Here is a 57,671-nt window from a genome sequence, read left to right as displayed (position 1 = left end):
CGAGCAGTAGTTGGGCGAGGTGATGAGCGCGCGCAGCGCATCGATGGGGTCGACCTTTGGCACCGTGACCGGGTCAAGTGGTTCTGCCGGGTCAGGATCGTCGAACGGGCGGTCATACTCGGGCGCGGCGCCGGAAAGCTGGGCGAGCGGAAGGTCGGCCTTGACACTGTTGCCCTGCATCACAAGAAACCTGTCCTCGGCCAGTGTCTCGCCAACGATGGCGAAGTCGAGATCCCATTTCTCGAAGACCGCGCGCGCCTCTGCCTCCTTTTCGGGACGCAGGACCATCAGCATGCGTTCCTGGCTTTCCGACAGCATCATCTCGTAGGCGGTCATGCCGTCCTCGCGCTGCGGCACCGCGTCGAGCTGCAGCTTGACGCCCAGCCCGCCCTTGTCGCCCATTTCCACTGCCGAACAGGTCAACCCGGCCGCGCCCATATCCTGGATCGAGATCACCGCGCCGGTCGCCATCAGTTCCAGACACGCCTCCATCAGGCGCTTTTCGGTAAACGGGTCGCCGACCTGCACGGTGGGCCGTTTGTCGTCGATGCTGTCGTCGAATTCGGCCGAGGCCATGGTGGCGCCGCCGACGCCGTCGCGGCCGGTTTTGGCGCCGAGATAGACCACCGGCATGCCGACGCCCGAGGCCGCCGAATAGAAGATGCTGTCGGCGTCCACCAGCCCGGCGGCAAAGGCATTGACCAGGCAGTTGCCGTCATAGGCCGGATCGAAGCGCACCTCGCCGCCGACGCAGGGCACCCCGAAGCAGTTACCGTAGCCGCCGATCCCCTCGACCACGCCATGCACGAGCGCCCGCGTGCGTGGATGGTCGGGGCTGCCGAAGCTGAGCGCGTTCATCGCGGTAATCGGGCGTGCGCCCATGGTGAACACGTCGCGCAGGATGCCGCCCATGCCGGTGGCCGCCCCCTGACGCGGCTCGATATACGACGGATGGTTGTGGCTTTCCATCTTGAAGACCACTGCCTGCCCGTCGCCGATATCGACGATGCCCGCATTCTCGCCGGGGCCGCAGATGACTTGGGGGCCGGTAGTGGGCAGGGTGCGAAGCCACCGTTTGGAGGACTTGTAGGAACAATGCTCGTTCCACATGGCCGAGAAGATACCCAGTTCGGTAAAGCTGGGCTCGCGACCGATGATTTGCAGGATGCGGTCGTATTCGTCGGGCTTGAGGCCGTGCGCCGCAACAAGGTCGGGCGTTATGGACGGGTCGGACATGGGGTGGGCTCTCTCGCTGCTGCGGTTTCGACGTGGTTTAAAGCATGGGCCGCGCAGGTGGAAGGGGCGCGCGCCGCGCGCTGAGGCAGGCAGGTGCCGAGCGGTTGCAGATGGATACGGCCCGGCACGCAGACCCGTAAGGCCCTGTCGCGGCTCCGGTCGCAGATGGATGTGGATGACATGCGGCAGGTCCGAGTTCAGCGCGATTTCGGACGACGACGGTGCATCGCGCCGTCGCACCCCGGGCCGGTATGCCGTCAGGTTTGGCCCGCTAGCGCGGTTGCCTGCCGAACTGACCCGATGCCCAATCTGCGGGCAAACAAAAAAAAGGCCGAGCACAAGGCTCGGCCGAAGTCCAACAGGGAGGTATGATGATGATCGCCGATTGGCCATCACCGCCATACGATCCAGATAGATACGGCCCCCTGACCGATCAAGGCAAATCATGCTGCGGGTGCAGCATGGCCGCTATGCAGCAGGGGCATAGCCTGTACACCGCTTGCGCAATTTATCAGCCAAGTGTCTGTTCCTTGATCTTTTTGCGATACGCGATGATCTCGTCCTGAACGAAATCGCGGAACGCACCAATCCGCTTGGATTGCCGCAGCTCTTCCGGATAGGCGAGAAAGACGGGCACCTCGTTCGAGGAAATATCGGGCAGCACGCGCTCGAGTTCGGGAAAGTCGCGAATCAGGTAATCCGGCAGCACCCCGATCCCGAGCCCGTGCAACACGCCCTGAAGCACGCCGAAATAATTGTTGACCGTCAGAAGGGACGTGATGTCGTTCGTGGTCAATTCCCGCACCAGCAGGGCCGCCGCGCCCACCTGCGCCGAACGCGGGTTCTGGCAGATCAGCCGGTGATGCTGCAAATCCTCGACACAGGTGGGGGCGCCGTGACGTTCGAGATAGCCCTTCGTGGCGTAAAGGCACATATGCACGCTCATCAGGCGTTTGCGGATCAGGTCGGCCTGGGACGGCTCCTTCATGCGGATGGCGATGTCGGCCTCGCGCATCGGCAGGTCGAGAACGCGTTCCTCGAGCATCAGGTCGATCTTGAGATCCGGATACTTGTCGTAAAGCTTGGTCAGGCGCGGCGCGAGCCACAGCGTGCCGAACCCGGTCGTGGTGGTGACGCGCAATTCGCCGAACACCTCTTCCTCGCTGTCGCGGATGCGGGCGGTGGCCGCGTCGAGACGCTTGAGCATGGCGCGGGTGGCGTCGAACAGCAATTCGCCCTGTTCGGTGAGAATCAGCCCGCGCGCGTGACGGTGAAACAACGTGGCGTTGAGCGATTCTTCGAGGGCGCGCACCTGGCGAGATACGGCCGATTGCGACAGGTGCAACTGATCGCCCGCATGGGTGAGGCTGCCCGCATCCGCCACAGCGTGAAATATTCTGAGCTTGTCCCAATCCATCGTCATAACTTTCTGAAATTCGCGTGCCGCGTCACGCAATAGCAGACATATCCGGCACGGCGATAGCGAGGGCAAAGTATTTTCGTGAATTTCCGCTTGGTAGGTCATATATTGTGACCTTATATTGCGGTATCATGCTTCAAAGCTGATCAGCCACGGGAGAGCGACATGACCAGACAGGAAATCACGCTGAACGATCGGTTCGATCTGGACAAATCGCCGGTCCTTCTGAACGGTACGCAGGCGATGGTGCGCCTGATGCTGATGCAGGCCGCGCGCGACCGCGCCGCCGGCCACGCCACCGCGGGCTATGTCACGGGCTATCGCGGCTCGCCGCTGGGGGCCGTCGATATGCAGATGCGCCGCGCCGAGAAATTTCTGGCCGAGGCCAATGTGCGGTTTCGGGAGGGTCTGAACGAGGATCTGGCCGCGACCGCCCTCTGGGGCAGCCAGCAGGCGGAATTGCGCGGCGAGGGCAAATATGACGGGGTGTTCGGGCTGTGGTACGGCAAGGGGCCGGGCGTCGACCGTTCCGGCGACGTGATGCGGCACGCCAACATGGCCGGCACCTCGCCGCTGGGGGGCGTGCTGATGGCGATGGGTGACGACCACACCGGCGAATCCTCGACCGTGCTGCATCAAAGCGAATGGGCGCTGGTCGATGCCTACATGCCCGTGGTCAGCCCCGCCGGCGTGCAGGAGATCCTTGATTACGGGATCTACGGCTATGCGCTCAGCCGGTTTGCCGGGGTCTGGGTGGGCCTGAAGACGATGAAGGACACCGTCGAGGCCACCGCGGTCGTCGATGGCCGTCCCGACCGGATGCACCTTGTCACGCCCGATGTGCCTTTGCCCGACGGGGGCCTCAACATCCGGTTGCACGACACGCCGCACGCGCAAGAGGCGCGGATGATCGACTACAAGCGCTTCGCCGCCGAGGCATTCAGCCACGCCAACGGCATGGACAAGCGCATGTGGGGCAAGCCGGGCGCGAAGATAGGGTTCGTCGCGGCCGGCAAGAACTGGCTGGATCTGGTGCACGCGCTGGAACTTCTGGGCATCGACGCGGCCGAGGCCGAACGACTGGGCCTGACCACGTACAAGGTCGGGCAGACCTTTCCGCTGGACATGAAAGGGTTTCACGACTGGGCCGAGGGGCTGGACCTGATCGTCGTCGTCGAGGAAAAGCGCAAGCTGATCGAGGTGCAGATCAAGGAGGCCATATTTGACGACCGGCGCGGCCGCCGCGTCTATGGCTGGTACAAGGGCGGCGCCGGCGGCATGCACCGCGAGGAGCTGTTCCCGACGCGCGGCGCGCTCGACCCGATCTGGATTGCCGAAAAGCTGGGGGGCGTCCTGATCGAAGAGGGGCGCGGCACCGACCGGATAAAGGCCGGGCTTGACGCGCTGTCCGAGGCGCGCGCCGGCGACAACGCCGAGGAAATCGCGACGCGGTTGCCCTATTTCTGTGCGGGATGCCCCCATAACTCGTCCACGACCGTGCCCGAGGGCAGCCGCGCCTATGCCGGGATCGGCTGTCACTACATGGTGCAGTGGATGGACCGCGAGACGACCGGCTTCACCCATATGGGCGGGGAAGGGGCCAACTGGATCGGCGAGGCGCCGTTTTCCAAACGCGGCCACGTCTTTCAGAACCTCGGGGATGGCACCTACAACCACTCCGGCGTGCAGGCCATTCGCGCCGCACTGGCGCAGGGGACCACGATCACCTTCAAGATCCTCTACAACGACGCCGTCGCGATGACCGGCGGGCAGGGCAACGATGGCGGGCTGGATGCGCCGCGAATCGCCGCCGAACTGCGCGCAATGGGCGTTCAGCATCTGGCGGTGGTCTATGACGAGAAAGAGGATGTCGATCCCAAGTCCTTCCCCGCGGATGCCGAGATTGCCGAGCGCGCGGACCTGCCGAAGGTGCAGGAACGGCTGGCGCGGATCGAGGGGGTCAGCGTGCTGCTGTACATCCAGACCTGTGCGGCCGAAAAGCGGCGCCGCCGCAAGCGCGGCACCTTCCCCGATCCCGATCGCCGCGTCTTCATCAACACCGATGTCTGCGAGGGCTGCGGCGATTGCGGGGCGCAATCCAACTGTGTCGCGATCGTTCCGGTCGAGACGGAACTTGGCCGCAAGCGGGCGATCGACCAGTCGAGCTGCAACAAGGATTTTTCCTGTCTCAAGGGCTTTTGCCCATCTTTTGTCACGCTCGAAGGTGCGACGCCACGCAAGGACGGCACCACCGATCTGACCCTGCCCGACATGCCCGACCCGGTGCTGCCCGCGATTGACGGCACGCATAACGTCGTGATCACCGGCGTAGGCGGCACCGGCGTCGTGACCATCGGTGCGGTGATGGCGCAGGCGGCGCAGATCGACGGCAAGGGCGCCGGCATGATGGAGATGGCCGGTTTGGCCCAGAAGGGCGGCGCGGTGCATATCCATTGCCGCATCGCGGAAAAGCCGGGCGACATCAACGCGATCCGGGTGGCGACCGGTGAATGCGATGCGCTGATCGGTGGCGACCTGGTGGTCAGCGCCGGGTCCGCGACGCTGGGGCTGACGCGACCGGGCAAGACCGGGGCGGTGGTCAACAGCCACGAGATCATGACCGGTGATTTCACCCGCGACACCGACTTCCGGTTGCCTACCGACCGCTTGCGCCTATCGCTGGAGGCGAGGCTGCGCGAGGGTGTGCAGCTTTTCGACGCCTCGGATCTGGCCGCGAAGGTCATGGGCGATTCCATCTATTCCAACATGATGATCTTCGGCGCGGCGTGGCAGCGCGGGCTGATCCCGTTGAGCTTCGAGGCGATCGCGCAGGCCATCCGCCTGAATGGTGCGGCGGTGGACAATAACCTGCGCGCCTTTGACATCGGACGGTATGCCGCGCTTTACCCCGACAAGGTGGACAAGCTGCTGACGCCAAATGTCGTGGCCAAGCCAAAGACCCTCGACGACCGGATCGCGACCCGCGTCGATCACCTGCGCGCCTATCAGGGCAAGGGGCTGGCGAAACGCTATCGCCGTATGATCGACGGGATCGAGGATGCCGAGCTGCGCGAGGCCGTTGCGAAAGGCTATCACAAGCTGCTGGCCTACAAGGACGAATACGAGGTCGCGCGCCTGCACCTGCAGACCGCCGAAAAGGCCCGCGCCGAGTTCGGCGGCGACTTTCGCATGACCTTCCATCTGGCGCCGCCGGCGCTGTCGAAAACCGGCGCCGACGGGCGGCCGCAAAAGCGCGCCTTCGGGCCGTGGATCCTGCGCGGGTTCGGCCTACTGGCGCGGCTGAAGGCGTTGCGCGGCACGCCGTTCGATCCGTTCGGATACAACGCCGAACGCAAGATGGAACGCGCGCTGATCCGGCAATACGAGGCCGACATGGCCGAAGTCCTGCCGAAATGTGACGCCGCGACCCGCGATGCGGTGATCGCGCTTGCGGATCTGCCTCTGAGCATCAAGGGCTTCGGCCCGGTCAAGCAGGCCAACGCGGCCAAGGCCGAAAAGCGCCGCGAGGAATTGCTGGCGACAATCCGCGCGGGCGGGCCGGAATTGGCGCAGGCAGCGGAGTGAGCGTCACGAAACAGTCACGGGAAAGAGGCAAAAGCGTCGTGTAGTCTTCACGGGTGCGGGAACGACTCCCCGCCCGAACAAAGGGATCGACCGATGCAGACCGACCGCCACATCGCCCGTGACATTTCCTACGCCCATTCCGCCCAGACGCGGGGCGGGCGGGCGATGATCCGCACGATGGAGAACCTGACCGGACGCGTCGCGCTGATCAAGCGCGCCGCAGGCTACGAGCGTGACGTCGCCATGGGCCGCGACTTCTGGCAGGTGATCGTCGAACGATATGGCCTGACGCTTGACGTCGTGGGCGGCAGTCTCGACGCCATCCCGCGCGAGGGGCCGCTGGTGCTGATCGCCAACCATCCCTACGGGATCCTCGACGGTCTGATGATGGGCCATATCCTGAGCAGTACGCGCGGTGATTTCCGCATCCTCGCGCACCAGGTCTTTCGCAAGGCCACGGACATCGAACGCGTGATCCTGCCGATCAGTTTCGATGGCAGCCGCGAGGCGCTGGCACTGAATCTTGCCAGCCGGCGCGACGCGCTAAGCTACCTGGGGCAGGGCGGGGCGATCGGCGTCTTTCCCGGCGGCACGGTCAGCACATCGGCCAAGCCGTTCTCGCGGCCGCTGGATCCGGGCTGGCGTGGATTTACAGCGCGGATGATCGCCAAAAGCGAGGCGACCGTGGTGCCGGTCTATTTCGACGGCCATACCAGCCGCCTGTTCCAGCTTGCCAGCCACCTGCATTACACCCTGCGCATGGGGCTGTTGATGCAGGAATTCCGCAAACGCGTGGATACGCCGGTGCGGGTCGTCGTGGGCGACGCGATTCCCCGTGCACAGCTTGCACGGCATGCCGGGGACACGAAATCGCTGATGGCGTTCCTGCGCTCGAAGACCTATGAATTGTCGCCAAGCCCGGTCGCCGCAGGCGAGATCGGGTTCGAATACGACTGAGCCCGCGAACGGGATGCGACATGGCGGTAGGGATCTTCGACAGCGGGCTGGGCGGGCTGACGGTCTGGGACGCGGTGCGCGCGCGGCTGCAGGACGTGCCCCTCGTCTACCTGGGTGACAATGCGCATGCGCCCTACGGTGTGAGGGACGCCGACGACATTCACGATCTGACCACGGCCTCGGTGGCGCGGCTGTTCGATGCCGGCTGCGACCTGGTGATCCTGGCGTGCAATACGGCCTCGGCCGCCGCCCTGCGTCGCATGCAGGAATCCTGGGTGCCCCGTGACAAACGCGTGCTGGGTGTCTTCGTGCCGCTGATCGAGGCGTTGACCGAACGGCAATGGGGCGACAACTCGCCCCCCAGAGAGGTCGCCGTGAAGAACGTCGCGCTGTTTGCCACACCCGCCACCGTCGCCAGCCGCGCCTTCCAGCGCGAACTGGCCTTCCGGGCCATCGGTGTCGATGTAGAGGCACAAGCCTGCGGCGGGGTCGTGGATGCCATCGAAGAGGGTGACATGATCCTGGCTGAGGCGTTGGTGCGGTCGCATGTCGAGGCGCTGAAGCGGAAGATGCCACAGCCGCAGGCGGCCGTGCTGGGCTGCACGCATTATCCACTGCTCGAGGATGTGTTCCGCGCGGCACTCGGACCAGACGTTGCCGTCTATTCGCAGCCGCGTCTCGTGGCCGACAGTCTGGCCGATTACCTGGCCCGCCATCCCGCCATGCGCGGCACGGGCGAGGATGCGCTGTTCCTGACCACGGGCGATCCGATCCGCGTCTCGACCCGCGCCACGCAATTTCTGCGCCGTGACATCAGCTTTTGCTCCATCTGACACGGGCCTTCATGTGCCCTGCGTTGCATAGATGACTTGAACCCCTTAGACCGTCCAAAAGCGCTGCGAGAGGATGACATGACGCATAAAATCGCCATTCTGGGGGCATCGGGCTATACCGGCGCCGAGCTTGTCCGCCTGATCGCCACGCATCCCGATCTGGAAATCGCGGCGCTGTCGGCCAATGCCAAGGCCGGCCAGCGCATGGCGCAGGTTTTTCCCCATCTGCGTCACCTCGACCTGCCCGACCTCGTGACCGTCGACGAGGTGGATTTCTCGGGCATCGACCTGTGCTTTTGCGCGCTTCCGCACAAGACCAGCCAAGAGGTGATTGCAAAGCTGCCGCGTGATCTGAAGATCGTCGATCTGTCGGCCGATTTCCGGCTGCGCGATCCGGCTGATTACCAGACATGGTACGGCAACCCACATGCCGCGCCCGAGTTACAGGCCGAGGCGGTCTACGGCCTGACCGAGTTCTATCGCGAGGATATTACCGCCGCGCGGCTGGTGGCGGGCACGGGCTGCAACGCGGCCACCGGGCAATACCTGCTGCGGCCGCTGATCGCCGCCGGGGTGATCGATCTGGACGAGATCATCCTCGACCTGAAATGCGGCGTGTCGGGCGCGGGGCGCAGCCTCAAGGAAAACCTGCTGCATGCCGAACTGTCGGAAGGGTTTCACGCCTATGCCGCGGGTGGCACGCACCGGCACCTGGGCGAGTTTGATCAGGAATTCACCGCCATCGCTGGGCGCCCGGTCGAGATCCAGTTCACCCCGCATCTCGTGCCCGCGAATCGCGGTATTCTCGCCACCGGTTACGTGCGCGGCGATGCGGGCGCGGTGCATGAAACGCTGGCCGGCGCCTATGCGGCCGAGCCGTTCATCGAGGTGCTGCCCTTCGGCGAGGTGCCCAGCACGCGGCATGTCCGGGGCAGCAATTTCTGCCATCTCGGTGTGGTCGCCGACCGTCGGGCGGGGCGCGTGATCGTCGTCGCCGCTCTGGACAATCTCACCAAGGGCAGCAGCGGACAAGCGTTGCAAAACGCCAACCTGATGTTATCTTTACCTGAGACAATGGGTCTGATGCTGGCCCCGGTCTTTCCGTAACGAGAGACGAGATCGATGAGATCCTTGAAAAAGACACGGCGGGTTCAGGTGGTGGCGATCGCGGCGCTGGCGCTGATAATGGCCACGGCGCTTGTCGGATACGGCATGCGCGACGGGATTAACTTCTTTCGCTCGCCCAGCCAGGTGATGGCCGAACCGCCAAGCGCATCCGAGGTCTTTCGCATCGGTGGGCTGGTCGAGGCCGGCAGCATAAAGCGCGGGCAGGGCGAAGTTATCCGCTTTAACGTGACCGATGGCGGCGCGGTGGTCCCGGTGACGTATCGCGGTGTGTTGCCGGATCTGTTCGAGGAAGATCAGGGCATGGTCGGCACAGGAAGCTACCGCGACGGTGTTTTTGAGGCGACCGAGATCCTCGCCAAGCATGACGAGACCTACATGCCGAAAGAAGTCGCGGACGCGCTGAAGGAACAGGGTGTCTACCAAGGGGCGGGCGGTAGCTGAGGCCGCCGCGAAACGGCGCGTTGAATGCCGAAACGCCCACGGGCGGCTGCGTCGTGATCCGGGTATTTTAGCCAAGAAGAAATCAAGGCCGGGTTGCCGGAATGGCCACCGTACGCCGTGGCAGAAACGGGTTAACCTTGACCCCGCCAGAGTGTCTGCATGGATCAGGCAGCATGGCGGGACGGGCAGATGCAGAATGTCAAGGCAATCGCGGCAGACATAGTGGCACGCGAAGGGGGGTTCGTCGACGATCCGGACGACCCGGGCGGTGCCACCAAATACGGTGTCACGATCCACACGATGCGGCGGCTGGGGCTGGACCTCGACGGTGACGGGGATGTGGACGTATCCGATGTACGCGCCATCAGCCGGGCACAGGCGGTGCGGATCTTCATAGAGCATTACCATGACCGCCCCGGAATCGCGCATCTTCCCAAAGTGCTGCGCCCCAGCGTTTTCGACATGTATGTGAACGCGGGCGCCAACGCCGTGAAGATCCTGCAACGGCTGCTGCGCGACATGGGCGAGGCCATAGATGTCGATGGCGTTATCGGCCCGCAGACGGCGGCGGCCGCGGCGCGGGCGACACGCAGTGCCCCGGATCACATCGCCGACGCGTACGGCATCGCTCGGCGTAATTATTACTTCGCGCTTGCGGATGCGCGACCTGCCAGCCGCAAGTACGCGCGCAGCCGGGCAGGGGGCAAGGGGGGCTGGATCCGGCGCGCGGAAGAGTTCATCTCGCAGCGCTATCACCTCGATCAATGCGCATTCAACGAAAGGGTCTCGGCATGGTGATGGATATTCTACGGGCGCTGTTCGGCGGTGGCGGCAACGTGATCCGCGAGACGGCAGAAGTGTTTCGTGTCAATGCCGAGGCCGCCGACGCGCGTGACGTCAAGGTGCAGCGCGCGGCACTCGAACAGATGGCGGACGAGTTCCGTCAAACGGATCGCGGACCGTTCGACCGCATCATTGACGGGCTGAACCGTATTCCGCGCCCGGCGATGGCGCTTGGCACGCTGGGGCTTTTCGTCGCGGCAATGGTCGATCCGGTTTGGTTCGGCGAACGGATGGCCGGGCTGGCGCTGGTGCCCGAACCGCTCTGGTGGCTGCTGGGGGCGGTCGTCAGCTTCTATTTCGGCGCGCGCTACCAGGTAAAGGGGCAGGAGTTTCAACGCTCTGTCGCGACGACCCTCGCGCGGGTTCCGCAGGTGATGAACACCGTGTCGGAACTGCGCGCGCGACGCGCCGACAGTCCGAATGTTGCAACGACCGACACCGATGCAAGCCTGACACTGGCCGCGATGGAACCGGCCGAGAACCCCGCGTTACGGGACTGGCGTCGCGGGACCGCGACAATGTGAACTTACGGCGACGCCGTTTGGTATTGGCGTGCAACGCGTACTACGCTATGTCTGTCGCATGATTACAGAACTCGGTCACTTCGCCCTGATCCTTGCCTTTCTGACGGCCATCGCACAGGCGATCGTCCCGCTCGTCGGGGCGCACAAGCGCTGGCCCGGTTGGATGGCCGTGGCCGATCCGGCGGCGACGCTGCAATTCGTGCTGACCGCCGTCGCGTTTGCCGCGCTGACATGGGCGTTCGTGACGTCGGATTTCTCGCTGCGGCTGGTGACCCTGAACAGCCACACCGACAAACCGATGCTTTACAAGATCACCGGTGTCTGGGGCAATCATGAAGGCTCGATGCTGCTATGGGTGCTGATCGTGACCCTGTTCGGTGGCGCGGTCGCGTGGTTTGGGTCGAATCTTCCGCCGTCGCTGCGTGCGCGGGTGCTGAGCGTTCAGGCAATGATCGGAGTGGCGTTCTTTGCCTTCATCCTCTTCACGTCGAACCCGTTCCTGCGCATGCCGTCGCCGCCCTTCAACGGCCAAGATCTCAATCCGTTGCTGCAAGACCCCGGTCTCGCGTTCCATCCGCCGTTCCTCTATCTCGGGTATGTCGGGCTCTCGATGACGTTCTCTTTCGCGGTCGCGGCCCTGATCGAGGGCCGGGTTGATGCGGCCTGGGGTCGATGGGTGCGTCCTTACACGCTGGCGGCGTGGATTTTCCTGACCATCGGGATCGGCCTTGGGTCATGGTGGGCGTATTACGAGCTGGGCTGGGGCGGCTTCTGGTTCTGGGATCCCGTGGAGAATGCCAGCTTCATGCCTTGGCTTATTGCCGCGGCCTTGCTGCATTCGGCGATCGTCGTGGAAAAGCGCGAGTCCCTCAAAAGCTGGACGATCCTTCTGGCGATCATCGCGTTCGGGTTCTCGATGGTGGGCGCGTTCATAACGCGCTCGGGCGTGCTGACCAGCGTTCACGCGTTCGCCACCGATCCCGAGCGGGGTGTCTTCCTGCTTGGCATTCTCGCGGTCTTCATGGTCGGCGCGCTGACCCTTTTTGCAGCGCGCGCGAACGTCATGCAGGCACGGGGTGTCTTCGGCATGGTCAGCCGGGAATCCGCGCTGGTTCTCAACAACATTCTACTGGCCGTGTCGTGTTTCGTGGTGTTCATCGGCACGATCTGGCCACTGATCGCCGAGATGGTGTTCGACCGCAAGCTGTCGGTCGGCGCGCCCTTCTTCGATGCCGCCTTCACGCCGTTCATGGTGGTTCTTGGTCTCGTGCTGCCGATCGGGGCGATGATGTCTTGGAAGCGCGCGACCGTGGGGCGCGTGATCCGCAAGCTGACGCCGGTCTTCATTCTGGCTGTCGCGATCGGCACGTTGGCTTGGGCGATGCAGACGGGGCGATCGGCGGTTGGGCCTGTCGGGCTGTTTCTCGGGGCGTGGCTGATCGGCGGGGCGATGGTCGATATCTGGTCGCGCACCGGGCGTGGATCGGGCCGGGTCGCGCGCCTTGCGCGGCTGCCGCGCGCCGACTGGGGCAAAGCCTTTGCGCATGGCGGTCTGGGCGTCACCATGGCCGGCATCGCCGCAATGGTCGCATGGGAACAGGAAGATATCCGCGTCATGCAGATCGGTGAAGAGATGGAAATCGCGGGTCACACGTTGCGCCTTGATGATGTCAGCCGGCAAGAGGGACCGAATTACATCGCGACTGTTGCCGATTTCACGCTGAGCCAAGACGGGACCGAGATCGGACAGATGCAGCCCGAAAAGCGCAACTATCCGGTGGCGCAGATGCCGACGACAGAGGCTGCCCTGAACAACGGCTTCCTGCGGGATATCTACGTCGTGATCGGTGATCCGCAGGACAATGGTGGCTGGGCCGTGCGCACTTATTACAAGCCGCTGGCGAACTGGATCTGGGGTGGCACGCTCCTGATGGCCTTCGGGGGTGCACTGTCCCTTAGCGACCGTCGCTACCGCGTGGCGGCCGGGACGCGTAACACGTCTCAGTCTGTCGGACCCGCGCCAGAGGTTCCGGCGGAATGAGACGCCTTGTCATGATCTTGTGCCTTCTGGCGGCGCCGGTTTTCGCGGTTCAGCCCGACGAGATGCTGGACGACCCGGTGCTGGAAGAGCGCGCGCGCGACATTTCCTCCGGGCTGCGGTGCCTCGTGTGCCGCAACGAAAGCATCGACGACTCGAATGCCGATCTAGCCAGCGACATGCGCATCCTTGTGCGCGAACGGCTGGTGGCTGGCGACACCAACGCGGAAGTCGTCGATTTCATCGTCGACCGGTATGGCGAATACGTGCTGCTGAATCCACGCACGGGCGGCTCCAACCTGCTGCTGTGGCTGGCGGGACCGCTCATGCTGGGGGCAGGTCTGCTGATGGCATGGGTCTACCTTCGCGGCCGGTCCAAGGCACCGGAGGACGAGGTGGATCGGCTCAGCGAGGCGGAAGAGCATCGTTTGCGCGATATCCTGAAGGACTGACGCCCCGTCGTCCTTGGCCTGGGCGTGATGATGCGGTTTGATGCCCGAATTGACAGGAGGCATCGAATCCGTTGAAAGAGTATCAGACCATCACCCTGGACCAAGTCGATGACGTCGCGATCGTGCGACTGAACCGGCCCGACCGCATGAACGCGCTGAACCGCCAGATGCGGGCCGAAATCACCGACGCCGTGACACACGCCGGACGCGAAACGCGCGTCGTCGTGATCACCGGCGAGGGCAAGGCGTTCTGTTCGGGGCAGGATCTTGGCGATGGCGGAAATGCCGCCACCCTCGATCTGGAACGCGTCCTGCGCGAGGAATACGTGCCGATGCTGCGCGCGATCACCGACTGTCCGGTGCCGACCATCAGTGCGGTCAACGGGCCGGCCGCCGGGGCGGGCGCCAACCTCGCGCTGGCCGCGGATGTGGTGATCGCCACTGACAGCGCCTATTTCCTGCAGGCCTTCGCCCGAATCGGGCTGATCCCCGATGCGGGGGGCACGTGGATGCTGCCGCGTCAGATGGGCATGGCCAAGGCCATGGGCGCCGCATTGTTCGCCGAGCCGATCAGCGCCCGCCAGGCCAGCGACTGGGGCATGATCTGGGAGGCCGTCGATGACGATGCATTCGTCGAACAGTGGCAGGCCCGCGCAGCACAGCTCGCCAAGGGGCCAACACAAACCTACAAGGCGGCCAAACACGCGATCCGCGCGACATGGGACAACTCTCTGGAACGGCAACTCGATCTTGAGGCTCAACTTCAAGGCGCGTGTGGCCAAAGTCGCGACTTCAAGGAAGGAGTGGTGTCGTTCCTTGAAAAACGGCCCCCGCATTTCGAAGGGCGATGATGATCTTTTGCACCGCCATGCCGCATCCCGTACGAAAAAGGCCCGCATGATGCGGGCCTTTTCATGACAAGCGGTCAGTCGAGATTGCTCAACGGTTCTCGATATCGACGTAATCGCGCAACGTCACGCCCTGATACAGTTGCCGCGGGCGCCCGATCTTGAGCTGTGGATCGGTGATCATCTCCTTCCACTGCGAGATCCAGCCGATGGTGCGGCTGACCGCGAAGATCGGCGTGAACATCGAGGTCGGGAATCCCATCGCTTCGAGAATGATCCCGGAATAGAAATCCACGTTCGGGAACAGCTTCTTATCGGTAAAATAGGGGTCCGCAAGGGCCTGCTTTTCCAGTTCCTTGGCCACCTGCAACGTCGGGTTGTCCTCGACACCCAGAAGCTCCAGCACCTCGTCGGCGGACTGCTTCATCACCTTTGCGCGCGGATCGAAGTTCTTGTAGACCCGGTGCCCGAAGCCCATCAGGCGGAACGGATCGTCCTTGTCCTTGGCGCGCGCGATGTATTCGGGGATCTGATCGGGCGTGCCGATCTCGCGCAGCATTTCCAGACAGGCCTGATTGGCCCCACCATGCGCAGGACCCCAGAGACAGGCAATCCCGGCCGCGATGCAGGCGAACGGGTTGGCACCCGAACTGGATGCCAGCCGCACCGTCGAGGTCGAGGCGTTCTGTTCGTGATCAGCATGCAGAGTGAAGATCCGGTCCATCGCGCGGGCGAGGATCGGGTTGACCTGATAATCCTCGGCCGGAACGGCGAAGCACATGCGCAGGAAATTCGACGCGTAATCGATGTCATTGCGCGGATAGACGAAGGGCTGCCCGATGGAATACTTGTAGGCCCACGCGGCAATCGTCGGCATCTTGGCGATCATCCGGATCGAGGCAACCTCGCGCTGCCACGGATCGCTGATATCGGTGCTGTCATGATAGAAGGCCGACATCGCGCCGACGACACCCACCATGATCGCCATCGGGTGTGCGTCCCGGCGGAAACCACGGAAGAAATACACCATCTGCTCGTGCAGCATGGTGTGGTTGGTCACGCGCGTCTCGAAATCCTCCAGCTGCGCGGGCGAGGGCAACTCGCCGTACAGCAACAGGTAGCAGACCTCGAGAAAATGCGATTTCTCGGCCAACTGGTCGATCGGATACCCACGATGCAGCAATTCGCCCTTGTCACCATCGATGAAGGTAATGGTGCTGTCACAGCTCGCCGTCGAGGTGAAACCGGGATCGTAGGTGAAAACCCCGGCCGTCCCGTACAGCTTGCGGATGTCGATCACGTCGGGACCGGCCGTGGGCGAATAGATCGGCAGATCGTAGCTTTTGCCGTCGATCTCCAGCCTTGCGGCTCTTTTGTCGTCTGACATAGGGGTCCTCCCTTTCGGTGCCCTTCGTGCGGATCACAGACCGCGGGCCGGATAAAATGGGCCGTTACAAGGGATCGGGTCCCCCGCTGGCGGCGTCGTCGAGCCGGGCGATGCTCTCGGTGCGCCCGAGCACCAGCATCATGTCGAACACGCTTGGCGTGGCGCTGCGCCCGGCAAGTGCGGCGCGCAACGGTCCGGCAAGCTTGCCGAATTTCATGTCATGAGCGTCGGTAAACTGGTTCATGACCCCCTCGATCCCGTGACGCGTCCATGTAGCATTTTGCAACTGCGGCGTCAATTCTCCCAGTATACTACGGGATACATCGTCAAGTTGCACAGCCGCTTTCGGCTCGGGGGAAATCGGACGGTCAGCCAGAATAAACGCAGCCTTATCAAGAAGTTCCGGAAAGGTCTTGGCACGTTCCTTCAGGCAGTACATCCCGGACTCCAACAGCGCCGCCTTGCTTTCCTCCAACGGCGACTGATCGGTCGCCGCCAGAAATGCCTGCACTTCATGCCGCAACGCGGCATCATCCATCATCGCGATGTGCTGGCCACACGTGTTGTCCAGTTTCTTGAAGTCCAGCCGCGCAGGGGATTTTCCGATGCCGGGCAGGTCGAACCACGCCTTTGCCTGCGCATCGGTAAAGACCTCGTCGTCGCCATGGCTCCATCCCAGCCGCGCAAGGTAGTTGCGCATGCCCTCCGCCGGGTAGCCCATGCGGCGATACTCGTCGACCCCGAGCGCACCGTGCCGTTTGCTGAGCTTCTTGCCATCCGGCCCGTGAATCAGCGGGATATGCGCGTAAACAGGTACGGGCCAGCCCATGGCCTGATAGATCAACATCTGGCGGGCCGCGTTGTTGAGGTGGTCGTCGCCCCGGATCACATGCGTCACCCCCATGTCGTGATCGTCCACCGCCACGGCCAACATGTAAACAGGGCTGCCATCGCCGCGCAACAGGATCATGTCATCCAGTTGATCGCCCCGGATAACGACCTCGCCCTGCACTGCGTCCGGGATCACCACGGCGCCGTCGCGCGGGGCCTTGATGCGGATCACGTAATCCAGATCCACGGGATGCTGGTCGGGCGTCGCATCCCGCCAGGGACTGCGAAACAGTGTCGAGCGACCCTCGGCCCGGGCCGTGTCGCGGAACGTGTCGATTTCGTCCTTGGTCGAAAAGCACTTGTAGGCCTGGCCGCTTTCGAGAAGCTGTTGCGCCACCTCGCGATGCCGGTCCGCCCGTGCCGCCTGGCTGACCGCATCGCCGTCATGGTCAAGGCCCAGCCATGCCAGCCCGTCAAGGATTGCCTTCGTCGCCTCGGGCGTCGAGCGCGCGTGATCCGTATCCTCGATCCTGAGCAGGAACTGGCCGCCCCGCCCGCGCGCATACAACCAGTTGAACAACGCCGTGCGCGCGCCCCCGATATGCAGGAATCCTGTCGGCGACGGGGCAAAACGGGTCACGACTTGGCTGGCCATGGGGCGGATTAACCTTTCGGTAATGATGAACGGGCAACTATCGGGGGTATTTACCGGCCCGTCGGGGGGGACACAAGTGGCGCGCGTCTGGCAGGTGATCGTGGACGGCTGGCTGATGCAGCGCAGCCATCTCTTCGTGTGGGTGCCCGTGCTGCTGGCCTGCGGGATCGGCCTCTATTTCTCGTTGCGGGTCGAGCCGTCGGTCGCCCTGCTTTGGGCCTGCGGCGGCGGCGCTGTCGTTCTTGCTGTGGCGGCATGGCGAGGGCGCGACTGGGGCGGGCCGCTCCTTTGGGTCGCCGCGCTCGTGATCGCCGGTTTCGCACTGGCGGGGTTGCGCGCGCATCTTGTCGCCGGGCCTGTCCTTGACTGGCGCTATTACGGTCCGGTCGAGGGGCGGATCGTTGCGATCGACCGGTCGGCCTCGGATGCGGTGCGGCTGACGCTCGACCGGGTGGTGCTGGCGCGCGTCGACCCGGACCGTGTACCGCGGCGGGTGCGTGTGTCTTTGCACGGCAAGCACGAGGTCATCACGCCACGCCCCGGCTTGCGCGTTATGATGACGGCGCATCTTTTGCCACCCGGCGGCCCGGTCGAACCGGGCGGCTTCGACTTTCGCCGGCACGCATGGTTTCAGGGCATCGGTGCGGTCAGTTACACGCGCATCCCGGCACTGACCATTGCCGAGGCCGAGGGCCGCCAGACCCTGTCTCGCGCGCGCATGGCGTTGTCGCGCCATGTTCAGACCCGTCTGCCGGGCGAAGAGGGGGCGTTTGCCGCGGCGATCATGGCCGGCGATCGCTCGGGCATGGATCGTCCGACGCTGGACGTCTTGCGCACCACCAACCTTGCACATCTGCTGGCCATTTCCGGGCTGCATATGGGGCTGCTGGTGGGGTTCGTGTTCGCGGCCTTCCGGCTGATCCTGGCTGCGGTTCCCACGATTGGTCTGCGGCTGCCGGCCAAGAAGCTGTCGGCGGCGTTGGCGCTGGTGGTCGCGGCCGGGTATCTCGGGCTGTCGGGGGGCAACGTCGCGACCGAGCGCGCCTTCGTCATGGCCGCGGTGGTGCTGGTGGCCGTGATGCTGGACCGTAGGGCGATCAGCCTGCGCTCGGTCGCGCTGGCGGCGACGATCCTGCTGGTCTGGCAGCCCGAGGCCCTGCTGGGGCCCGGCTTTCAGATGTCGTTCGCGGCCACCACGGCGCTGGTCGGGGTATACGGGCTGATCCGGGACGCGGGGCTGCCTATGGGCCCGCGCTGGTTGCGCCCGGTCTCGGCGGTGGTCATCACCTCTGTCGTTGCGGGGCTGGCAACGGCACCGCTGGCGGCGGCGCATTTCAATCTCTGGTCGCATTACGGGCTGGTGGCCAACCTGCCCAGTGTGCCGCTGATGGGACTTCTGGTGATGCCTGCGGCGGTCATGTCGGCGCTGCTGATGCCATTGGGCCTGGACGCGCTGCCGCTGTGGGTGATGGGGCGCGGTCTCGCCGCAATCCTGTGGATCGCGCATTGGGTCGCGGGACTGGAGGGCGCGCGCGGCACGGTGCCGACCCCTGGCCCGACAGTGCTGCCGATGATGGCCCTCGGGGCGCTTTTCCTTGTGCTGTGGCAGGGATGGGCGCGGCTGCGGGCCTCGTGCCGGTGGCGCTGTCGCTGCTGCTGTGGGTTCAGTCCGCGCGTCCCGATGTGCTGATCGACGACACCGGCGCGCTGGTGGGTGTCATGACAGACGGGGGGCGTGCGCTCAACAAGCCGCGCGGCGGGGGCTTTGTCGCCGGTATCTGGCTGGAAAACGATGGCGACGCCGCGTTGCAGATCGAGGCCGCGACCCGGTGGACCACACGGCCCCCCGATGCCATCCCGGTGCGCGTTCTTGGCGGCGCCCGCGCCGCCGCGGCCCTGACGGACTGTGCCGCCGGTGAATGGGTGGTCCTGAATGCCGCCCCACCCGAGGGCCGGGTCGCGAACCTGCCTTGTACCGTCCTGACCCCTGCGCGTCTGCGCGACACCGGGTCGATCGCCCTTTACGCGACGGATAACGGTGTGCGCATGGTGACGGCCCGCGATATCGCGGGCATCCGTCTGTGGAGTGCTCAGTAGCTGCGAATAAGCCCGACGAGGCGGCCTTGCACCTTCACCTGATCGCCCGGCAGCATGCGGGTTTCATAGGCCGGGTTGGCAGCCTCGAGGGCAACCGCGTTGCCCTTGCGGAAAAAGCGTTTCAGCGTCGCCTCTTCGTCGCGGATCAATGCCACGACGATATCCCCGTTATCGGCGGTCGCGGTCTCGCGGATGATCACCACGTCGCCGTCGTTGATACCGGCATCGATCATCGAATCGCCCTTGACCTCAAGCGCATAATGTTCGCCCGCGCCCGATACCATGCCGCCGGGCACGGTGACGTTATGGCTGGCATGCGCGATCGCCTCAATCGGGACACCGGCGGCAATCCGACCCATCATCGGCACCTCCACCGCGCCACCGGTCTCGACCGGCCGTGCGTTGGCGGGTTTCGGGGGCGCGGCGCGATCCCCTTCGATCACGCGCGGGGTAAAGCCGCGGCCGGCCTCGCCCTGCAAGCTGTCAGGCAGCTTGAGGACTTCGAGAGCGCGCGCACGGTGCGCCAGACGCCGGATGAACCCGCGCTCTTCCAGCGCGGTGATGAGACGGTGGATGCCCGATTTCGATCGCAGGTCGAGCGCGTCCTTCATCTCGTCAAAGCTTGGCGGCACACCGGTTTGCTGGACCCGTGTGTTGATGAACGCCAGAAGATCCATCTGCTTTTTTGTCAACATCGCGCTTCGCCCTGAGATCCAATTTTCTATGTTCTACTTATGTTCGATCGCGGTGTCAATCTTTTCATGCCGGCCGAAGCGATCGTTTACAGCAGGTTACGCCGCGGTATGCGGTGTCTGCGTCGTGCCGCCTGACGACGTCAGACGAAGGCGACCGCACGATCGAAGGGCATTTCGCGCAGCCGCGTTCCGGTTACGGCGAAGATGGCGTTCGCGAGGGCGGCCGGTGCGGGGGGCACGGGGGGTTCCCCGATGCCACGCACGGTATCGCCGGTTTCGAGCCCTCGCACGGCGATCTGGGGGCATTGATACAGGCGCATGCCCGGATAGGTGTCGAAATTCGCCTGCTCTGCCGCGCCGTTCGCGTAGGTGATGGCGCAATTCATCGCATGGCCCAGCCCGAAGATCACGCCGCCCTGGACCAGCCCTTCGAAATTCACCGGATCGAGCACGCGGCCCACATCGGCGGCCACCGCCACCCGGTCGAGCCGGATACCGTTGCGGGTCGCGGTCACCTCGATCACCTGCGCGCAGGGCACCCCGTAGGACAGGCAGAACGCAACGCCGCGTCCCTGATTCTGGCCCAGTGGGCTGCCCCAGTTCGACATCTCGCCCACGGCGTCCAGCACCGCGCGCGAGGCGTCGTGATCGCACAGGCGCAGCCGTTCGACCAGCGGATCGGCGCCCGCCGCATGGATCAGCTCATCGAGCAGGCAATCGTGGAAGAACCCGTTCGTGGACGCCCCTACGGCGCGCCAGGACGAGATCGGCCCGAGATCCGGCGCGCGGTAGCCGGTGACCCGGTAATGCGGGATCGCGAAGGGCTGATCCCAGGCCCCGGCGACGATCTGCAAATCCGGTCCCGCAGCCGGGATGCCCTGCCGGCCCATCTGCGAAGTCAGCACCGAGGGCATGGCGATGCCCAGATCATAGGCCTGCACCCGGCCGTCCGCCACGCGACCCCGCCCGCGCGCCATCGCGATCTGCCGGGGGAAATCCTGCGTCATGTCCTCTTCGCGCGCATAGGTCAGCTTGACGGGGCGTCCGGGTATCGCCATCGCGATCCGGGTGGCGTGGCGGCTGACGTTGTCCTCGAGACGGTGCCCGAAACTGCCGCCGATCATCTGCGCGTGCACATGGACCGCGCCCGCGTCCTGCCCGGTGATCGCCGCCGCGTTCTGCTGCACGAATCGTGGCACCTGCGTGCCGGTCCAGATATCTGTGCGGTCGGGGGTGTAGCGGACGGTGGCGTTCAGCGGCTCCAGCGGGGCGTGGGCGAGGTAGGGCGCGCGGTATTCGACCTCGACATCCGCGCCACCGTCAAGCGCGGTGTCCACGTCACCCGCATCGCGCCATCGGCTGTCTTGCGCGTCTTCGGTGAAGCTGGCGCTCAGCGCCTGCCAGTGTCCGTCCATCTCGGCGGGGTAGGGGGCAGGGGCCCAGTCGCAGGTTATGGCGTTGGCTGCCCGCATCGCGCGCCAGCTATTGTCGGCGACCACCGCCACGCCGCCCGGAATCTCGACGATCCGCTCCACGCCGCGCATCGCACGGGCATCGGTCGCGTCGTAGCCGCGCAGTGCCGCCCCCCGCGCGGGGTTGAGGCGGATCGCGGCATGCAGCATGTCCGGCAGCGTCACGTCGATGCCGTAGTCTTGTGTGCCGGTGGATTTCGCCACCATGTCGATGCGCTGCATCGGCTTGCCAAGCAGCCGCCATGCGTTCGGCCCGCGCAGGACGACATCGGTCACCGGGTCGGTTTCGGCGGCCGCTTGGGCAAGGCTTTGGTAGCTTGCGCGCGTGCCATCGGGCAGGATTACCGCGCCGCGTTCGGTGCGCAGATCGCGCGCCGCGACCCCGTGCACATTGGCAGCGGCGGCCTTCAGCGTCTCGCGCGCCACGGCCCCGGCGCGGCGCAATTTCTCGTAGCCGTCGGGGACCGTGGTCGAGCCGCCGGTCACCTGCATCCCGAGAAACTTCATCGGCGCATCCGCGAGATCGCGCGCCGCTTCGGCCAGCCAGCCGTCATTGGTGGCGCGGAACGGCACCGCGTCCGACGACAGCGCAGTGTTCCAGTAGGCAGGGCTGGGCGTGCCGGGATCGGTCTCGACCTGATCCAGATCCACGTCCAGTTCCTCGGCGATCAGCGCGGCCTGCACCGACACGGCACCCTGTCCGCTATCAGCGCGCGGGGTGATCAGCGTGATCGCACGGGCGGTGATCAGCACGTAAGGTGTCAGCGCCGCCGCGCCCTTGGGCAGATCGTCCAGTAGCGGGTTGGCATGGGGTGTGTGAAACCGCCAGACGCCGAAGGCCACGCCGCCGGCAATAGCGGCCGACCCGATCAGGAACGTGCGCCGCGCGATTGTTCTTGCACGTCCCATCTCAGGTCTCCTCGCGCAAGGCGCGCGCGGCCGCCTTCACCGCCGCACGGACGCGCGGATAGGTGCCGCAGCGGCACAGGTTGCCAGACATGGCGTCATCGATCTCGTCATCCTTGGGGTCGGGCGTCTCGGCCAGAAGGCTGGCGGCCTGCATGATCTGGCCTGACTGGCAGTACCCGCATTGCGCCACCTGCATCTCGATCCACGCGGTCTGCACGGGATGCGGCGCATCGGGCGTGCCCAATCCCTCGATCGTGGTCACCGGGCCCCAGACGTCGCCCACGGGGATCTGGCACGACCGCACGGCCCGGCCATCCACATGCACCGTGCAGACGCCGCATTGCGCGATGCCGCAACCGTATTTCGGCCCCTTGATGTTCAGAACATCCCGAAGCACCCACAAAAGCGGCATTTCGGGCTCGATCTCGTCGAGGCGATGCGCGGTGCCGTTGACTGTCAGTTGCATGGAACACGCTCCAGTCTGGATCAATATGCAACAGGATAAGCCGTACGGCGGGCGAGTAAAGCTGGGGAACGCGCCGTCAGATCGGCAGGTAGTCGACCGTGTCGCCCGCGTCGCGCGCCGGGTCATTCGGCGCGCGCACCAACAGCGCGTCGGCTTGCGCCAGAACCCCCAGAAGCGCGCTGTCCTGCCGCGTCTCGGCCACCAGACCCTCGGGCGTCAGGCGTGCGCGCATGTAATGCTCGCGCGGGCCGTTGGCCTCCAGCGGCGCGGCCAGACGCGCGCGGTTGCGCAGGGCAGGGGCGGCCGGCAGCCCCTGCATGACGCGGATCATCGGCGCGACAAAGACATGCCCGCAGACCATCGCGGAGACCGGGTTGCCGGGCAGGCCCACCATCGCCGCATCGCCCATCCGCCCCGCCATCAGCGGCTTGCCGGGGCGCATCGCCACCTTGTAAAAGGCACGGTCCATCCCAAGATCGCCAGCAACCCGCCCGACCAGATCGTGATCGCCCACCGAGGCCCCGCCGATGGTGACGATCAGATCGGCCCCGCGCGCCAAATCGAACGCGGTGCTCAGCGATACGACACTGTCGCGCGCAATGGGCAGCAGGCGCACATGTGCGCCGGCCTCTTCCAGCAACGCCTTGAGGCCGAAACTGTTGGAGGCGATGATCTGGTCGGGGCCCGGATCATCGCCCGGCATCACAAGCTCGTCTCCGGTGGCGATCAGCGCGACCTCGGGTTTGCGCCGCACCGGCACGAGGGCGACGTTCATCGCCGCCATAAGTGCCACGTCCGCAGGGCGCAGCACGCGCGGGGCGGACAGGGTGTCGCCTACCCGAAAGTCGCTGCCCGCCGGCCGGACGTGATCCTTGGGGTCAAGTGACTGCGACAGGGTAATCCACGCGCCGTCGACGGTCACGTCCTCCTGCATCACGACGCGGTCCGTGCCTGCAGGCAGCGGGGCGCCGGTGAAGATCCGTACCGCCTCGCCGTCGCGGACGGCGCCGCCGAACCCGTGCCCCGCCGCGGCCTCGCCGATCACGGCGAACCGCGCACCGGGTGCGGCGGCGTCATCACGGATCGCGTAACCATCCATCGCCGACGCGGCAAAGGGCGGCTGATCGCGGGTCGCAGCCACGTCGTGCGCCAGCACCCGGCCCGATGCCTCGACCAGCGGCACCGGCTCGACATCAAGCGTCGCGACAAGCGCGAACAGCCGTTCAAGCGCATCCGATACCGAAATCATTGCGCCTCGTAACGTCCCGATTTTCCGCCATCCTTCAGGATCACGCGGATACCGCCGATCTGCATGGCGCGGTCCACGGCCTTTACCATGTCATAGACTGTCAGCGCCGCCACGGACACCGCCGTCAGCGCCTCCATCTCGACGCCGGTCTGACCGGTGGTCCGGACGCGGGCCTCGATCCGGATGCCGGGCAGGTCGGGATCAAGCGTCAGGTCCACCGCCACCTTGGTGACCGGCAGCGGATGGCATAGCGGGATCAGGTCCGGGGTCTTCTTGGCCCCCATGATGCCCGCTAACCGCGCCACCGACAGCACGTCACCCTTCTTGGCGCGCCCGTCCGAAATCAGATCGAACGTGGCGCGCTCCATGGTGACATGACCCTCGGTCACGGCCTCGCGCGCGGTGACATCCTTGCCCGTGACATCGACCATATGGGCATGGCCCTGCGCGTCGAAATGCGTCAGCCCGCTCATCACCGGCTGCTCGAGGTCATCGGGCCCGCCAGCAGGGTTCGCGTGGCCACCGCGACGTCCTCGGCGCGCATCAGGGTTTCGCCGATCAGAAAGGCGCGGGTCCCATAACGGGCGATATCGGCAAGGTCCTGCGGTGTTGCCAGACCGCTCTCGCTGACGATCAGCCCGTCGGGGGCCACGAATTTCGACAGTTTGCGCGTCACGTCCAGCGATGTCTCGAACGTGTGCAGATCGCGATTGTTGACGCCGATCATCGTCGATTTGAGCGCATCCGCGCGTTCGAGATCGTCGCGGTCATGTACCTCGATCAGCGTGTCCATGCCCCAGCGGATCGCGGCCTCTTCCAGTTCGATGGCCTGTGCGTCCGACACCGCGGCCATGATGATGAGGATGCAATCGGCCCCCCACGCCCGCGCCTCGGCCACCTGATAGGGGTCGAACATGAAATCCTTGCGCAGCACCGGCAGATCGCAGGCTGCGCGGGCCTCGGACAGATGCTCTGGTGCGCCCTGAAAACTGGGCCCGTCGGTCAGCACCGACAGACAGGCCGCGCCGCCCTCCTCATAGGCGACCGCGAGGGCCGCGGGATCGAAATCTGCGCGGATCAGTCCCTTGGACGGACTTGCCTTCTTGATTTCGGCGATCAGGCCGTAGCCTGTCTTGCTGGCCTGCAAGAGCGCCTCTGCGAACGGTCGGACGCGCGGCGCGTCCGCGGCGTCGCCCTCGATCGCGTCCTGCGACCGCTCGGCCTTGGCGGCGGCGATTTCTTCGAGCTTGTAGGCCTTGATCGTGTCAAGGATGCTTGGCGTGGTCATGCGACCTCCGATGTCAGGGTTGCCAGTGCGGTTATCTTGGCCCGGGCCGCACCGGAATCAATACTTTCGGCGGCCATCGCGACCCCGGCACGCAGATCGTCCACGCGCCCTGCCACGGTCAGGGCCGCCGCGGCGTTCATCAGGACCGCGTCGCGATACGCCCCCGGAGCCCCCTCCAGAAGGGCCCGCAGCGCCCCCCCGTTCTCGGCCGGGGTGCCGCCCAGGATCGCCTCGAACGGATGCACCGGCAGGCCGAAATCCTCTGGGTGCAGTTCGACCTCGCGCACCGCGCCGTCCTCTTCCAGCGCCGCGACCCAGGATGTGCCGGTGATCGTCAGCTCGTCGGTGCCGTCCGATCCGTGCACCAGCCACGCGCGCTCTGATCCCAGCTGACCCAGTGTTTCGGCCATCGGCCGGATCAGCGCGCGCGAGAACGCGCCGGTCAGCTGGCGCTTGACCCCGGCCGGATTGGTCAGCGGTCCAAGGATGTTGAATATGGTGCGCGTGCCCAGTTCGGCGCGCGCCGGGCCGACATGCGCCATGGCGGGATGGTGCATCGGCGCCATCATGAAGGCGATGCCCACCTCGACCAGCGCGCGTTCGACCACGTCGGCGCCGACCATGACGTTGATGCCCATCTGTGTCAGGGCATCCGCGGCCCCGGACCGCGACGACAGGTTGCGGTTGCCGTGCTTGGCCACCGGCACACCGGCGCCCGCGACCACGAAGGCCGCGGCAGTCGAGATGTTGAGCGTTCCCTTGCCGTCGCCGCCGGTGCCGACGATGTCCATCGCGCCCTCGGGCGCGCGCACCCGGTTGCACTTGGCGCGCATCACGGCGGCAGCGGCGGCGAACTCGTCCACCGTTTCGCCGCGCGTGCGCAGCGCCATCAGCAGCCCGCCGACCTGCGCCGGCGTCGCCGCGCCGTCGAACAGGATCACGAACGCCTCTTCGGCCTCGGCGCGGGTCAGGGACCGGTCGGCAGCGGCCCCGATCAGCGGTTTGAGGATCTCGCTCATGCCGGGACCTGCATCAGGTCGAGAAAATTCTTTAGCAGCGTGTGCCCGTGCTGCGAGGCGATGGATTCAGGGTGGAACTGCACGCCGTGGATCGGCAGGTCGCGGTGTTGCAAGCCCATGATCGTGCCGTCGGCCAGATCCGCGGTGATCTCCAGACAGTCGGGCAGGCTGGCGCGCTCGACCACCAGCGAATGATAGCGCGTCGCCTCGAACGGCGAGGGCAGGCCTGCGAAGACGCCCTGCGCGGTGTGCCGGATCTGGCCCATCTTGCCGTGCACGATCTCGGAATGGCGGATGACGCGCCCGCCAAAGGCCTGCCCGATCGCCTGATGTCCCAGGCACACGCCCAGAAGCGGGATCCCGGCCTCGGCAGCCGCCAGCGTCAAGGGCAGGCAGATACCGGCCTGGTCCGGATCGCACGGCCCCGGAGACAGAAGAATCCCGGCGGGGCGCAGCGCCATCGCTGCCTGCACGTCGATTGCGTCGTTGCGAAAGACGCGGCAGTCCGCCCCCAATTCGCCCACGTAATGGACAAGATTGTAGGTGAAGCTGTCATAGTTGTCGATCAAGAGCAGCATGTGCGCCTGTCCTCTGCTAGGGGCTGGAGGGTTCGGGCCCGGTCGCGCTACACATGTTCAGGCTTGCGCGTCACCGTCAAGGGGCGCTACGCCCCAGACAAGGGCAAAACGGACGAACAGGCGGGACAGGAGGCCGGACGTGGTACGCGGATTTCTCGCAGGGATAGTGACGGGCACGGTCGTCTCGACGCTGGTCCTCGGGGTGGCCTCTGTGCTGCTTTCCGGGCCGGAAGATGACGCGCCACGGGTCGATACGGTCGAGGTGACGCCCGGTTCGGGGTTCGATCCGCGGCGCGAGGATCGCGCGGCGACGCTGCCCACACCGGAGACGCGCCCCGATGCGGGCGATCCGCAATCCTTGACGCCGCCCGCGCTGGACGGTTCCGCGCCGCTGGCCGAAACCGACACGACCCCGGCCACGGCACCCGAGACGGGCGATGCGGACGCGCTTGGCCCGGTCCCCGCGCCGGACGGCGACAGCGGCCGCCCCGCCGCGCCGGATGACGCCCCGATCTCGTCCACGGGCCCGGCACGCGCCCCCGACGCCCCCCGAACGGGCGGCGGCAGTCCGTCCGCTGATACGCCGGAACAGCCCGGCAGGCCGGGCGCGGAGCCGCCCGACGCGGCCCCGCAGGTCGGCGGCTCCGCGCCCGACGCGCCCGCGTTTCGGCGCAACGCGACCGCCTTCGCCAATCCCCGCAACAAGCCGCTGATGGCGGTCGTTCTGATCGCGGACGGCACCGGCACGGTCCGGATTGAGACGCTCACCAGCTTTCCCTACCCGCTGAGCATCGCGGTGGATGCCGATTGGTCCGGCGCGGATGCGGCGGCCCGGCGCTATCGTGACGCGGGCTTCGAGGTGCTGCTGCGCGTTGATTTGCCGCGGGATACCTCAGCGGCAGAGACGACCGCGGCTTTGCGCGACGGCCTTGACCGGGTGCCGCAGGCCGTCGCGCTACTCGAAGGCGCGGCGGGCGGTCTGCCCCTGCCTGACGCGACCACACTCTTGGCACGCACCGGGCATGGCGTCGTGACACGCGCCGCACCACGGCCCTCGACCTACGCGGCAAGCCCCGTGGCGGTTCTGCATGATGATCTTGATGACGAGGGACAGGACGTGTCCACCATCGAGGACAGCCTGAATCAGGCCGCGGCCGCGGCGGACCGGCAACAGGGCGTGATCGTCGTGGGCCGCCTGCGCGCCGATACGCTGCAGGCCCTGTCGCTATGGTCGGGGCGCGGCGGGGCGCGGTCCGTGGCCCTTGCCCCCGTTTCGGCCGTCCTCTCGACCCCGACGGACACGGGCACCGATGCCGACTGATACGATCATGCGACACACCAGGGCGCTTCACCCCGCTGCGTCATGCGTGTAGAGTCGCGAAAACGGAACTGAGCAAGGACACAGCCATGAACGCCAATACCCCGACGCTGCGAGCCAAGGATGCCCCGAATCTTGATAGTTTCGACTGGGAGGATCCGTTCCGGCTGAGCGACCAGCTGACCGAGGAAGAGCGCATGATCGCCGACAGCGCGCGCAGCTTCGCCCAGGACAGCCTGCAACCGCGCGTCATCGACGCCTATCGCGAGGAAAAGGTGGTGCCGGAACTGTTCCGCGAAATGGGGCAGATGGGCCTTCTGGGCACCACCATCCCCGAGGAATATGGCGGGCTCGGTTCTAATTATGTCAGCTACGGCCTTGTCGCGCGCGAGATCGAGCGCGTCGATTCGGGCTACCGCTCGATGATGAGCGTGCAATCCTCGCTGGTGATGTATCCGATCTATGCCTACGGAACCGAAGAACAGCGGCGCGCCTACCTGCCGGGGCTGGCCTCGGGCGAGCTGATCGGCTGTTTCGGGCTGACCGAACCCGATGCCGGCAGCGATCCGGCGGGCATGAAGACCCGCGCGGTCCGCACCGATACCGGCTACCGCATCACCGGATCCAAGATGTGGATCTCCAACAGCCCGATCGCGGATGTGTTCATCATCTGGGCCAAGTCCGAGGCGCATGACGGCAAAATCCGCGGTTTCATCCTCGACAAGGGCATGCCCGGTCTCAGCGCGCCCAAGGTGGGCGGCAAGCTTTCGCTGCGCGCCTCGGTCACCGGCGAGATCGTGATGGACGGTGTCGAGGTGCCCGAGTCTGCGATCCTGCCGAATGTGCAGGGCCTCAAGGGGCCGTTCGGATGTCTCAACCGCGCCCGCTACGGCATTGCATGGGGCGTCATGGGCGCCGCCGAGTTCTGCTGGCACGCGGCGCGGCAATACGGGCTGGACCGCAAGCAGTTTGACAAGCCGCTGGCACAGACGCAGCTTTTCCAGCTCAAATTGGCGGACATGCAGACCGAGATCGCGCTCGGGCTTCAGGCCGCGTTGCGCGTCGGCCGGCTGATGGACGATGCCAACGCCGCGCCCGAGATGATCAGCCTCATCAAGCGCAACAATTGCGGCAAGGCGCTGACCATCGCGCGCCACGCCCGTGACATGCATGGCGGCAACGGGATATCCGAGGAATATCAGGTGATGCGCCACATGGTGAACCTGGAAACGGTCAATACCTACGAGGGCACGCATGATGTCCACGCGCTGATCCTGGGGCGGGCGCAGACCGGCCTTCAGGCGTTTTTCTGAAAGCCGGCCATGGCGCGCAAGCCCGTGCCCGACAGCGGTCAGATGCCGCCGCACCGTGAATGAACGGCGCGTTTGCCCCGCTTTGGCGCGACAGCGCCGCCGAGACCTTTGACGCCACCCCGTTCCGGGGCACGCGGGACGCCGACCTTGCTATCGTCGGCGGGGGGTACACCGGTCTTTCGGCGGCGCTGGAGGCCGCGGGGCAGGGGGCCAACGTCACCCTGCTGGAGGCCGAGACGGTCGGGCATGGCGGGTCGGGCCGCAACGTCGGGCTGGTCAATGCCGGCCTGTGGCTGCCACCCGACGATCTGTGCAGACGGCTTGGGGACACAGCGGGCGCACATCTGAACGCGGTTCTGGCCGCCGCCCCGGATCTTGTGTTTTCGCTGATCGCCGAACACGGAATCGCTTGTGAACCCACGCGCAACGGCACGTTGCACCTGGCACATGCCGACAGCGGCGTCGGCCAATTGCGCGACCGGCAGGACCAGATGCGCGCGCGTGGCGCGCCCGTGCGCCTGCTGGATGCCGGCGAGGTCGCGGCGCGCACCGGGACGGACGCGTTTCACGGCGCGTTGTTCGATCCGCGCGCGGGCACGATCCAACCGCTGGCCTACGCGCGCGGCCTGGCGCGTGCGGCCGTGGCCAAAGGCGCGCACCTGCATGAACACAGCCCCGTCACCACGGTCGCACGAGACGGTGATCACTGGCGGATCGCCACGCCGGAGGGCGTGCTGCGTGCCGACCGGTTGTTGATGGCGACGAATGCCTATCACGCCCCCGCACCGCCGCTGCGGCTGCCCGATCTGCCGGTGGTGCAGTTTTTCCAGCTTGCGACAGAGCCGTTGGGCGACAACATCGCACGCGATATCCTCGCGGGGGGCGAAGGCTGCTGGGACACCGGGCTTGTGATGACGGCGCTGCGGCGCGACGCGGCGGGCCGGATCATCCTTGGCGGCATGGGCAGTGCCGCCACCACACATGCGAACTGGGCCGAACGCAAGCTGGCCCGGCTTTTCCCGCGGCTGCGGGGCACCTCGGTGCCGCATGCCTGGGCCGGGCGCATCGCGATGACGGACGATCATCTGCCGCGCATCCAGCGACTGGGATCACCAACCGGGCCGCAGGGCTATGCGGTCTACGGCTATTCCGGGCGCGGCATAGGTCCGGGCACGGTCTTCGGTCGCGCGGCGGCGCGCGCGCTGATCACAGGTCGGCAGGACGATCTGCCCGTGCCCGTGGTCGAGACGCATCACGAGCGTCTGGCAAAGCTGAGGACGCTGTACTACGAGACCGGCGCGCGGCTGGTGCACCTGGTCTCGGCGCGCGGCTGAGCATTTCCGCACACAACCTGTTGATACCGGCGACCTTGTGCACGAGCGCGGGCCGGTTAGATGACGTGTCAGTTGTGTTGAAGGAGTGTGACATGTCCCTGACGACCGCCGCAGGCAGTTTTACCGAAGGCAACCTGTTTCGGCACGTGTCGGTCATGTCCTTCATGTCCAGCGTCGGACTGATGGCGATCTTTGCCGTTGATCTCATTGATATCGTGTTCATTTCCATGCTGAGTCGAGAGGAACTGGCAGCGGCGGCGGGCTATGCGAGCACGCTGATGTTCTTTGCAAGTGCGATGAATATCGGGCTGTCGATTGCCGCGGGTGCGTTGGTGTCGCGGGCCGAAGGCGCCGGGGATCGTGCGCAGGCGCGCGATTATGCCACCACGGCCGCCGTCATCGCGGTGGGGATCGGGCTGGCCCTTCCACTGCTGACGCTGCCTGTCATCGAGCATCTTCTGGCGCTTGTCGGGGCCTCCGGCGCCGCGGTGGACCTGGCGGCGGGGTATCTTTGGATCATCGTGCCAAGCACCTTCCTGTCGGGCCTGTCGATGGTGGCGGTCGCGGTGCTGCGGGCCTATGGCGACGCGCGCGCGGCGATGTACCCGGCCCTCATCGGCGCGGGGGTCAACCTGATCCTTGACCCGATCCTGATATTCTCGGTCGGGCTGGGGATCGAGGGTGCGGCGCTTGCCACCGTCGCGGCGCGGGCGGCGACGGTGATCGTCGCGCTCGGGTTCGCGCTGGCACGCTACAGGGCGTTCGCACGGCCCCGCGCGAAGTGCGTCCTGCGCGATTTCAGGGCGGCGTCGGCGATCGCCGTGCCTGCGGTTCTCGGGACGGTGGCCACACCGCTGGGAACCGCGATCGTGATGCGGGAAATGGCGAAATACGGCACCGATGCGGTGGCCGCGATGGCGGTCATCAACCGCATGGTGCCTGTGGTCTTCGCGGTGGTGCTGTCGATGTCCGGGGCGATCGGGCCGATCCTCGGACAGAATTTCGGGGCAGGGCGCATGGACCGTGTGCAGGAGACCTTTGTCGAGGGGCTGCGCTTTCTCGGGCTTTACGTGCTGGCGATGTCGGCGCTGCTTTATCTGCTGCGCGCACCGATTGCAGACCTGTTCGGGGCCGATGACGACATGCGCGCGCTGCTGTATCTTTATTGCGGGCCGATGGCGCTCGGGGCGTTCTTCAACGGCGCGATCTTCGTGGCCAACGCGACGTTCAACAACCTTGGGCGTCCGGCCTATTCGACGGGCGTGAACTGGGCACGGCACACGGTCGGCACATGGCCCTTCGTGCTGGCATTCGGGGCGATCTGGGGTGCGCCGGGGGTACTGGCCGGACAGGTCGCGGGCGGTGCTGTCTTTGCCGTCGTGGCTCTCTGGCTGGCCACGCGCGTGATCGAGGAACCGTGTCGCGACCCCCTGCAGGGTCAGTATGTCTGTCCGGATCGCCGCATGCACATCCTTGCCAACAGAACGGCTCAGTAACGCGGTGCCAGCCGTGGGGACCGCTGGCACCGCGTCGGGCCAATCGCGTCTGGGGAAGAACGACACCCTTTAAGGGCCGGTCGCCGACCCTGATCTATAAGGGCAAGCGACCGGCATCCGGATCGACCGGAAGAGAGATGACCCCCGAAATCATGGGCTGGCCATCGTCCCTTGTGTTCCAGGCTTCAAAACCCTCACTCACGGAACATTCAAATCATGCACCTTTACCTTAGGTAAATAAAGTCAGGGATTCCGTACCCCGAATGACGCGCAAAGGGCATGACCGGGGCGGGACGGTTTCAGTCCACGAAAAAGATCTGGTTCTGGAACGAGGCCTTGAGGACCGCCTGCGCAGTGGTTTCCACGTAAAGCGCCTTGCGCGCAAGGCGCATGTGCTTTTCCACCGTGGCATGGGTCAAGCCCATCAACAGCGCGATATCCTGCACCGTCTTGCCGTCGCCGACCCAGGTAAGCACCTCACGCTGGCGACCCGTCAGGCTGCGCTTGGGCGGCTCGTAGGGCAGGGACTGGATGCACAGATGCGCAAGGTTGTTCAGCGCCAGGATCGTGTCACCGTCCCGCGCCCAACCGGCATCGACCTGTTCCTGTGTCAGCCCCGGTCGGGCCGTCAGCGCGATCGCGGCCTTCATGCGGGGACGCAACGACTTGAAGCTGATCGAATAGCCGGCGGTGACAGCATGCGCGTGATTGAAGTCCAGCACCTTGCGCTCTGCCGGTGTGAAATCATCACGTTGGGCGCGCGCATCAAGAACGGACCACGAACACGCGCCATCGTTTTCCAGCGCCCATCGCAGCATCGGCGCATGCATGTACAGACGGTCCGCAATGAACGTGTCGATATAATCGCGGTCATGATTGGACAGGACCACGAAATCATCCGGATCGCCCAGCGACGTTGCTGTACGAAAGCGCGTGCATCCATAGAGAAGCCGGTCAAAGCCGAACTTTGCCATGTTGCGCGTGTGAATGTCCCAAAGTTCCTCAATCGTCGTCACGTTGAGCAACGCGTTGATCTGGCGCGGGTCTATCATCCTGCAGGATCCAGATGCGCGCGCATCGCATCCAGCGCAAGAATATATCCATGCGCGCCGAACCCGCAGATCACACCGACCGCGACACGCGCGATATGCGACACGTGCCGGACGTCCTCGCGGGCGTGGATATTCGACAGATGCAGCTCGATCGTCGGGATCTCGACCGCGCTCAGCGCATCCATGAGCGCCAGCGAGGTATGCGTATAGGCACCGGCATTGAGGATGATCCCGTCATGCCGTCCGCGCGCGGCATGGATGGCATCAATCAACGCGCCTTCGTGATTGCTTTGCTCGAACGCGACACGCACGTCATGTGCCGTGGCATGCGCACGGCACATGGCCTCGATGTCGGCAAGCGTGGTGCGCCCATAGACGTCTGGCTGCCGGGTGCCCAGCAGGTTCAGGTTCGGGCCGTTGAGAACAAGGATGGATGGCATGCGGTACGGTCCTCCGACAGGCATTTAACCGGCTTTGCCGTCATGTGTCGAGAGTCGCGTCAGGCGTGCGTGCGCAATGGTGCGATACTGGCTTATACTTTACATAATACATATTATGCGCTTTTTATACACTGCTTGGGACGGCAGGCCGACATACCCCTTTTGCCTGATCGATGAGGTCTGTCGAGCCACGTCTCTGTGGCTGTTGCGACTCACCTTCTAGGGATGGTCTCGAAACCGAATCGCCTCGGAAAGTATCTGCAAGCCGTTAATTTCAGAGCGATATCATATTAATTTCATGTCGAAATTATCCGACCTCCCGATCCTGAAACATTGTGTGTTTACCTGGCGGAAACAGTAACGATTCACGCCGATCCGGGGGATGCGGTGTTGACCGGCCTCGGCGGCGGCTGCGACGTTGCACCGCAGTGTGACCAACTGCACGAGCAAAAGGAGGTTTCGATGGCAGATCGATACGAAACAACCCGCTGCGCAAGCGTCGCCGCACTGACCGTCGGGGCGGTTATCGCCTTGGCACCGGTGCACGCAGACGCGGCGACGATCCGGATCGTGGATCTGACGTCCGGAGGAGATCCGGATTACACCATGTCCGACACCGGCGCGATCGGAAAACGGACAAAGGGCCGCCACGGGCGGCCCTTTCGCATTTGACCGCCCGTGGCAGGACAGCCCCCGTCAATCCTGGTGAATGTAGCGCCCCGGCGCGTCCTCGACCGCGGGGAAGTCCGGGTGGCTGCCGGGAACCCGCGCCGGAACCGCGCCGCTGCCATTGGCCTCCAGCCAGCGCGCCCATTCAGGCCACCACGAGCCCGCACGCGGTTCATGGTCGGCAAGCCATGTTTCGGGGTCGCGGTAATGCGCCCCGGCCGGGCGGTGTCCGACCCGGTAATGTCGGCCCTTGTGCCCCGGCTCTGACAGTATGCCGCCATTGTGGCCCCCCTTGGTCAGCAGGAAATGCATGTCGCAATCGGTGAACAGCGCGGTCTTGTAGACCGACCGCCACGGCGCGATGTGATCGCTTTCGGTCGCCACCACGAAGATCGGCACCGCGATATCCTTGAGCGCGATCACCCGCCCGTCGACCGCGAACCGTCCCGCCGAGATGCGGTTTTCCAGGAACACCCCGCGCAGGTATTGCGAGTGCATCCGCGCCGGCATGCGGGTCGTGTCATTCACCCAGACCGTGACATCGGTGGGCAGGTCAGGCTCTCCAAGAAAGTAGCGCCGCACGGCCCGCGACCAGATCAGGTCCTCGGACCGGATCGCGGCAAAGGCCCGCGACATCTGCGGCCGGTCCAGATAGCCCTGCGACCACATCATGTCTTCGAGAAACGCGACCTGGCTTTCATCGAGAAACAGCAGCAATTCCCCGGCCTCGGCGAAATCCACCTGCCCCGCCATCAGCGTGACCGAGGCCAGCCTGTCATCCTGTGCCTGCGCCATGGCCGCCGCCGCGATCCCAAGCAGCGTACCGCCAAGGCAATAGCCATTGGCATGCACCTTTTGCCCCGGCACGATGGCGTTGATCACGTCGAGGGCCTGCATGATCCCGTGCCTGCGGTAATCCTCCAACGAGAGTTCGGCATGTTCGGCGCCGGGGTTTCGCCATGACAGGCAGAACACGGTATACCCCTGCCCCACCAGCCACCGGATGAAGGAGTTTTCCGGCGACAGGTCGAGGATATAGTATTTCATGATCCACGCCGGCACGATCAGCACCGGTTCGGCCTGTACCGCGTCCGTGACGGGCGCATACTGGATCAGCTCCATCAGTTCGTTGCGCCAGACCACCTTGCCCGGCGTGCAGGCAAGCACCTCGCCAAGCGCGAATTCCTTTGGCACGGGGCGGTGTTCCTGCGCCAGGATATGGCGCGCATCGTCGGCGAAATGCAGCGCGCCGTCGATCAGGTTGCGCCCGCCGGTGATCCGCGTCCGTTCAAGGATCTCCGGGTTGCTCGCCGGGAAATTCGCCGGCGACACGGTGTCCAGAAGCTGACGGATCATGAACCCGGTGCGGTCCGCGTTCTGCCCGCGCAACCCGCGCAGATCCGAGGTGGCGGCATCCCACCAATCCTGGGTCGCCAGGAACTGCTGCTGCCACAGCGCGAATGGCGGCTTTTGCCAGCCCTCATGCCGCCAGCGCGTATCGTGGGCTCCGGGCGTGAAGGGCTGGTCCGGTGCATGGCCGAGCATCCGCGCCAGCGTGTATTGTCCCAACGTCATCGCGTTGGCCTGCGCGCGTTCGACCAGTTCCAGCTGACGCCCCGGCGCACGGGCCAGATGCATGGCCCAATCGCTCCAGGCATCGAAGACCGCATGCGGCGACAGCCCGCCGGTCAGACGGGCAAGGCTGGACATGGTGCTGCGATCAAGCGCCGCATGGGGGTGCGCCCGCGTCTTTTCGCGGCTTTCGGGCGGTGCGGATGACGGGCTCGCGACAGGCGGCTGCCGCGTCGCCTCTCCGGCGGGTGCCTCGGGCGTGCCGTGACGCGGCTGACGGGTGGGCTTGCGGGTCATGCGACGGCTCTTCCTCGCTGTTTCGGGGCACGACCGCGTGGGGCGCGATCGGCTCTTGGGTCCGCAACGGCATGACGCCAGAGGCGGACCGTCTGACACGTTGATGCTGTCGCGGCCGAGAGGCCCGCGCACTGATTTCGATCAACCGGTGCCGCACGACTCGTCCTTGGGTGGGGCGACGCATCCATGGTTTTCTTTGACAAAACATTACAAATCTGGCCTATGCATTTTGAAAATCCGAACTCCAGATTCAGGAAATCCGAACATGTCGTCCGTTCCCAATGTTTATGACGCCGAACCCATCCCCGAGGCCGCGCGCGCGGAAATCGACAGGATGCTGCAATCGGGCGATCTCTTTCGCTACACGGCCCCCGACAATGCCCCTGTGACACTGCTTGAACGCGAATTCGCGGCACTCATGGGATCGCGCTATGCGCTTGCTGTGTCGTCGTGTTCGGCGGCGCTGTTCCTGTCGCTCAAGGCGCTGGACCTGCCGCGCGACGCAGCCGTGCTGATCCCCGGTTTCACCTTTGCCGCGGTGCCGTCTTCGGTGATCCACGCAGACTGCGTGCCGGTGCTGTGCGAGGTGGCCGAGAATTACCGCATCGACATGGCAGATTTCGAGGCACGACTCGACGGGGACATCTCGGCGGTCATCATCAGCCACATGCGCGGTCATACGTCCGACATGGACGCGATCATGGCACTGTGTGACGCGCGCGACATCCCCGTGATAGAGGACGCGGCGCATTCGCTTGGCACCACGTGGCGCGACCGCAATATCGGCACGCTGGGGCGGACGGGATGTTTCAGTTTCCAGTCCTACAAACTGGTCAATGCCGGCGAGGGGGGAATCATGGTCAGCGACGACCCCGATCTGATCGCCCGCGCCGTCATCATGTCGGGCGCGTACGAACATAACTGGGCCAAGCACATGGACGCACGCGACGCGGGGCTCGAGGCGGCCTTCGCCCGCTGGCAGAACAAGCTGCCGCTGTACAATCTGCGTCTGAACAACCTGTCGGCGGCGATCATCCGCCCGCAACTGCCCGAGGTGGCGCGGCGGGTAAGCTGTGGGCGCGCAGGCCACGATCACGTGGCAGGTTGCCTTAATACCTCGCGGTGGCTTTCGGTGCCCGAGAAACTGCCCCCTGAGGCGCGCGCCCCGGATTCGATCCAGTTCAACCTTGTCGGGCTCAGCGACGCCGAGACACGCGCCTTCACAGAGGCCGCCGCAGCGCGCGGCATCAAGGTGCAGGTCTTCGGCCTCAGCTCCGATAACGCGCGTGCCTACTGGAACTGGCAATTCCTGCCCGGCGAGACGCCGGACCTGCCGCGCACCCGCGCCATGCTGATGCGCGCCTGCGATGTCCGCCTGCCCGCGCGCCTGACACGTACAGAGCTGGATTTCATAGCCGACGCGCTGATTTCTGCGGCAGAGGACGTGATGATCCCAACCCGCGCCTACGGCACCTGACGCACCCACGAAAAAGGGCCGCCTGCACATGGCAGACGGCCCGCACCGCGCTGACCCGCGCGATTCACTTGTTACCAAGACCACTCGTCACACCGGCAGGTTATGCCGGAACTGGTTATAATTGGTTACTGCGGCACGATCGGTTGCGCCGGATGGATGTCATTCGGCTTTGCCAGCCTCGATCGAGATCCGCACATCGACCTCGTCGCTGACCATGGGGGCGAAGTTGCCGACGTTGAAATCCGACCGCAGCAGCGTGGTGGTGGCATCAAAGCCCAGCCACGGCTTGTTCTGGGTCGGGTGCGAATCAGCCTGACGGTTGAGCGTCGTGTCAAGCACGACCGACTGCGTCACGCCGTTCATCGACAGATCGCCGGTGATTTTCGCGGTATCCTCGCCCGTCACTTCGATATCGGTCGACGTGAAGGTGATCATGTCACCCTCGGCCGCGTCGAAGAAATCCTCGGACATGAAATGCGACTCGCGCTTTTCCCAGCCGGTGAACATCGACATCAACGGCATGGACACGTTGACCGACGACTCCGCGGGGTTTTCCTCGTCAAACATGATCTCGCCTTTGAAGCCCGAGAACATGCCGTATGTCGTCGAAAAGCCGAAGTGATTGTACGAAAACAGCACCTGGCTGTGGCTTGGGTCAAGGTTATAGGCCTCGGCCTCGGCGAGGGCGGCGGTTGCGCCGATGGCGGTCGTGCCCATGGCGAAAGCGGCTGCGAACAGTGTCTTTTTCATTCGATAACTCCGGGTTCATGTGTGCATAACTACGTTACGCTGTGTGACACATCTGGGCCCGTGAACAAAGCCGCAGTTTCAAACAGGCGTTGTGGACAGGCGAACACCCGCGCCCGCGGGTCGAACGCAAAAGGCCGCATGCCCCGATGGCATGCGGCCTGTCACAGTAAGCGATAGGTGTGTCCCAGGACGGCTCAGCCGACCTGTTCGAGACCCGAGAAGAAATAGGCGATCTCGACCGCGGCGGTATCGGCCGCATCCGACCCGTGCACCGCGTTCTCGCCTATAGACTCCGCGAACTCGGCGCGGATCGTGCCCGCGGCGGCCTCGGCGGGGTTGGTGGCGCCCATCACCTCGCGGTTTTTGGCAATTGCCCCTTCGCCTTCAAGCACCTGCACCACGACCGGGCCCGACGCCATGAACTCGCACAGCTCGCCGTAGAACGGGCGCTCCTTGTGGACCGCGTAGAAAACCCCTGCCTGCGCGGGCGTCAGCTGGATGCGCTTTTGCGCGACGATGCGCAGCCCCGCCTCTTCGAATTTGGCATTGATCTTGCCGGTCAGGTTGCGCTTGGTCGCGTCGGGTTTGATGATGCTCAGCGTGCGTTCAACAGCCATGTCAGCCTCTTTTTCTGGATAAAATCAGCGGCCGGACCCCCTGCCCGACCAGTCTCGATGCCGCGCCCGATAGCATGGGGTCCACGCCTTGAAAAGCCGCGATTGACGCCGCCGCGCGCATGCGGCATGCGGTGCCCATGTTACACATCGACGATATAAGCTACGCGGTGGCGGGCCACACGCTTATCGAGCATGCCTCGGCCTCGGTTCCCGACGGTCACAAGGTCGGCATCGTGGGCCGCAACGGCACCGGCAAGACGACCCTCTTTCGGCTCATCCGCGGCGAACTGGCGCTGGAGACCGGCGCGATCACGCTGCCCGAACGCGCGCGCATCGGCGGCGTCGCGCAGGAAGTGCCCGGAAACGAGGTGTCCCTGCTCGATACCGTGCTGGCCTATGACACGGAACGCGCGGAACTGATGCACGAGTCCGACACCGCCAAGGATGGCACCCGCATCGCCGAGATCCAGACCCGGCTGGCCGATATCGACGCCTGGTCGGCCGAGGCGCGCGCCGCCTCGATCCTCAAGGGGCTGGGCTTTGATGACGCGGCACAGCTTCAGCCGTGCTCGGCCTTCTCTGGCGGCTGGCGGATGCGCGTGGCGTTGGCCGGGGTGCTGTTCGCGCAGCCCGATCTGCTGCTGCTCGACGAGCCCACCAACTATCTCGATCTCGAAGGCGCGCTGTGGCTCGAATCGTATCTCGCGCGCTATCCCCACACGGTGCTGATCGTCAGCCACGACCGCGGTCTGCTCAACCGCGCCGTCGGGGCCATCCTGCATCTCGAGGATCGCAAGCTGACGCTTTACCAGGGCAATTACGACCGCTTTGCCGAAACCCGCGCGGCGCGCATCGCCGCCGCCGAATCCGAGGCGAAAAAGCAGGAGCAGCGTCGCGCGCATCTGCAATCCTATGTCGATCGGTTCCGCTACAAGGCCGACAAGGCCCGCCAGGCCCAGTCCCGGATCAAGGCGCTTGCCAAGATGCAGCCGATCACCCGCCCACAGGAGGCCGCGCTGAAACGCTTCAGCTTTCCGCCGCCAGAGGAACTGTCGCCCCCCATCCTGCGGATCGAGAACGGGTCGGTCGGCTATGACGGCGTGCCGGTGCTGCGCAACCTCAACCTGCGCATCGACCAGGATGACCGCATCGCGCTTCTGGGCCGCAACGGCGAGGGAAAATCGACCCTGTCCAAGCTCTTTGCGGACAAACTTCAACTGATCGACGGGCAGGCGCACAAAGCCTCGAAACTGCGCGTGGGCTATTTCGCCCAGCACCAGGTCGAGGAGTTGCACCGCGACGAGACGCCGCTCGAGCATATCAAGCGCCTGCGCCCCGCCGAGGCGCCCTCGAAACTGCGCGCGCGGCTGGGCGGCTTCGGCATCGGTGCGGAACAGGCCGACACCACCGTCGCGGACCTGTCGGGCGGGCAGAAGGCGCGGCTGTCGCTAATGCTGGCTACGCTGGACGCGCCGCACATGCTGATCCTGGACGAGCCGACCAACCACCTCGACATCGAGAGCCGAGAGTCTCTGGTCGAGGCGCTGACGGCCTATTCCGGCGCTATCATCCTCGTCAGCCACGACATGCACCTGCTGAGCCTCGTGGCCGACCGGTTGTGGCTGGTGAACAAGGGCGAAGTCACGCCCTATGAGGGCGATCTGGAAAGCTACCGCACGATGCTGCTGCGCGGCGACGACGCCGACAAGCCCGCTCGAAAGCCCAAGCCTGACAAGCCCAAACGCCCCTCGCGCGACGCCATCCTCGCATTGCGGCAGGACGTGAAGAAATGCGAGCAACGCGTTGAAAAACTGTCGGGTATGGAAGCCAGGGTCGCGGCCAAGCTCGCCGATCCGGCGATCTACAACGACGTGCACGGCGTCACCGAATGGCAAAAGAAATACGCCGAGATCAAGGACGGGCTGGCACTGGCCGAAAAGCTGTGGCTCGAAGCGCAGGAAAAGCTGGACGCGGCGGAACGCTAGAAGCGCCCGCCACACGATCTGTCCCCGGCAGGTGCCCGTGCCGCGTCCCGCGGGCGTCAAAAGGGCCGTGTGGGCCAGACCGCACGCCACGTTTCACCCCGGTGTCCCGCCGATGACGACGCCCCGTGACCGTGCCCGACTGGCCCGGACACGGCTGCACCTTATCGCCCCTTGATCTCGACCGAGAAACTGCGCTGCGCGCCCTGTGGCGGGACCGGGAACGGGGCGGCGCGCTGGACGACGGTGAGGGCCGCGCGGTCGAGGCGGGAGGAGCCCGAGGAGCGGGCTAGGCCGACCGAGGCGAGCCGTCCGCCCGCCGCGATGTTGAACCGGACCAACGCCGCCCCGCGCGACGTGGCACGCGGGCGCGGCACGCGGGCGAGGTGGCGCATGACCTTGCCCGGATAATTGCTGGCGGCCGCGTTGCCCTGCGCATCGTCGCGGCGGGCCGTGTCGCGGCCCTGTCGCGTCGCGGTGGCATCCTTGCGGCCCGAGGTGCTGCCGCGGGTGGCGTCGCGGCTTGCGTTGCTGCCGGACGTCCTGCGAGCCTCGGTTTTGCGCTCGGGTTCGGGGGATTGGCGGGCCGCGGCGGCCGTTTCGACCGCGCGGGGGCGGGTCTGCGGGCGCCGCGACACCTGAAGCCCCTCCGATGTCTCGGGCACAGCTGCAACCACCTCGCGCGGGGCTGCGGGATCACGGGGACGCGCCGCCCGCGTGGCCTTGGCCGCATCGGGTGTCCTGGCAGTTTCGACGTCTTGTACCGGTTTCGTCGTGGCTTGTGGCAGCGCCGGCTCGATCGCCGGGGCGGCGCGGGCCGGGGCTGTGGCGTCGGTCATGGGCGTTTCGGGGGGCGGCGGCGGGGCCGTTTTCTCGGGCGTGGCGGGCTTGGCGCGTGCCTGCGACGCGGCACTTTTCCGAGCGGCAGGTGGCGGTGCGGCCTGCGCCGTCGCAGGCATTTCCAGGCGCACCGCCTCGCCCGGCGCGACGGGATCAACCTTCTGATCCGATTGACGATTCGGTGTGACCGTGCTGTCGGAGACGGGCTGTGCGGCGCCGGCCACCATGTCGGCGAAGCTGCTGCCCAGCATGGCCTCGGAGGCCCCTGCCCCGCCCGCGATCTCGATCCTTGCCGGGGTGTCCGACACCCACAGGCCGGCGCCATGCACCGCGAGCGCCGCGCCGGCGCAGAGACCGAGCATCGCGCGCGAGCGCCGGATCATTCCAGCCCCCGTTCGGTGACCATCACCACACGCCCGGCCCCCGAGGCACGCAGCGCCTCGCCAAGCCGGATGAGGTCGGGCGCGGGCAGGTCCGCATCGGGCACGATGCGGACATCGCGTACCTTTTCCTCCCCGTTGGCGTAAGCAGCGCGCATGTAGGCGGCGGCATCGGGCAGCACCTCGCCGCGATAGACCAGCCGGCCATCGGCATGGATGACAAGCGCGTCGGGCGGGGCGCGGCCGTCAAGATCCTCGGTGCGCACCAGACGCAGGTCACCGTCGAGCGGCGGCGCGAGCGTGGCGGCGGCCATGAAGAAGATCAACATCAGGAAAACGATATTGATCAGCGCGATGGTGGGCTCGCGGCGGGTGCGGCGCTCGGGGGCTTTCATGACGGCGCCAGCACCTGGACCGAGATACGGGGGATCGCGCGCAAGGCGAGCAACAGATCGGTCAGCCGCTGCGCGGTGACATCCGCGCCGGTGCTGACGAGGGCGCGCGCCTCGCCGTCCATCAGCGGCGTGACCGCACCGGGCAGGCCCGCGATATCTACCTCGCGCGCGTTCACCCGCAGACTGTCGGCCCGCAGTCGCACGAAGATGGGCCGCGTATCGGGGGCCGGCGCGGCCCCGGCCCCGGAGGTGGCCAGTTCCACCTCGGAATAGTGCGAGAAGGTCGAGGAAAGCATGAAGAACAGAAGCAGCAGGAAGATCACGTCGATCAGCGAGGTCAGCGACAGCTTGCGCCGCCGGAACGCCGCATCACGCACACCGGGGCACCGCCCGGCCCTGCGGCGCAGCCTCGGGGGCGGCGTGCCCGTCGGGGCCCAGCACCACGCTCAGCGCGTGATCGGCCAGCGCGCGCTCGGCGGCGAGGCGCGCGTCGAACCATGACAGCACCACCGAGGCCGGCATCGCGACGGCCAGCCCGGCGGCGGTGGTCAGAAGTGCCACCCAGATGCCGCCGGCCAGCAGCGACGGGTCGACCTGCGACCCGGCCGATTGCAGCGCCTGGAAGGCCTCGATCATGCCAAGAACCGTGCCGAAGAGACCCAGCAGCGGGGCCACCTGCGCCACCGTGTCGAGAAAGCGGAACCCGCGTTCGAGCCGGGCAAACCGCATCTCGGCCTCGGCCTCGATCCGGCGGATGGTCACGGTGTCGCGCGGATCATCGGCCGCGAAGGCCCGTGCGATCACCGGCGCGAGGTAGCTGCGCGATCCCTCCAGCGCGCGGCGCGCGGCCTGCCTCTCGCCGCGATCCCATGCGTTGACGGCGGCGCGCAGGGCGTGATGCCGCCCGACGCCCGAGGCACCGAACTGCCAGCCCTTGTAAAGGATCACCGCCAGCGTCGCCACCGAGATGACGGCGATGATCGCGATCACCGGCCCGCCCGTCTCGATCAGGCCGCCCAGCCGGTCCATCATGGCCTCGATCCAGCTCATCCCGTCACCTCGACAGCCGAGTCGGATGACAGGCGCAGCCCGGCAAGGCAGATCTCCGGCGAGAGACCGTCACCCTCGCAGGTGCCGATGCCGTTGACCAGAACCTCGCCGATATCGTCGCAGGACGACCCGGCCAGATCGAATTGCCGCACCCGCGGGCGGCCTTCGGGCAAGGCGCCGAAATCGAACAGCGTCATCGTGGCGACACGGCCTTTCGTGTCGAACAGCACCGCCTCGGTAACCAGTTTCTCGATCGCCGCGCCAAGATCGTTGCGGATCACGAAGGTCACCCGGCAGCCGCCGCCCTCGGTCGCGACCACCGTGTTGAGGGTCAGGTCCAGGCGTGGGTGCGGGACATCGTCGGCCGGTTGCGCAAGACCGGGCGCAGCGAGCGCCCCAAGCGCAAGCACGGCGGCATGGACGCGGCAGGACAAACCCCGGCAGGGCGCAATCATGACAAGCTCCTTTCGCCTCCGGTCGGGAGAGGCCGAGAGAACCGCATGGCTGGCCCAAGGCTGGCACGGTCTGTGTGTGGATAGGCGGCGCAGTCGCCGCACCGCCCGCACCCCGACCCGTTCACGAGCAAATGAGTCAAGAACTTTGGGACTGACCGTGAAGACCCCGCGCAATGGCCCCCGCGCGCCGCGTGGGGGACGTCGGCGCGGCCCTGTGACTGGTGCCGGCAGGCACGCGGCAGACGGTCCTGTGCCCATCTGCCGCGCGCGCCGGACCCGTCTCAAAACGTCTTTGCCAGCGTCATCTTGACGTTGCGCCCCGGTTGCGGCCGCGAGGCGAGGTTGGGGGTGTACTGCGTGTCAAAGACGTTCTCGATGCCGAAGCGGAATTCGGTGTCCTGCCACACGCCCCTGCCATCTGGCGCCACCGTCAGGCGCAGGTTGTGCACGTCATAGCCATCGCCTGAGGTGCCCGGATCGCTCGTGTCGATATCGTCGGAGAGCACCGTCTCCCAGCTCAGATCGTAGATGTCATCGAAGACCTTGCCCACGGTCAGGCGCAGGGTGTCCTGGGCCTGGTTGCGCCAGTCGCGCACGGTGCCGAGACTGTCGACCTCTTCACCGTCGCCCCAGGTGGCGTTGAGATCGACGTAAAAGCCGCTCGCCATCGCGTAGGAGGCTTCTATCTCGATCCCATTGGTGCGGACCTCGTCGAGAGGGTCCGATGCCTGTCCGCTTCCGACAAAGGAGGTGACATCCCAAAGCTCGCTGTCGAACCAGGTCAGTTTCAGCGCCAGGGTGTCATTGTCGCGGATCACGCCCTGCCGGTCATAGGACAAGCCCAGCTCATAGGTGCGGGATTTCTCGGTCTGGTCGATGCGGTCGGGAAATTCCAGATCGTCGATGGGTGGCAGGCCCTCGGTATAGGCGGCGCTGCCGAACACCGCGAGACCGTTGCCAAAGGCATAGCGCAGCGACAGACCGCCCATCAGCGCGTCGTTGGAGAAACGCCCGTCATTGGGCGCGGTGGAGCCGGTCACCTCTGAACTTTCGTAGCGGGTCGCCGGCGTTACGGTCCAGGCATCGCCGATGGCGATCTCGTCGACGGCGAAGATCGCCCAGCGGTCATCCTCGCCGCCGGGGGCCGCGAAGGCGTCGGCGCGCTTGCGGTTGATGTATTCGATCCCCGCGGTCAGGTCATGCACGGCCATGCCGGTCTCGAAGAACGCGGTGTTCTTGAGGGTGACGGTCGTGGTCTCGTATCTCTGATCGGCGTCGAGCAGCCCCGAACAGGGCGGGATGCGGCCCACTGGGCTCGCGGGGCACGACACCGGCTGCTGGTCCACCTGCTCGTCGGATAGGGAATACTGCAGCGACAGGTCGATCAGGTCGCTTGTCGGGTTGAAGCTATATTTGAAGATCGTCGTCTCTGCCTCGATTTTTCGGTCGACATTGCCGAAGAAGGTCAGATTGCCGAAGGAATCGTAAGGAACGTCGAATTGCGAGCTTTTGGTGCGCTGATGGCTCGCTTCGAGCGCGTGCGCCTTGTCGTCGCCAAAGCGGTACTTGCCCTTCACCAGAATGGACGGGTCGTCGATCTTCTGACGTCCCGGATTGATGATGTCGCCCTTGCCGTCCTCGGGAAAGCCCAGCCTGCGCTCGGTGTAGTTGAACAGCAGGCCGAAATCCTCGGTCGGCTGCCACGCCCCGATGCTCGACAAGGCCACCCCCGATCCGTTGGTGCCGAATTCCAGCGTCTGGCGCAGGGCGACACCGGTCTCGCCGCGGGTCAGGTCGTCCGGGTCGACGGTTTCCAGCCGCACGACACCGCCCACCACGCCCGAGCCGTATTCGAACGAGCCCACGGTGCCGCGGATTACCTCGGCCTCCTTGTAAAGGAACGGATCGGTAAAAAGCTGCGTGCCGATGCGGTAGAGTTCTTCGGCCCCGCGGGTGGCGCCATCGATCTGGATCAGCACCTTCTGGTCGGTGCCGAAGGTCTGGTTCGAGCCGAAGCCCCGGATCGACACGCCAGAGCCCTGCGCCGTGTCGCCGTTCACCAGCGCCACGCCGGGCACCGAATCGATCAGTTCGGCAACTGTGCTGGCCTGCCGGTCGCGGAATTCCTGCGCGTCGATCACCGTGCGCGGGGTCGCCGTCCGGGTCTGCACCTTGCGCTTGCTTTCGCCCAAGGTGATCGTGCCGAGAAACCCGTCATCCGGGGTGGGTGTCGCCGGGGCTTCTTGGCCGAGGGCGGGGGCCCAAGCGCCACCCGCGATGCAAAGGCAGCTGGAGGCCATCAATAGTGTGGGTCGTTTCATTCCGTATCCTTCCGGGTCAAGCGGCGGTGAGAGTACCGATGTGCTTGCGGACGGCTGGCACGGCATTTCGAGGGGGGGGGGGGCGATACAATGTCAGATCGCCTGTTGCATCGTCTATCTATTTACGAGTAAAAAAGTCAACAATGTGATTCAGCGTTTTCGACTGCAATCACCAGCCATGTCGCAAAAACGACACAGCCATCGTCATCTCAACAATCACGAGGCAGGCATGGCCCAGACACACAACGTTTCCCCGCACGAGATCCGCGCCTTTCGCGCGGAAAACCCGAAACTGCGCCCGCGCGACCAGGCCGATGCCATGGGCCTCAGCGAGGCCGCGCTGGTGGCCGCCGACTGCGGCGCGGGCACCACGCGCATCGCTGCGCATCCCGACAGGGTCATGGACGCGGCCCAGAAGCTGGGCGAGGTCATGGCGCTGACGCGCAACCCTTCGTGCGTGCATGAAAAGATCGGTACCTACGACAATTACCATCCCGGCGACCACGCGGCGATGATCCTGACGCCCGAGATCGACCTGCGGATCTTTCCCAGGCACTGGTGCCATGCCTTCATGGTCGAGACCCAAGGCGAGGAGCGCCCGCGCCGCAGCCTGCAGGTCTTCGACGCGGCCGGCGACGCGGTGCACAAGATCATCCTGCGCGATGCGTCCGATCACGCTGCCTGGGACGACCTGCGCGTGTCCCTCGCCGATGAGGATCAGGGACAGAGCCCCGCTTTCGCGCCGCGCGACCCGGTCGAGGCGGCGAAATCGCGCCCCGACAAGGCCGAGACGCTGCGCGCCGAATGGCAGCGGATGACCGACACGCACCAGTTCCTGCGCATGACCTCGAAGCTCAGGATGAACCGGCTGGGCGCCTACCGCATCGCGGGCGAGCGGTTCGCGCGGGCGCTGGACCCCGCCGCGATCACCGCGCTGCTGTCGCGTCTGGCCGAAAGCGGCACGCAGGTCATGGTGTTCGTGGGCAATCGCGGCTGCATCCAGATCCATTCCGGGCCCATCGTGACACTCAAGCCGATGGGGCCGTGGCAGAACGTGATGGACCCGCGCTTTAACCTGCACCTGCGCGCGGATCGCGTGGCCGAGGTCTGGGCGGTGGAAAAGCCAACCCGCGCCGGTCCCACCGTCTCGGTCGAGGCGTTCGACGCCGAGGGCGGTCTGATCTTTCAGGTCTTCGGGCTGCGCAAGGAAAGCGACGATCACCGCACGGCCTTCGCGGCGCTCGTGGCCGCGTTGCCTGATGCGCGGATGGCCGATGCCGGGGTGGGCTCATGAGCCGCGCGATGCCGTCACGCCGCGCCATCCTCGCCATGGCGGTGATGTCCCTCGTCGCGGGCGGCCCAGCCACCGCGCAAGCGCCCGACCGCGTGCTCTCGATCGGCGGCGACGTTACCGAGATCATCTTCGCGCTGGATCAGGGGCACAGGCTGGTCGCCCGCGACACCACTTCGACCTATCCGCCGCAGGCCGAGAACCTGCCTGATGTGGGCTATGCCCGTGCGCTCAGCCCCGAAGGCGTGCTGTCGGTCGCACCGGGGATGATCCTGGCGACCGACGGCGCCGGCCCGCCCGAGACGATCGACGTGCTCGAAAATGCGGACATTCCCTTCGTCACCGTGCCTCAGGCGCGGACGGGCGACGGCATCCTGCGCAAGATCGAGATCGTGGGCGCGGCGCTGGAGGTTCCCGAAAAGGCGCAGGCCCTGATCGACGAGACCCGCACGGCGCTGGCCGCGGCGCGTGACGCGACGGATCGCATCGCGCCAGACGAGGCCAAACGCGTGCTTTTCATCCTCAGCCTGGAGGGCGGACGTATTCTGGCAGGCGGCCGCGACACGCAGGCGCAGGGCATCATCGAAATGTCCGGCGGGGTGAACGCGGTCACCGGGTTCGAGGGCTACAAGCAGATGACCGACGAGGCGGTGACCCGCGCCGCGCCCGACGTGATCCTGATGATGGATCGTGGGGGCGACCACGCGATCGCCGATGCGCAACTGTTCGACCTGCCGGCGATCCGCACCACGCCTGCAGGCCGGAACGAACATGTCGTGCGGATGCAGGGCCTCTACCTGCTGGGCTTCGGTCCGCGCACGGCGCAGGCGGCGCGCGACCTGCACCGCGCACTTTACGGTGCGGCGGCGGAGGACGGTGATGACACTGACCCAAGCTGAAGACCGCATGGCCGCGGGGCCCGTCCGTGACCGGCGCAGCACCGCGCGGCGCGCCCATCTCTGGCTGGCGCTGCTCCTGGCGGTCGTGGTCGGGCTGAGCCTCGAGACCGGTGCCTCGGACGTGTCGCTGCTGACCGCGCTGACCGGGCCGGAGGATGCCCTGAGCGGCATCATCCTGTGGGAAGTGCGCCTGCCGCGCGTCCTGCTGGGCGGGCTGGTGGGGGCGGCGCTGGCCGTGTCGGGGGCGGTCATGCAGGGGCTGTTCCGCAATCCGCTGGCCGATCCGGGGATCGTCGGGGTCAGCGCGGGCGCGGGCCTCGGCGCGGTGACTGCGATCGTGCTGGGCGGGCTGCTGCCTCCCGCGCTGCAGGCGATGCTGGGCTATTACCTGGTGCCGGCGGCGGCGTTTCTGGGGGGCTGGGCGTCGGTCATGCTGCTTTACGCGGTGGCCACGCGCGGCGGACGCACCTCTGTCGCCACGATGCTGTTGGCGGGGATCGCGCTCGGGGCGCTGTCGGGCGCGGTTTCGGGGCTGCTGGTCTATGCCGCCGACGATCAGCAGTTGCGCGACCTGACCTTCTGGGGTCTCGGCTCGCTCGCCGGGGCGACATGGGACAAGCTGGCCATTGCCGCGCCGATCATCGCGGTCGCGATCGCGGGCGCGGCCCTTCTGGGGCGCGGCCTCAACGGACTGGCGCTTGGCGAGGCGACCGCGCTGCACCTTGGCATCCCCGTGCAACGGGTCAAGAACCTCGCCGTCCTTACCGTCGCCGCCGCCACCGGCGCGGCCGTGGCCGTGTCGGGCGGGATCGGCTTTGTCGGCATCGTGGTGCCGCATGTGCTGCGCCTCTCGACCGGTCCGGATCACGGCCCGTTGCTGATCAACTGCGCGCTTCTGGGGGCGAGCTTGCTGCTGGCGGCGGACATGATCAGCCGCATCGTCATCGCCCCCGCCGAACTGCCCATCGGAATCGTGACGGCCGTGCTTGGCGCGCCGGTGTTCCTGTGGATCCTCTTGCAGCGGCGCGGCATGGTGGATCTGTGATGTTGCATGCCTCCGAGATTTCCGTGTGCCTTGGCGGCACACCGATCCTGCAGAATGTCAGCCTGACGGCGCGCCCCGGCGCGCTGACCGCGATCGCGGGGCCCAATGGCTCGGGCAAGACGACCCTCTTGCGCGCGCTCACCGCCGAGATCGCGGCCGAGGGACGGATCACGCTTGACGGGCTGCCGGTGCATCCGCGCCACGCCCCCGCGCTTGCCGCGCGCCGGGGCGTGCTGCCGCAGGCCACGCGGCTGGCCTTTCCGTTCACCGTGGCCGAGGTGGTGCGCATCGGCCAACATGCCGGGCGGTTCGCCGACCGCCCCGACCTGCCCGGTCGCGCATTGACGCATGTGGGTCTGGGTCACATGGCGCACCGGGTCTATCAGGATCTGTCGGGCGGCGAACAGCAACGCGTGCAACTTGCCCGCGTGCTGGCGCAAATCTGGGCCCCCGTGGGACCGGACGGTGCCAACTGGCTGTTCCTCGACGAGCCGGTGTCGAGCCTTGATATCGGGCACCAGCTGACAGTGATGCGCCTGGCGCGCGACTTTGCCGCGCGCGGCGGCGGGGTGGTTGCGGTGATGCACGACCTCAACCTGACCGCGATGTTCGCCGACCAGGTTGTGATGATCCACGAGGGCCGGATCGCCGCGGCAGGTCGCGTGGACGAGGTTATCACCTCGCGGATCCTGTCGCGGGTCTATGACTGCGACCTGCGGGTCAACGTCACTCCGGCCGGTGACACACCCTTCCTGCTGCCGCAATCCGCGACACCGGTGTCATGAGAGCACGGCAAGACCCTGATCCCTGTCATGCCGTCGCGCGAAAGCATTGACCACCGCGATGTTTCCAATAAGCGACAGGCCCGCCGACTGCGTCGCCTGCCCCATCCGGATACGTCGTGGCGACTGATTGGCACGGGTGCGTGACGCCTGAAATCCGGGCGCACGGTCTGGCGTGGCATGGCGTCCCGGTCGAAACCGCGCTAGGCTGCGGTGCATGGATACCGCGTTTCTCATCACCGCGTTCGTCACGCTCTTCGTGGTCATCGACCCGATCGGCATGACACCGCTTTTCGTGGCACTCACGCAGGGCATGAGCGCGGCGCGCCGTCGGGCCATCGCGTTACGCGCCTGTGTGACATCGGCGCTGCTGTTGATCGTGTTTGCGGCCTTCGGCGAGGCCGTGCTGGGCTTCATCGGTATTTCGATGCCCGCCTTTCGCATCGCCGGTGGGGTGCTGTTGTTCCTGACGGCCCTCGATATGCTGTTCGAGCGGCGCGCGAAACGCCGGCAGGGTCAGGCCGACGACGCCGAAGAGGATGAGGGCGACGATCCGTCTATCTTTCCGCTGGCCATCCCGCTGATCGCGGGTCCGGGCGCCATCGCCTCGGTCATCCTGCTGGTCGGCCAGCAACCCGGCCCCGAAGGTCTTGCGATGGTGATCGGGGTCATGCTGTCGCTGGTGCTGCTGGTGTTCCTGATGTTCCTGACCGGCAGCATTCTTGAAAGGGCGCTCGGCAAGGTGGGCATCAACGTGGTGACACGGCTTCTGGGCATGCTGCTGGCGGCGCTGGCGGTGCAGTTCGTGCTGGACGGGCTGCGCGGTTTCGGTCTGGCAGGCTGAAGGAGGGGCAAATGGAACAGTTCGATTTCGCCAGACTGACCTATCTGGTCATCCTCGGGTCCGTGCTTGTGCTGTGGTTCGTGGTGCAGGGCCGCGAGTCGATCGGGCGACTTTTGCAGCAGGCGCTGATCTGGGCGCTGATCTTTCTGGGGGCGCTTGCCGCCGTTGGTCTGTGGGACGATATCCGGCAGACCGTGCGCCCGGCGCAAAGCGTTGTCTCGGGCGACAGGATCGAATTGCCGCGCGCCCCTGACGGGCATTACTACATGACCGCCGAGGTCAACGGCACGCCCCTGCGTTTTGTCGTGGATACGGGTGCAAGTCAGGTGGTTCTGACCCGCGCCGATGCCGAGAAGGTCGGCATAGACACGCAGTCGCTCAATTACCTCGGGCGTGCGTTCACCGCCAATGGCGAGGTGCGCACCGCCCCGGTGCGGCTGGACAGCATCGCTGTCGGCCCGGTCCGGCACGAGGATGTGCGCGCCGTGGTCAATGAGGGTGACATGCAGGGCTCGCTGCTGGGGATGAGCTACCTGCAACTGTTTTCCAGCATAGAGATCACCGGCGGCAAGCTGGTGCTGACGCGCTGACGACGCGGGGGGCATAACCCAACTCTGCTTTGGATATGCCAACGGTTCCTTTGTCACCATTAAGGGCCAGTCCTCTGGCGTTGCCACAGGTCCCTTTGCATACGCTGCGACCACGCCCGTGTCTCGGGTTCCGGTGCCGCGTGCCGGTCTTGTCCTTGGCGCCGTGCCGATGGGTCTTTTGGGTCTACGCCGCCGCAGGGCCGCGCGCGGCTGATACAGCGTCCGAGACCGACAGTCAGTTTCACTGGATCGGCCCTCATGGGCTGATCCGGACCGCCGCCGCGATGGGACCGTGCCGGCCGGCCTGCAACAGGATCACCGACGCCCCCTCACCCGCCGCGTCGAACTGCACCGCAAGCGGTGTCCGCGTGTCCCAGGTTACAAGATGATCCATCCCGGTGACGATATTGACATAGGTGATCGTCCGGCCCGCGTTTTCGCCGCGCTTGATACGGACGCTTTCCTGCGGTTTGAAGCGCACGCGTTGTACGACAAGGGGCGTGTCGCGCGGCTGCGCCATGCTGGCGCGCAGCGTGACAGTGTCATCGTCGCGTGCCACCTCTAGCGTTATGTTAGCGGTGTCTTGCGCCAGATGTTTGTCGATCAGGTCGATCACCTCGGCGCGGTGCGTGCCCACCACCGCATCCGTACCGCCCACGATCATCTGCGGCGTGTAGACCATCTTGTGCCCGTGCGCCTTGGCATAGCCGCGCTGCCGGGCGGTGTGTGCGGGGCTGCCGAACGTATCCGCCCAGCCGATGTAATCCCAGTAATCCACGTGCAGCGACAAGGCGATCACGTCGTCGCGCATCGCAAGCTCTTCAAGGAACGCATCCGCCGGCGGACAGGACGAACATCCCTGAGAGGTGAAAAGTTCGACCACGACCGGGCGGTCCGCCGCCGTGAGCGACCCTGTCCCGACCGTCATAAGCGCCACGAATGCCGCAAGGATTGTCTTTTTTGTCACGATAAACGCCCGTGCCCCGAACCAATGTTTCATACAGTTGCATACTAGGGCGTTCCCCGCCCTGTCGCCAATCACCGTTTAGAGAGAGGGGGGTGAAAATCCGCAAAACCGGCCCTATTTGTGTGCAGTAGTATACAAATAGCGCTGACCGCCCTTGATCGGATGCCCTAAATCGGTCAAAACCTGCGGTAAGCGATCCAGACTCGACCATGAAAGGACGGCTCATGCCCATCAGCGTCGGACAAGACAGCGCGAAGACCCGCAAGACCCTCACCGTTGGCGACCAGAAGGTAGCCTATTATTCCATCGACGCCGCCGAGAAGGCGGGGCTCGGAACCTTCTCGAACCTGCCTATCGTGCTCCGTGTGGTGCTCGAGAACATGCTGCGCTACGAGGATGGCAAGACCGTCACGACCGACGACATCAAGGCCTTCTCGACCTGGGCCGACAATGGCGGCCGCGCCAATCATGAGCTGGCCTACCGCCCCGCACGCGTCCTGATGCAGGATTTCACCGGCGTGCCAGCGGTCGTCGACCTCGCCGCGATGCGCGACGGGATCAAGGCACTGGGCGGCGATGCGCAGAAGATCAACCCGCTCAACCCCGTCGATCTCGTCATCGACCACTCGGTGATGATCGACGAGTTCGGCAACCCCCGCGCGCTGCAGATGAACGTGGACCGCGAATACGAGCGGAACATGGAACGCTACGAATTCCTCAAATGGGGTCAGGGCGCGTTCGACAATTTCCGCGTCGTGCCACCGGGCACCGGCATCTGCCACCAGGTCAACCTCGAATATCTCGCACAGACGGTCTGGACCGATACCGACCAGTCGGGCGAGACGGTGGCCTACCCTGACACGCTTGTCGGCACCGACAGTCACACCACCATGGTCAACGGCGCTGCCGTGCTCGGCTGGGGTGTCGGCGGGATCGAGGCCGAGGCGGCGATGCTCGGCCAGCCGATCTCGATGCTGATCCCCGAGGTCGTGGGCTTCGAGCTGACGGGCGCCATGGTCGAGGGCACGACCGCCACCGACCTCGTGCTGCGCGTCACACAGATGCTGCGGGAGAAGGGTGTCGTGGGCAAATTCGTCGAGTTCTACGGCGACGGGCTCGACCATCTTCCGCTCGCGGATCGCGCGACCATCGGCAACATGTCCCCAGAATTCGGCGCCACCTGCGCGTTCTTCCCGATCGATGACGAGACGCTGCGCTATCTCGAACAGACCGGCCGCGACAAGGACCGCATCGCGCTGGTCGAGGCCTATGCCAAGGAGAACGGCCTGTGGCGGAACCCCGGCTATGCGCCGGTCTATTCCGACACGCTGACGCTCGACATGGGCACGGTGGTGCCGGCGATCTCCGGCCCCAAGCGGCCGCAGGATCACGTGGCGCTGGATCACGCGGCGGCGAAATTCTATGACGAGGTCTGCGATTTCCGCGGCTACGACGACAGCGACGCAGCGCGCGACATGCTGGCCGAGGCCCCTGCCCCCGATACCGGACGCGATCCGCGCAAATCGGTCAAGGTCAAGGGCGAGGATTACGAGCTGCGCGACGGCTCTGTGGTGATCGCGTCGATCACCTCCTGCACAAACACCTCGAACCCTTACGTGATGATCGGCGCGGGCCTCGTGGCGCGCAAGGCGCGCGAAAAGGGCCTGACGCGCAAGCCTTGGGTCAAGACCTCGCTCGCGCCCGGCTCTCAGGTCGTGTCGCATTACCTGGAGGCCGCCGGTCTGCAGGACGATCTCGACGCCATCGGGTTCAACCTCGTGGGCTATGGCTGCACCACCTGCATCGGCAATTCCGGCCCCTTGCAGCCCGAGATCTCGCAGGCGATCGCCGAGGGCGACCTGATGGCCACGTCGGTGCTGTCGGGTAACCGCAACTTCGAGGGCCGGATCAGCCCGGATGTGCGCGCCAACTATCTTGCCAGCCCGCCGCTCGTGGTGATCTACGCGCTGGCCGGTGACATGAATATCGACGTCACCCGCGAGCCACTTGGCGAGGACACCGACGGCAACCCCGTCTACATGAAGGATCTCTGGCCCACCCAGAAGGAAATCGCGCGGCTGGTCGAGGCCACCGTCACCCGCGAGGCCTTTCAGGAGAAATACGCCGACGTCTTCAAGGGTGACGAGCAATGGCGCGCCATCGACACGTCGGGCGGCGAGACCTACGATTGGCCCGCGCAATCGACCTACGTGCAGAATCCGCCGTATTTCAAGGGCATGTCGGCCGAGCCGGGCACGATCGACAATATCGAGGGCGCGCGCGTCCTTGCGGTTCTCGGCGACATGGTCACGACCGATCACATCTCGCCGGCAGGATCCTTCAAGCCGGACACGCCGGCCGGGCGCTACCTGCAGGAACGTCAGGTCCCGGTGCGCGAGTTCAACTCGTACGGCTCGCGGCGCGGCAACCACGAAGTGATGATGCGCGGCACCTTTGCCAATATCCGCATCCGCAACGAGATGCTGGACGGGGTCGAGGGCGGCTACACCAAGGGTCCCGACGGTGAACAGACGTCGATCTTCGACGCCGCGATGGCGTGGCAGGACCAGGGCACGCCGCTGGTGATCTTCGCCGGCGAGCAATACGGTGCCGGCTCCAGCCGTGATTGGGCGGCCAAGGGCACGGCCCTGCTTGGTGTCAAGGCGGTGATCGCCGAGAACTTCGAGCGCATCCACCGGTCGAACCTCGTCGGCATGGGAGTGATCCCGTTCGAATTCACGGGCGGCGACACGCGCAAGACGCTAGGACTGACCGGCGATGAAAGCGTGTCGATCAGCGGTCTGGACACGATCAAGCCGCAGCAGGAAGTGCCCTGCACGATCACCTATTCCGATGGTACTGAGAAAGAGATCACGCTGAAATGCCGGATCGATACCGCCATCGAGAAGGAATATGTCGAGCATGGCGGCGTGCTGCATTACGTGCTGCGCGACCTCGCGCAATCGGCAGCCTGACACGCCCCGATCGGGCACAGTAATACAAAAGGGCGGCGTCATCGCCGCCCTTTTCGTTTGCGGATGGCGTGGCGGCAGTCCCGCCCTGTCCGGACCATTTGTCTCAGGCGAAGACGACAAATCACCGTCGTGACAGTTTGATCCCGTTCAGCCTGTGGCTAGCTCTGATATTCGGGGGCGTTGCGGACATACGCTCGGCGCTCCACATCGGGTGGCAGGAGGAGACGGAGATGGACGATATCACGCTTCTGGACGGCGGTCTGGGCCAAGAATTGCTGCGCCGCTCGGGCGACGCCCCGACACATATGTGGTCCACGCGGCTGATGATCGACAATCCCGGCCTGGTCCAGCAGGTACACGCGGATTACTTCGCCGCGGGCGCGCAGATCGCCACCGCAAATACCTACGCGCTTCATCGGGACCGGCTGGAGGGAACAGAGTTCGAGGACCGGTTCGAAGAACTCTTCGATGCCGCACTACGGGCGGCCGAGGGTGCGCGCGCCGCGCACGGATCGGGCCGGATCGCGGGCGCGCTTGGGCCAATCAATGGCAGTTACAGACCCGACGCGCATCCCGACCTGATGGATGCGGTGCCATATTATACCGAATGTGCGGCGCTGATGGCCGGGCGCGTCGATCTGGTGATCTGTGAAACCGTGGCCTCGATGACCCATGCACGCGCGGCCCTGAGGGGCGCACATGCCGCCGGTGTGCCCGTCTGGCTGGCGGTCACGGTCGATGATGACGACGGCACGCGCCTGCGCTCGGGCGAGGCCGTGGCGGATGTCGCATCAATCGCGGCGGGCGAAGGGGCCACGGCCGTGCTCGCCAATTGCTCGGTTCCCGAATCGATGCCGGATGCGCTGTGCGCGCTGGCGACCGCCGACCTGCCGGTGGGGGCCTATGCCAACGCCTTTACCCGGATCAGTCCGGATTTCCGGCGCGCCAAGGCCGCCGTGGACAGTCTGCAGGCGCGCGAGGATCTCGGGCCGGAGCGTTACGCGGCGCATGCCATCGACTGGGTTGCGCAGGGCGCGCGCATTGTCGGCGGCTGTTGCGAAACCGGCCCCGAACACATCGCGGCGATCGCGCGCAGGCTGGCCGCGCACCATGACGCACCGACGTCCTGCGCCCTTCCCTGACGCGGGTGGCACGGTTCAAGTCGGCTGCATAGCGCCGTACAAATTTCGGGAAATCAAAATGGCAAGGGTGACGTTGCGTCACTTTTTCCTTGATATTGAGAAATGGTTAACACTACCCTGATCGACAGAGGGTATTTCCGCCTCTGCACGTGAAAAACAACTTTTATAAAATGGAGACTATCATGCAGCCCCAGCCCCCCTGTCATCATGGCATGGCCAAGACACGCGGATGCTCTCATGTCGCGGTCGGCACGTTTTCCCATCTTTTTCCGAAACTTGATCCCGTTGTCCTGACCGAGGACGAGGCCGCCGCCATCGGTGGACCCGGTGGCGTGATGCACGATTTCGACAGCGGCTCGCCCGACTCGGCCGTTCCGGCGGGTTATATCTTCTTTGCGCAGTTCATGGATCACGACATCACCCTTGA

The 57,671-nt window shown here is 65.7% G+C and carries 50 protein-coding genes and 1 pseudogene (2 of these 51 running past the window's edge); 27 read left to right on the top strand and 24 right to left on the bottom strand.

Features of this window, described 5'->3' with window-relative positions:
* Positions 1-1,236 carry the 5' portion of a phosphoribosylformylglycinamidine synthase subunit PurL gene (gene purL / locus ACROSR_RS05860; RefSeq protein ID WP_432683010.1) on the bottom strand. It extends 930 nt beyond the left edge of the window, so the window shows 1,236 of its 2,166 coding nt (coding positions 1-1,236); it begins with the start codon at positions 1,234-1,236; its stop codon lies beyond the left edge, outside the window.
* Between the two features lie 511 nt (positions 1,237-1,747).
* Positions 1,748-2,653, bottom strand: coding sequence for a LysR family transcriptional regulator (locus tag ACROSR_RS05855; protein WP_432683008.1), 906 nt, complete (start codon positions 2,651-2,653; stop codon positions 1,748-1,750).
* 168 nt (positions 2,654-2,821) lie between these two features.
* Here ACROSR_RS05855 and ACROSR_RS05850 point away from each other — a divergent pair, with 168 nt between their 5' ends.
* The 10 genes from ACROSR_RS05850 to ACROSR_RS05805 all read left to right on the top strand — a co-directional run bounded on the left by ACROSR_RS05850 (position 2,822) and on the right by ACROSR_RS05805 (position 14,308).
* Positions 2,822-6,241 carry an indolepyruvate ferredoxin oxidoreductase family protein gene (locus ACROSR_RS05850; protein ID WP_432683006.1) on the top strand — a complete coding sequence of 1,140 codons (3,420 nt, stop codon included), beginning with the start codon at positions 2,822-2,824 and terminating at the stop codon, positions 6,239-6,241.
* 93 nt (positions 6,242-6,334) lie between these two features.
* Positions 6,335-7,198, top strand: a complete 864-nt coding sequence (locus tag ACROSR_RS05845) for a lysophospholipid acyltransferase family protein (RefSeq protein WP_432683004.1) — start codon at positions 6,335-6,337, stop codon at positions 7,196-7,198.
* Between the two features lie 20 nt (positions 7,199-7,218).
* Entirely contained in the window at positions 7,219-8,031 is an 813-nt protein-coding gene (locus ACROSR_RS05840; RefSeq protein ID WP_432683002.1) for a glutamate racemase, read from the top strand.
* Positions 8,032-8,109: 78 nt separating this feature from the next.
* A complete protein-coding gene (argC, locus tag ACROSR_RS05835; RefSeq protein WP_432683000.1) occupies positions 8,110-9,138 on the top strand; it encodes an N-acetyl-gamma-glutamyl-phosphate reductase in 1,029 nt (342 codons plus the stop codon).
* A gap of 15 nt (positions 9,139-9,153) precedes the next feature.
* Entirely contained in the window at positions 9,154-9,600 is a 447-nt protein-coding gene (ccmE, locus tag ACROSR_RS05830) for a cytochrome c maturation protein CcmE (RefSeq protein WP_432682998.1), read from the top strand.
* 189 nt (positions 9,601-9,789) lie between these two features.
* Positions 9,790-10,398: a holin-associated N-acetylmuramidase gene (locus ACROSR_RS05825; RefSeq protein ID WP_432683062.1), complete on the top strand. Its 609-nt coding sequence runs from the start codon at positions 9,790-9,792 to the stop codon at positions 10,396-10,398.
* The gene (locus ACROSR_RS05820) at positions 10,392-10,967 is read left to right on the top strand and encodes a holin family protein (protein ID WP_432682996.1); all 576 of its coding nucleotides are present in this window, start codon (positions 10,392-10,394) and stop codon (positions 10,965-10,967) included. The genes ACROSR_RS05825 and ACROSR_RS05820 overlap by 7 nt, the downstream gene beginning before the upstream one ends.
* A gap of 58 nt (positions 10,968-11,025) precedes the next feature.
* Entirely contained in the window at positions 11,026-13,008 is a 1,983-nt protein-coding gene (locus ACROSR_RS05815) for a heme lyase CcmF/NrfE family subunit (RefSeq protein WP_432682994.1), read from the top strand.
* Positions 13,005-13,457 (top strand): cytochrome c-type biogenesis protein, encoded by a 453-nt coding sequence (locus tag ACROSR_RS05810; protein WP_432682992.1) that lies wholly within the window; start codon positions 13,005-13,007, stop codon positions 13,455-13,457. The genes ACROSR_RS05815 and ACROSR_RS05810 overlap by 4 nt, the downstream gene beginning before the upstream one ends.
* A gap of 71 nt (positions 13,458-13,528) precedes the next feature.
* Positions 13,529-14,308, top strand: a complete 780-nt coding sequence (locus ACROSR_RS05805; protein ID WP_432682990.1) for an enoyl-CoA hydratase-related protein — start codon at positions 13,529-13,531, stop codon at positions 14,306-14,308.
* A gap of 88 nt (positions 14,309-14,396) precedes the next feature.
* Here ACROSR_RS05805 and gltA read toward each other — a convergent pair whose 3' ends face one another.
* Positions 14,397-15,692: a citrate synthase gene (gltA, locus tag ACROSR_RS05800; protein ID WP_432682989.1), complete on the bottom strand. Its 1,296-nt coding sequence runs from the start codon at positions 15,690-15,692 to the stop codon at positions 14,397-14,399.
* Positions 15,693-15,756: 64 nt separating this feature from the next.
* Positions 15,757-17,178 carry a glutamate--tRNA ligase gene (gene gltX, locus ACROSR_RS05795; RefSeq protein ID WP_432682987.1) on the bottom strand — a complete coding sequence of 474 codons (1,422 nt, stop codon included), beginning with the start codon at positions 17,176-17,178 and terminating at the stop codon, positions 15,757-15,759.
* A 115-nt stretch (positions 17,179-17,293) separates the two neighbouring features.
* On the opposite strand from gltX, the pseudogene ACROSR_RS05790 reads away from it, so the two are divergent.
* A pseudogene (locus ACROSR_RS05790) lies at positions 17,294-19,275 on the top strand (ComEC/Rec2 family competence protein).
* Here ACROSR_RS05790 and lexA read toward each other — a convergent pair.
* The 8 genes from lexA to ACROSR_RS05750 form a co-directional block, all read right to left on the bottom strand.
* Positions 19,269-19,970, bottom strand: a complete 702-nt coding sequence (gene lexA / locus ACROSR_RS05785; protein WP_432682985.1) for a transcriptional repressor LexA — start codon at positions 19,968-19,970, stop codon at positions 19,269-19,271. The pseudogene ACROSR_RS05790 and the gene lexA overlap by 7 nt on opposite strands.
* A 140-nt stretch (positions 19,971-20,110) precedes the next feature.
* Positions 20,111-22,351 carry a xanthine dehydrogenase family protein molybdopterin-binding subunit gene (locus ACROSR_RS05780; RefSeq protein WP_432682983.1) on the bottom strand — a complete coding sequence of 747 codons (2,241 nt, stop codon included), beginning with the start codon at positions 22,349-22,351 and terminating at the stop codon, positions 20,111-20,113.
* Between the two features lies 1 nt (position 22,352).
* Positions 22,353-22,817: a (2Fe-2S)-binding protein gene (locus ACROSR_RS05775; protein ID WP_432682981.1), complete on the bottom strand. Its 465-nt coding sequence runs from the start codon at positions 22,815-22,817 to the stop codon at positions 22,353-22,355.
* 76 nt (positions 22,818-22,893) lie between these two features.
* Positions 22,894-24,066: a molybdopterin molybdotransferase MoeA gene (locus ACROSR_RS05770; RefSeq protein ID WP_432682979.1), complete on the bottom strand. Its 1,173-nt coding sequence runs from the start codon at positions 24,064-24,066 to the stop codon at positions 22,894-22,896.
* Complete coding sequence (gene moaC / locus ACROSR_RS05765) at positions 24,063-24,539, bottom strand: cyclic pyranopterin monophosphate synthase MoaC (RefSeq protein ID WP_432682977.1); 477 nt, start codon at positions 24,537-24,539, stop codon at positions 24,063-24,065. The genes ACROSR_RS05770 and moaC overlap by 4 nt, the downstream gene beginning before the upstream one ends.
* Complete coding sequence (gene trpC / locus ACROSR_RS05760; RefSeq protein ID WP_432682975.1) at positions 24,539-25,354, bottom strand: indole-3-glycerol phosphate synthase TrpC; 816 nt, start codon at positions 25,352-25,354, stop codon at positions 24,539-24,541. Before trpC ends, moaC begins: the two co-directional genes overlap by 1 nt.
* Positions 25,351-26,373, bottom strand: coding sequence for an anthranilate phosphoribosyltransferase (gene trpD, locus ACROSR_RS05755; RefSeq protein WP_432682973.1), 1,023 nt, complete (start codon positions 26,371-26,373; stop codon positions 25,351-25,353). Before trpD ends, trpC begins: the two co-directional genes overlap by 4 nt.
* Positions 26,370-26,951, bottom strand: coding sequence for an anthranilate synthase component II (locus ACROSR_RS05750; protein WP_432682971.1), 582 nt, complete (start codon positions 26,949-26,951; stop codon positions 26,370-26,372). The genes trpD and ACROSR_RS05750 overlap by 4 nt, the downstream gene beginning before the upstream one ends.
* Before the next feature lie 139 nt (positions 26,952-27,090).
* Here ACROSR_RS05750 and ACROSR_RS05745 point away from each other — a divergent pair, with 139 nt between their 5' ends.
* From ACROSR_RS05745 to ACROSR_RS05730, 4 genes are all read left to right on the top strand, one after another.
* Complete coding sequence (locus ACROSR_RS05745) at positions 27,091-28,272, top strand: divergent polysaccharide deacetylase family protein (RefSeq protein WP_432682969.1); 1,182 nt, start codon at positions 27,091-27,093, stop codon at positions 28,270-28,272.
* Positions 28,273-28,358: 86 nt separating this feature from the next.
* The gene (locus ACROSR_RS05740; RefSeq protein ID WP_432682967.1) at positions 28,359-29,582 is read left to right on the top strand and encodes an acyl-CoA dehydrogenase; all 1,224 of its coding nucleotides are present in this window, start codon (positions 28,359-28,361) and stop codon (positions 29,580-29,582) included.
* A 59-nt stretch (positions 29,583-29,641) separates the two neighbouring features.
* Positions 29,642-30,916: an NAD(P)/FAD-dependent oxidoreductase gene (locus ACROSR_RS05735; protein WP_432682965.1), complete on the top strand. Its 1,275-nt coding sequence runs from the start codon at positions 29,642-29,644 to the stop codon at positions 30,914-30,916.
* Between the two features lie 92 nt (positions 30,917-31,008).
* Positions 31,009-32,412 (top strand): MATE family efflux transporter, encoded by a 1,404-nt coding sequence (locus ACROSR_RS05730; protein WP_432682963.1) that lies wholly within the window; start codon positions 31,009-31,011, stop codon positions 32,410-32,412.
* Between the two features lie 299 nt (positions 32,413-32,711).
* Here the strand turns inward: ACROSR_RS05730 and ACROSR_RS05725 are convergent, their stop codons facing one another.
* Together ACROSR_RS05725 and aroQ are read right to left on the bottom strand one after the other, a co-directional pair.
* Positions 32,712-33,464 (bottom strand): LuxR family transcriptional regulator, encoded by a 753-nt coding sequence (locus tag ACROSR_RS05725; RefSeq protein WP_432682961.1) that lies wholly within the window; start codon positions 33,462-33,464, stop codon positions 32,712-32,714.
* Positions 33,461-33,904 (bottom strand): type II 3-dehydroquinate dehydratase, encoded by a 444-nt coding sequence (aroQ, locus tag ACROSR_RS05720; RefSeq protein WP_432682959.1) that lies wholly within the window; start codon positions 33,902-33,904, stop codon positions 33,461-33,463. The genes ACROSR_RS05725 and aroQ overlap by 4 nt, the downstream gene beginning before the upstream one ends.
* Positions 33,905-34,294: 390 nt before the next feature.
* Here aroQ and ACROSR_RS05715 point away from each other — a divergent pair, with 390 nt between their 5' ends.
* Entirely contained in the window at positions 34,295-34,576 is a 282-nt protein-coding gene (locus tag ACROSR_RS05715) for a hypothetical protein (protein WP_432682957.1), read from the top strand.
* A gap of 24 nt (positions 34,577-34,600) precedes the next feature.
* On the opposite strand, the gene ACROSR_RS05710 is transcribed toward ACROSR_RS05715, so the two are convergent.
* Positions 34,601-36,442: a PHA/PHB synthase family protein gene (locus tag ACROSR_RS05710; RefSeq protein ID WP_432682955.1), complete on the bottom strand. Its 1,842-nt coding sequence runs from the start codon at positions 36,440-36,442 to the stop codon at positions 34,601-34,603.
* 265 nt (positions 36,443-36,707) lie between these two features.
* Here ACROSR_RS05710 and ACROSR_RS05705 point away from each other — a divergent pair, with 265 nt between their 5' ends.
* Complete coding sequence (locus ACROSR_RS05705; protein ID WP_432682953.1) at positions 36,708-37,919, top strand: DegT/DnrJ/EryC1/StrS family aminotransferase; 1,212 nt, start codon at positions 36,708-36,710, stop codon at positions 37,917-37,919.
* 159 nt (positions 37,920-38,078) lie between these two features.
* On the opposite strand, the gene ACROSR_RS05700 is transcribed toward ACROSR_RS05705, so the two are convergent.
* Positions 38,079-38,669 carry a YceI family protein gene (locus ACROSR_RS05700; RefSeq protein ID WP_432682951.1) on the bottom strand — a complete coding sequence of 197 codons (591 nt, stop codon included), beginning with the start codon at positions 38,667-38,669 and terminating at the stop codon, positions 38,079-38,081.
* Positions 38,670-38,863: 194 nt separating this feature from the next.
* The gene (gene ndk / locus ACROSR_RS05695; RefSeq protein WP_432682949.1) at positions 38,864-39,286 is read right to left on the bottom strand and encodes a nucleoside-diphosphate kinase; all 423 of its coding nucleotides are present in this window, start codon (positions 39,284-39,286) and stop codon (positions 38,864-38,866) included.
* A gap of 137 nt (positions 39,287-39,423) precedes the next feature.
* Here ndk and ACROSR_RS05690 point away from each other — a divergent pair, with 137 nt between their 5' ends.
* Entirely contained in the window at positions 39,424-41,271 is a 1,848-nt protein-coding gene (locus ACROSR_RS05690) for an ABC-F family ATP-binding cassette domain-containing protein (protein WP_432682947.1), read from the top strand.
* Between the two features lie 161 nt (positions 41,272-41,432).
* Here ACROSR_RS05690 and tolA read toward each other — a convergent pair whose 3' ends face one another.
* From tolA to ACROSR_RS05660, 6 genes are all read right to left on the bottom strand, one after another.
* Positions 41,433-42,491 (bottom strand): cell envelope integrity protein TolA, encoded by a 1,059-nt coding sequence (tolA, locus tag ACROSR_RS05685; protein WP_432682945.1) that lies wholly within the window; start codon positions 42,489-42,491, stop codon positions 41,433-41,435.
* Positions 42,488-42,883, bottom strand: a complete 396-nt coding sequence (locus ACROSR_RS05680) for an ExbD/TolR family protein (protein WP_432682943.1) — start codon at positions 42,881-42,883, stop codon at positions 42,488-42,490. The genes tolA and ACROSR_RS05680 overlap by 4 nt, the downstream gene beginning before the upstream one ends.
* Complete coding sequence (locus tag ACROSR_RS05675; protein ID WP_432682941.1) at positions 42,880-43,260, bottom strand: biopolymer transporter ExbD; 381 nt, start codon at positions 43,258-43,260, stop codon at positions 42,880-42,882. Before ACROSR_RS05675 ends, ACROSR_RS05680 begins: the two co-directional genes overlap by 4 nt.
* Positions 43,253-43,933, bottom strand: coding sequence for a MotA/TolQ/ExbB proton channel family protein (locus ACROSR_RS05670; protein WP_432682939.1), 681 nt, complete (start codon positions 43,931-43,933; stop codon positions 43,253-43,255). Before ACROSR_RS05670 ends, ACROSR_RS05675 begins: the two co-directional genes overlap by 8 nt.
* Positions 43,930-44,388, bottom strand: coding sequence for a hypothetical protein (locus tag ACROSR_RS05665; RefSeq protein WP_432682937.1), 459 nt, complete (start codon positions 44,386-44,388; stop codon positions 43,930-43,932). Before ACROSR_RS05665 ends, ACROSR_RS05670 begins: the two co-directional genes overlap by 4 nt.
* Before the next feature lie 281 nt (positions 44,389-44,669).
* Positions 44,670-46,709 (bottom strand): TonB-dependent receptor domain-containing protein, encoded by a 2,040-nt coding sequence (locus ACROSR_RS05660; protein WP_432682935.1) that lies wholly within the window; start codon positions 46,707-46,709, stop codon positions 44,670-44,672.
* A 229-nt stretch (positions 46,710-46,938) separates the two neighbouring features.
* Between ACROSR_RS05660 and ACROSR_RS05655 the strand changes: the two genes are divergently transcribed.
* The 6 genes from ACROSR_RS05655 to ACROSR_RS05630 all read left to right on the top strand — a co-directional run bounded on the left by ACROSR_RS05655 (position 46,939) and on the right by ACROSR_RS05630 (position 52,160).
* On the top strand, positions 46,939-48,003 hold the full coding sequence (locus ACROSR_RS05655; RefSeq protein WP_432682933.1) for a hemin-degrading factor: 1,065 nt from the start codon (positions 46,939-46,941) through the stop codon (positions 48,001-48,003).
* Positions 48,000-48,899, top strand: coding sequence for a heme/hemin ABC transporter substrate-binding protein (locus tag ACROSR_RS05650; RefSeq protein WP_432682931.1), 900 nt, complete (start codon positions 48,000-48,002; stop codon positions 48,897-48,899). The genes ACROSR_RS05655 and ACROSR_RS05650 overlap by 4 nt, the downstream gene beginning before the upstream one ends.
* Complete coding sequence (locus ACROSR_RS05645; RefSeq protein ID WP_432682929.1) at positions 48,880-49,944, top strand: FecCD family ABC transporter permease; 1,065 nt, start codon at positions 48,880-48,882, stop codon at positions 49,942-49,944. The genes ACROSR_RS05650 and ACROSR_RS05645 overlap by 20 nt, the downstream gene beginning before the upstream one ends.
* Positions 49,944-50,729, top strand: coding sequence for a heme ABC transporter ATP-binding protein (locus ACROSR_RS05640; protein WP_432682928.1), 786 nt, complete (start codon positions 49,944-49,946; stop codon positions 50,727-50,729). The genes ACROSR_RS05645 and ACROSR_RS05640 overlap by 1 nt, the downstream gene beginning before the upstream one ends.
* 214 nt (positions 50,730-50,943) lie before the next feature.
* A complete protein-coding gene (locus ACROSR_RS05635) occupies positions 50,944-51,570 on the top strand; it encodes a MarC family protein (protein WP_432682926.1) in 627 nt (208 codons plus the stop codon).
* 11 nt (positions 51,571-51,581) lie between these two features.
* Positions 51,582-52,160, top strand: a complete 579-nt coding sequence (locus ACROSR_RS05630) for a retropepsin-like aspartic protease family protein (protein ID WP_432682924.1) — start codon at positions 51,582-51,584, stop codon at positions 52,158-52,160.
* 256 nt (positions 52,161-52,416) lie between these two features.
* Here the strand turns inward: ACROSR_RS05630 and ACROSR_RS05625 are convergent, their stop codons facing one another.
* The gene (locus ACROSR_RS05625) at positions 52,417-53,127 is read right to left on the bottom strand and encodes a DUF1223 domain-containing protein (protein ID WP_432682922.1); all 711 of its coding nucleotides are present in this window, start codon (positions 53,125-53,127) and stop codon (positions 52,417-52,419) included.
* A gap of 224 nt (positions 53,128-53,351) precedes the next feature.
* Here ACROSR_RS05625 and acnA point away from each other — a divergent pair, with 224 nt between their 5' ends.
* The 3 genes from acnA to ACROSR_RS05610 form a co-directional block, all read left to right on the top strand.
* Positions 53,352-56,102: an aconitate hydratase AcnA gene (gene acnA, locus ACROSR_RS05620; RefSeq protein ID WP_432682920.1), complete on the top strand. Its 2,751-nt coding sequence runs from the start codon at positions 53,352-53,354 to the stop codon at positions 56,100-56,102.
* Between the two features lie 230 nt (positions 56,103-56,332).
* Positions 56,333-57,244, top strand: a complete 912-nt coding sequence (locus tag ACROSR_RS05615; protein ID WP_432682918.1) for a homocysteine S-methyltransferase family protein — start codon at positions 56,333-56,335, stop codon at positions 57,242-57,244.
* A gap of 212 nt (positions 57,245-57,456) precedes the next feature.
* Positions 57,457-57,671 carry the start of a peroxidase family protein gene (locus tag ACROSR_RS05610; RefSeq protein WP_432682916.1) on the top strand. It continues 1,282 nt past the right edge of the window, so 215 of the gene's 1,497 nt are visible here — the first part of the coding sequence; it begins with the start codon at positions 57,457-57,459; the stop codon falls past the right edge of the window.

This window comes from Roseovarius tibetensis (assembly GCF_050896375.1).
In the GTDB taxonomy this organism is placed as follows: Bacteria; Pseudomonadota; Alphaproteobacteria; order Rhodobacterales; family Rhodobacteraceae; genus Roseovarius; species Roseovarius tibetensis.
This window is presented reverse-complemented; position numbering and strand designations above follow the sequence as displayed.

Excerpts from the sequence above, each read along its gene's own strand:
- ACROSR_RS05855 (WP_432683008.1), bottom strand. The coding sequence starts at position 2,653 with ATGGATTGGGACAAGCTCAGAATATTTCACGCTGTGGCGGATGCGGGC.
- ACROSR_RS05850 (WP_432683006.1), top strand. The coding sequence starts at position 2,822 with ATGACCAGACAGGAAATCACGCTGAACGATCGGTTCGATCTGGACAAA.
- ACROSR_RS05845 (WP_432683004.1), top strand. The coding sequence starts at position 6,335 with ATGCAGACCGACCGCCACATCGCCCGTGACATTTCCTACGCCCATTCC.
- ACROSR_RS05840 (WP_432683002.1), top strand. The coding sequence starts at position 7,219 with ATGGCGGTAGGGATCTTCGACAGCGGGCTGGGCGGGCTGACGGTCTGG.
- argC (WP_432683000.1), top strand. The coding sequence starts at position 8,110 with ATGACGCATAAAATCGCCATTCTGGGGGCATCGGGCTATACCGGCGCC.
- ccmE (WP_432682998.1), top strand. The coding sequence starts at position 9,154 with ATGAGATCCTTGAAAAAGACACGGCGGGTTCAGGTGGTGGCGATCGCG.
- ACROSR_RS05825 (WP_432683062.1), top strand. The coding sequence starts at position 9,790 with ATGCAGAATGTCAAGGCAATCGCGGCAGACATAGTGGCACGCGAAGGG.
- ACROSR_RS05820 (WP_432682996.1), top strand. The coding sequence starts at position 10,392 with ATGGTGATGGATATTCTACGGGCGCTGTTCGGCGGTGGCGGCAACGTG.
- ACROSR_RS05815 (WP_432682994.1), top strand. The coding sequence starts at position 11,026 with ATGATTACAGAACTCGGTCACTTCGCCCTGATCCTTGCCTTTCTGACG.
- ACROSR_RS05810 (WP_432682992.1), top strand. The coding sequence starts at position 13,005 with ATGAGACGCCTTGTCATGATCTTGTGCCTTCTGGCGGCGCCGGTTTTC.
- gltA (WP_432682989.1), bottom strand. The coding sequence starts at position 15,692 with ATGTCAGACGACAAAAGAGCCGCAAGGCTGGAGATCGACGGCAAAAGC.
- gltX (WP_432682987.1), bottom strand. The coding sequence starts at position 17,178 with ATGGCCAGCCAAGTCGTGACCCGTTTTGCCCCGTCGCCGACAGGATTC.
- lexA (WP_432682985.1), bottom strand. The coding sequence starts at position 19,970 with ATGTTGACAAAAAAGCAGATGGATCTTCTGGCGTTCATCAACACACGG.
- ACROSR_RS05780 (WP_432682983.1), bottom strand. The coding sequence starts at position 22,351 with ATGGGACGTGCAAGAACAATCGCGCGGCGCACGTTCCTGATCGGGTCG.
- ACROSR_RS05775 (WP_432682981.1), bottom strand. The coding sequence starts at position 22,817 with ATGCAACTGACAGTCAACGGCACCGCGCATCGCCTCGACGAGATCGAG.
- ACROSR_RS05770 (WP_432682979.1), bottom strand. The coding sequence starts at position 24,066 with ATGATTTCGGTATCGGATGCGCTTGAACGGCTGTTCGCGCTTGTCGCG.
- moaC (WP_432682977.1), bottom strand. The coding sequence starts at position 24,539 with ATGAGCGGGCTGACGCATTTCGACGCGCAGGGCCATGCCCATATGGTC.
- trpC (WP_432682975.1), bottom strand. The coding sequence starts at position 25,354 with ATGACCACGCCAAGCATCCTTGACACGATCAAGGCCTACAAGCTCGAA.
- trpD (WP_432682973.1), bottom strand. The coding sequence starts at position 26,373 with ATGAGCGAGATCCTCAAACCGCTGATCGGGGCCGCTGCCGACCGGTCC.
- ACROSR_RS05750 (WP_432682971.1), bottom strand. The coding sequence starts at position 26,951 with ATGCTGCTCTTGATCGACAACTATGACAGCTTCACCTACAATCTTGTC.
- ACROSR_RS05740 (WP_432682967.1), top strand. The coding sequence starts at position 28,359 with ATGAACGCCAATACCCCGACGCTGCGAGCCAAGGATGCCCCGAATCTT.
- ACROSR_RS05735 (WP_432682965.1), top strand. The coding sequence starts at position 29,642 with ATGAACGGCGCGTTTGCCCCGCTTTGGCGCGACAGCGCCGCCGAGACC.
- ACROSR_RS05730 (WP_432682963.1), top strand. The coding sequence starts at position 31,009 with ATGTCCCTGACGACCGCCGCAGGCAGTTTTACCGAAGGCAACCTGTTT.
- ACROSR_RS05725 (WP_432682961.1), bottom strand. The coding sequence starts at position 33,464 with ATGATAGACCCGCGCCAGATCAACGCGTTGCTCAACGTGACGACGATT.
- aroQ (WP_432682959.1), bottom strand. The coding sequence starts at position 33,904 with ATGCCATCCATCCTTGTTCTCAACGGCCCGAACCTGAACCTGCTGGGC.
- ACROSR_RS05710 (WP_432682955.1), bottom strand. The coding sequence starts at position 36,442 with ATGACCCGCAAGCCCACCCGTCAGCCGCGTCACGGCACGCCCGAGGCA.
- ACROSR_RS05705 (WP_432682953.1), top strand. The coding sequence starts at position 36,708 with ATGTCGTCCGTTCCCAATGTTTATGACGCCGAACCCATCCCCGAGGCC.
- ACROSR_RS05700 (WP_432682951.1), bottom strand. The coding sequence starts at position 38,669 with ATGAAAAAGACACTGTTCGCAGCCGCTTTCGCCATGGGCACGACCGCC.
- ndk (WP_432682949.1), bottom strand. The coding sequence starts at position 39,286 with ATGGCTGTTGAACGCACGCTGAGCATCATCAAACCCGACGCGACCAAG.
- ACROSR_RS05690 (WP_432682947.1), top strand. The coding sequence starts at position 39,424 with ATGTTACACATCGACGATATAAGCTACGCGGTGGCGGGCCACACGCTT.
- tolA (WP_432682945.1), bottom strand. The coding sequence starts at position 42,491 with ATGATCCGGCGCTCGCGCGCGATGCTCGGTCTCTGCGCCGGCGCGGCG.
- ACROSR_RS05680 (WP_432682943.1), bottom strand. The coding sequence starts at position 42,883 with ATGAAAGCCCCCGAGCGCCGCACCCGCCGCGAGCCCACCATCGCGCTG.
- ACROSR_RS05670 (WP_432682939.1), bottom strand. The coding sequence starts at position 43,933 with ATGAGCTGGATCGAGGCCATGATGGACCGGCTGGGCGGCCTGATCGAG.
- ACROSR_RS05665 (WP_432682937.1), bottom strand. The coding sequence starts at position 44,388 with ATGATTGCGCCCTGCCGGGGTTTGTCCTGCCGCGTCCATGCCGCCGTG.
- ACROSR_RS05660 (WP_432682935.1), bottom strand. The coding sequence starts at position 46,709 with ATGAAACGACCCACACTATTGATGGCCTCCAGCTGCCTTTGCATCGCG.
- ACROSR_RS05655 (WP_432682933.1), top strand. The coding sequence starts at position 46,939 with ATGGCCCAGACACACAACGTTTCCCCGCACGAGATCCGCGCCTTTCGC.
- ACROSR_RS05650 (WP_432682931.1), top strand. The coding sequence starts at position 48,000 with ATGAGCCGCGCGATGCCGTCACGCCGCGCCATCCTCGCCATGGCGGTG.
- ACROSR_RS05645 (WP_432682929.1), top strand. The coding sequence starts at position 48,880 with ATGACACTGACCCAAGCTGAAGACCGCATGGCCGCGGGGCCCGTCCGT.
- ACROSR_RS05640 (WP_432682928.1), top strand. The coding sequence starts at position 49,944 with ATGTTGCATGCCTCCGAGATTTCCGTGTGCCTTGGCGGCACACCGATC.
- ACROSR_RS05635 (WP_432682926.1), top strand. The coding sequence starts at position 50,944 with ATGGATACCGCGTTTCTCATCACCGCGTTCGTCACGCTCTTCGTGGTC.
- ACROSR_RS05630 (WP_432682924.1), top strand. The coding sequence starts at position 51,582 with ATGGAACAGTTCGATTTCGCCAGACTGACCTATCTGGTCATCCTCGGG.
- acnA (WP_432682920.1), top strand. The coding sequence starts at position 53,352 with ATGCCCATCAGCGTCGGACAAGACAGCGCGAAGACCCGCAAGACCCTC.
- ACROSR_RS05615 (WP_432682918.1), top strand. The coding sequence starts at position 56,333 with ATGGACGATATCACGCTTCTGGACGGCGGTCTGGGCCAAGAATTGCTG.